The organism is Chryseobacterium aahli, assembly GCF_022699665.1.
GTDB lineage: Bacteria > Bacteroidota > Bacteroidia > Flavobacteriales > Weeksellaceae > Chryseobacterium > Chryseobacterium aahli.
The window spans coordinates 114634-155507 of sequence record NZ_JALDNB010000015.1; the positions used below are offsets into that span (position 1 = coordinate 114634).

46 protein-coding genes (1 of these 46 running past the window's edge) are annotated in these 40874 nt (G+C 33.7%); 28 read left to right on the forward strand and 18 right to left on the reverse strand.

Features of this window, described 5'->3' with window-relative positions; all coding sequences use genetic code 11:
* Window positions 1-806, reverse strand: the 5' portion of a protein-coding gene (locus tag MQX03_RS19210; RefSeq protein ID WP_242805095.1) for a DUF6427 family protein. It extends 100 nt beyond the left edge of the window; 806 of the gene's 906 nt are visible here — the first part of the coding sequence; its start codon is at window positions 804-806; the stop codon falls past the left edge of the window.
* A 42-nt stretch (window positions 807-848) separates the two neighbouring features.
* Here MQX03_RS19210 and MQX03_RS19215 point away from each other — a divergent pair, with 42 nt between their 5' ends.
* Window positions 849-1082 carry a DUF6341 family protein gene (locus MQX03_RS19215; protein WP_129536135.1) on the forward strand — a complete coding sequence of 78 codons (234 nt, stop codon included), beginning with the start codon at window positions 849-851 and terminating at the stop codon, window positions 1080-1082.
* A 70-nt stretch (window positions 1083-1152) separates the two neighbouring features.
* Here the strand turns inward: MQX03_RS19215 and MQX03_RS19220 are convergent, their stop codons facing one another.
* From MQX03_RS19220 to MQX03_RS19240, 5 genes are all read right to left on the reverse strand, one after another.
* Complete coding sequence (locus MQX03_RS19220; RefSeq protein WP_242805098.1) at window positions 1153-1590, reverse strand: universal stress protein; 438 nt, start codon at window positions 1588-1590, stop codon at window positions 1153-1155.
* A 64-nt stretch (window positions 1591-1654) separates the two neighbouring features.
* Complete coding sequence (locus MQX03_RS19225) at window positions 1655-2260, reverse strand: fumarylacetoacetate hydrolase family protein (RefSeq protein ID WP_242805100.1); 606 nt, start codon at window positions 2258-2260, stop codon at window positions 1655-1657.
* Between the two features lie 286 nt (window positions 2261-2546).
* Window positions 2547-2948, reverse strand: coding sequence for a putative signal transducing protein (locus MQX03_RS19230; protein WP_129536139.1), 402 nt, complete (start codon window positions 2946-2948; stop codon window positions 2547-2549).
* A gap of 4 nt (window positions 2949-2952) precedes the next feature.
* Window positions 2953-3717, reverse strand: coding sequence for a 3'-5' exonuclease (locus tag MQX03_RS19235; RefSeq protein ID WP_242805102.1), 765 nt, complete (start codon window positions 3715-3717; stop codon window positions 2953-2955).
* A 75-nt stretch (window positions 3718-3792) separates the two neighbouring features.
* Window positions 3793-4536 carry a CDP-alcohol phosphatidyltransferase family protein gene (locus tag MQX03_RS19240; protein ID WP_242805105.1) on the reverse strand — a complete coding sequence of 248 codons (744 nt, stop codon included), beginning with the start codon at window positions 4534-4536 and terminating at the stop codon, window positions 3793-3795.
* A gap of 164 nt (window positions 4537-4700) precedes the next feature.
* Between MQX03_RS19240 and MQX03_RS19245 the strand changes: the two genes are divergently transcribed.
* From MQX03_RS19245 to MQX03_RS19270, 6 genes are all read left to right on the forward strand, one after another.
* Entirely contained in the window at window positions 4701-6629 is a 1929-nt protein-coding gene (locus MQX03_RS19245; protein WP_242805107.1) for an LTA synthase family protein, read from the forward strand.
* Window positions 6630-6778: 149 nt separating this feature from the next.
* Complete coding sequence (locus tag MQX03_RS19250) at window positions 6779-7195, forward strand: DUF2147 domain-containing protein (RefSeq protein ID WP_129536142.1); 417 nt, start codon at window positions 6779-6781, stop codon at window positions 7193-7195.
* Window positions 7196-7304: 109 nt separating this feature from the next.
* Window positions 7305-8288 (forward strand): pyruvate dehydrogenase complex E1 component subunit beta, encoded by a 984-nt coding sequence (locus MQX03_RS19255; protein ID WP_129536145.1) that lies wholly within the window; start codon window positions 7305-7307, stop codon window positions 8286-8288.
* A gap of 108 nt (window positions 8289-8396) precedes the next feature.
* Window positions 8397-10379, forward strand: coding sequence for a KUP/HAK/KT family potassium transporter (locus MQX03_RS19260; protein WP_242805109.1), 1983 nt, complete (start codon window positions 8397-8399; stop codon window positions 10377-10379).
* 89 nt (window positions 10380-10468) lie between these two features.
* Window positions 10469-10942: a Fur family transcriptional regulator gene (locus tag MQX03_RS19265; RefSeq protein ID WP_242805112.1), complete on the forward strand. Its 474-nt coding sequence runs from the start codon at window positions 10469-10471 to the stop codon at window positions 10940-10942.
* Window positions 10943-10945: 3 nt separating this feature from the next.
* Complete coding sequence (locus tag MQX03_RS19270; protein ID WP_242805114.1) at window positions 10946-12685, forward strand: OstA-like protein; 1740 nt, start codon at window positions 10946-10948, stop codon at window positions 12683-12685.
* A 34-nt stretch (window positions 12686-12719) separates the two neighbouring features.
* Here MQX03_RS19270 and MQX03_RS19275 read toward each other — a convergent pair whose 3' ends face one another.
* On the reverse strand, window positions 12720-13112 hold the full coding sequence (locus tag MQX03_RS19275; protein ID WP_242805116.1) for a helix-turn-helix domain-containing protein: 393 nt from the start codon (window positions 13110-13112) through the stop codon (window positions 12720-12722).
* Between the two features lie 143 nt (window positions 13113-13255).
* Here MQX03_RS19275 and MQX03_RS19280 point away from each other — a divergent pair, with 143 nt between their 5' ends.
* From MQX03_RS19280 to MQX03_RS19315, 8 genes are all read left to right on the forward strand, one after another.
* Window positions 13256-14908 carry a hypothetical protein gene (locus tag MQX03_RS19280; protein ID WP_242805118.1) on the forward strand — a complete coding sequence of 551 codons (1653 nt, stop codon included), beginning with the start codon at window positions 13256-13258 and terminating at the stop codon, window positions 14906-14908.
* 25 nt (window positions 14909-14933) lie between these two features.
* Window positions 14934-15431, forward strand: a complete 498-nt coding sequence (locus tag MQX03_RS19285) for a hypothetical protein (protein WP_242805120.1) — start codon at window positions 14934-14936, stop codon at window positions 15429-15431.
* On the forward strand, window positions 15431-15934 hold the full coding sequence (locus MQX03_RS19290) for a hypothetical protein (protein ID WP_242805123.1): 504 nt from the start codon (window positions 15431-15433) through the stop codon (window positions 15932-15934). The genes MQX03_RS19285 and MQX03_RS19290 overlap by 1 nt, the downstream gene beginning before the upstream one ends.
* Before the next feature lie 31 nt (window positions 15935-15965).
* A complete protein-coding gene (locus tag MQX03_RS19295) occupies window positions 15966-16478 on the forward strand; it encodes a hypothetical protein (RefSeq protein ID WP_242805125.1) in 513 nt (170 codons plus the stop codon).
* Between the two features lie 218 nt (window positions 16479-16696).
* Complete coding sequence (locus MQX03_RS19300; RefSeq protein WP_242805128.1) at window positions 16697-17416, forward strand: hypothetical protein; 720 nt, start codon at window positions 16697-16699, stop codon at window positions 17414-17416.
* Between the two features lie 518 nt (window positions 17417-17934).
* Entirely contained in the window at window positions 17935-19110 is a 1176-nt protein-coding gene (locus tag MQX03_RS19305) for an aspartate aminotransferase family protein (protein ID WP_242805130.1), read from the forward strand.
* Window positions 19111-19310: 200 nt separating this feature from the next.
* Window positions 19311-19697 (forward strand): START-like domain-containing protein, encoded by a 387-nt coding sequence (locus MQX03_RS19310; RefSeq protein WP_047444457.1) that lies wholly within the window; start codon window positions 19311-19313, stop codon window positions 19695-19697.
* Window positions 19698-19774: 77 nt separating this feature from the next.
* Entirely contained in the window at window positions 19775-20590 is an 816-nt protein-coding gene (locus MQX03_RS19315) for an aminotransferase class IV (RefSeq protein WP_242805132.1), read from the forward strand.
* 79 nt (window positions 20591-20669) lie between these two features.
* On the opposite strand, the gene MQX03_RS19320 is transcribed toward MQX03_RS19315, so the two are convergent.
* Both MQX03_RS19320 and MQX03_RS19325 read right to left on the reverse strand, forming a co-directional pair.
* Entirely contained in the window at window positions 20670-21248 is a 579-nt protein-coding gene (locus MQX03_RS19320; protein ID WP_242805134.1) for an N-acetylmuramoyl-L-alanine amidase family protein, read from the reverse strand.
* A gap of 104 nt (window positions 21249-21352) precedes the next feature.
* Window positions 21353-21901: a YqgE/AlgH family protein gene (locus tag MQX03_RS19325; protein WP_129536151.1), complete on the reverse strand. Its 549-nt coding sequence runs from the start codon at window positions 21899-21901 to the stop codon at window positions 21353-21355.
* A gap of 24 nt (window positions 21902-21925) precedes the next feature.
* Between MQX03_RS19325 and pdxH the strand changes: the two genes are divergently transcribed.
* Complete coding sequence (pdxH, locus tag MQX03_RS19330; RefSeq protein WP_242805136.1) at window positions 21926-22567, forward strand: pyridoxamine 5'-phosphate oxidase; 642 nt, start codon at window positions 21926-21928, stop codon at window positions 22565-22567.
* Window positions 22568-22686: 119 nt separating this feature from the next.
* On the opposite strand, the gene MQX03_RS19335 is transcribed toward pdxH, so the two are convergent.
* Entirely contained in the window at window positions 22687-22977 is a 291-nt protein-coding gene (locus MQX03_RS19335) for an HU family DNA-binding protein (RefSeq protein ID WP_129536153.1), read from the reverse strand.
* Between the two features lie 398 nt (window positions 22978-23375).
* Here MQX03_RS19335 and panD point away from each other — a divergent pair, with 398 nt between their 5' ends.
* The 3 genes from panD to MQX03_RS19350 all read left to right on the forward strand — a co-directional run bounded on the left by panD (window position 23376) and on the right by MQX03_RS19350 (window position 25461).
* The gene (gene panD / locus MQX03_RS19340) at window positions 23376-23726 is read left to right on the forward strand and encodes an aspartate 1-decarboxylase (RefSeq protein ID WP_129536154.1); all 351 of its coding nucleotides are present in this window, start codon (window positions 23376-23378) and stop codon (window positions 23724-23726) included.
* On the forward strand, window positions 23727-24761 hold the full coding sequence (locus MQX03_RS19345; RefSeq protein WP_394801765.1) for a lysylphosphatidylglycerol synthase transmembrane domain-containing protein: 1035 nt from the start codon (window positions 23727-23729) through the stop codon (window positions 24759-24761).
* A 124-nt stretch (window positions 24762-24885) separates the two neighbouring features.
* Window positions 24886-25461: a TerD family protein gene (locus MQX03_RS19350; RefSeq protein ID WP_242805140.1), complete on the forward strand. Its 576-nt coding sequence runs from the start codon at window positions 24886-24888 to the stop codon at window positions 25459-25461.
* Window positions 25462-25490: 29 nt separating this feature from the next.
* Here the strand turns inward: MQX03_RS19350 and MQX03_RS19355 are convergent, their stop codons facing one another.
* The 4 genes from MQX03_RS19355 to MQX03_RS19370 all read right to left on the reverse strand — a co-directional run bounded on the left by MQX03_RS19355 (window position 25491) and on the right by MQX03_RS19370 (window position 29008).
* Window positions 25491-25922 carry a GNAT family N-acetyltransferase gene (locus tag MQX03_RS19355; protein WP_242805142.1) on the reverse strand — a complete coding sequence of 144 codons (432 nt, stop codon included), beginning with the start codon at window positions 25920-25922 and terminating at the stop codon, window positions 25491-25493.
* Window positions 25923-25927: 5 nt separating this feature from the next.
* Entirely contained in the window at window positions 25928-26449 is a 522-nt protein-coding gene (locus MQX03_RS19360; protein WP_129536158.1) for a 3'-5' exonuclease, read from the reverse strand.
* Window positions 26450-26543: 94 nt separating this feature from the next.
* Window positions 26544-26750, reverse strand: a complete 207-nt coding sequence (locus tag MQX03_RS19365; RefSeq protein WP_129536159.1) for a hypothetical protein — start codon at window positions 26748-26750, stop codon at window positions 26544-26546.
* Window positions 26751-26989: 239 nt separating this feature from the next.
* Window positions 26990-29008, reverse strand: coding sequence for a M3 family metallopeptidase (locus MQX03_RS19370; protein ID WP_242805143.1), 2019 nt, complete (start codon window positions 29006-29008; stop codon window positions 26990-26992).
* A 216-nt stretch (window positions 29009-29224) separates the two neighbouring features.
* Here MQX03_RS19370 and MQX03_RS19375 point away from each other — a divergent pair, with 216 nt between their 5' ends.
* Both MQX03_RS19375 and MQX03_RS19380 read left to right on the forward strand, forming a co-directional pair.
* A complete protein-coding gene (locus MQX03_RS19375) occupies window positions 29225-29578 on the forward strand; it encodes a nuclear transport factor 2 family protein (protein WP_242805145.1) in 354 nt (117 codons plus the stop codon).
* Between the two features lie 18 nt (window positions 29579-29596).
* Window positions 29597-30130, forward strand: coding sequence for an SRPBCC family protein (locus MQX03_RS19380; RefSeq protein WP_242805147.1), 534 nt, complete (start codon window positions 29597-29599; stop codon window positions 30128-30130).
* 37 nt (window positions 30131-30167) lie between these two features.
* On the opposite strand, the gene MQX03_RS19385 is transcribed toward MQX03_RS19380, so the two are convergent.
* A complete protein-coding gene (locus tag MQX03_RS19385) occupies window positions 30168-30530 on the reverse strand; it encodes a DUF805 domain-containing protein (protein ID WP_242805148.1) in 363 nt (120 codons plus the stop codon).
* 74 nt (window positions 30531-30604) lie between these two features.
* Between MQX03_RS19385 and MQX03_RS19390 the strand changes: the two genes are divergently transcribed.
* The 4 genes from MQX03_RS19390 to rimM all read left to right on the forward strand — a co-directional run bounded on the left by MQX03_RS19390 (window position 30605) and on the right by rimM (window position 33211).
* Window positions 30605-31054, forward strand: coding sequence for a hypothetical protein (locus MQX03_RS19390; protein ID WP_242805150.1), 450 nt, complete (start codon window positions 30605-30607; stop codon window positions 31052-31054).
* A gap of 135 nt (window positions 31055-31189) precedes the next feature.
* Window positions 31190-31702 carry a nitroreductase family protein gene (locus MQX03_RS19395; protein ID WP_242805152.1) on the forward strand — a complete coding sequence of 171 codons (513 nt, stop codon included), beginning with the start codon at window positions 31190-31192 and terminating at the stop codon, window positions 31700-31702.
* 264 nt (window positions 31703-31966) lie between these two features.
* On the forward strand, window positions 31967-32533 hold the full coding sequence (locus MQX03_RS19400; RefSeq protein WP_242805154.1) for a 30S ribosomal protein S16: 567 nt from the start codon (window positions 31967-31969) through the stop codon (window positions 32531-32533).
* 135 nt (window positions 32534-32668) lie between these two features.
* Window positions 32669-33211, forward strand: coding sequence for a ribosome maturation factor RimM (gene rimM, locus MQX03_RS19405; RefSeq protein WP_242805157.1), 543 nt, complete (start codon window positions 32669-32671; stop codon window positions 33209-33211).
* Window positions 33212-33273: 62 nt separating this feature from the next.
* Here the strand turns inward: rimM and MQX03_RS19410 are convergent, their stop codons facing one another.
* The 3 genes from MQX03_RS19410 to MQX03_RS19420 all read right to left on the reverse strand — a co-directional run bounded on the left by MQX03_RS19410 (window position 33274) and on the right by MQX03_RS19420 (window position 36715).
* Window positions 33274-34917 (reverse strand): serine hydrolase domain-containing protein, encoded by a 1644-nt coding sequence (locus MQX03_RS19410; RefSeq protein WP_242805159.1) that lies wholly within the window; start codon window positions 34915-34917, stop codon window positions 33274-33276.
* Window positions 34918-34982: 65 nt separating this feature from the next.
* Window positions 34983-35789: an AraC family transcriptional regulator gene (locus MQX03_RS19415; protein WP_242805161.1), complete on the reverse strand. Its 807-nt coding sequence runs from the start codon at window positions 35787-35789 to the stop codon at window positions 34983-34985.
* Entirely contained in the window at window positions 35786-36715 is a 930-nt protein-coding gene (locus MQX03_RS19420) for a helix-turn-helix domain-containing protein (RefSeq protein WP_242805163.1), read from the reverse strand. The genes MQX03_RS19415 and MQX03_RS19420 overlap by 4 nt, the downstream gene beginning before the upstream one ends.
* Before the next feature lie 108 nt (window positions 36716-36823).
* Between MQX03_RS19420 and MQX03_RS19425 the strand changes: the two genes are divergently transcribed.
* The 3 genes from MQX03_RS19425 (at window position 36824) to asnS (ending at window position 39633) form a co-directional block, all read left to right on the forward strand.
* On the forward strand, window positions 36824-37471 hold the full coding sequence (locus MQX03_RS19425) for an LA_2272 family surface repeat-containing protein (protein ID WP_242805165.1): 648 nt from the start codon (window positions 36824-36826) through the stop codon (window positions 37469-37471).
* Window positions 37468-38067: a CDP-alcohol phosphatidyltransferase family protein gene (locus MQX03_RS19430; protein WP_242805167.1), complete on the forward strand. Its 600-nt coding sequence runs from the start codon at window positions 37468-37470 to the stop codon at window positions 38065-38067. The genes MQX03_RS19425 and MQX03_RS19430 overlap by 4 nt, the downstream gene beginning before the upstream one ends.
* Before the next feature lie 117 nt (window positions 38068-38184).
* Window positions 38185-39633, forward strand: a complete 1449-nt coding sequence (gene asnS, locus MQX03_RS19435) for an asparagine--tRNA ligase (protein ID WP_242805168.1) — start codon at window positions 38185-38187, stop codon at window positions 39631-39633.
* Window positions 39634-40874 lie beyond the last annotated feature (1241 nt).

Here is a 40874-nt window from a genome sequence, read left to right on the forward strand (position 1 = left end):
AGCATCCTGCTCATAATAATCGTTGCCGGAAAAGCCAGTAGCAAAAGGTATTCATAACGGTTGTTCATATATAAAATAATACTTACCAGCTGTGCAAACGAGAACACCAGCAAGAAAGTATATTTGTATCTGCTGATAGGGCTTTTCTTATTATAATGTTTAAAGTGATCATATATTGCGTAGACCAACATCAAAACAATCGGAATGAGTGGGAGAAGTTCGGTGTAATCTGTGATAAATTTGATCTTCCCAAACGGTAAATAATCCATATTCCACTGATTAAATCTAAAGAAGAACATCACGGAGAAATAACTCAATGCAATCAACGACATTCCCAGAATGAATCTGAAGATATTTAAACCGATTCTTTCAGACGTAACGATGAGGTGAATCAGCACAAAGAAAATCATTGGCCACGTCGTCGGCAGAAAGATGAAATTTAAAGCTAAAATAGAACCTACCAAAACGTAAGATTTTTTTCTGAGGTCTTCATCTGTACTCGTGAGAAGAAGCAAAAGGAACGAATTAGTAAGCAGTGCTACGGCAATTCCTATATCTAATTTTCCGGGATACAGTCCAAAAACAAAAAATGTATAGAGCAATAATGGCAAATGCGTCTGATAATTCAGTGCAATCGCATTAAAACAGAAATAACCAAGAGAAATTCCAAGAAACGTAATGATGGCGATTATTGCTTCATACGTGTTGAAATTGAGGGTGTTAATTACAATAACTACTAAAAGAAGAAAACCAATATAAACAGGAATTGAAAAAATATTGCTTTCTTTTGAAAGTAATCTAAACATTTTTTATAAATTTGTGCAAAGTTAATTTAAAAAAGGAAAATAATGACGTCTTTCTTTCTATTCTTAAGTGATGTTTTCAAATGGTCTTTTGGTTTTTTCACAACCTTTGGAAACGTACTCAACTGGATTTTATTCATCGTTTGTTGCGTACTATTTACATATTGGTGCTATGTCTTGGTGGTAACACTTGGAGGGGACAAAGACAAAGAATATTATTCTCCTACTGAGGGTAAAAACCCTTACTACGATCCTACGATCTACAAAAAAGAAGGTTAATTAATTGGTTATATAGTAAAAAGACCGGTCAATTTTTTTTGATCGGTCTTTTTTATGTATTAGACTAAATTTAATCATGTATAGGCAATACCAAAACAGGGATTTTAGAACTTTTGGTAATTCCTTTGGTTAAGCTTCCTACAAACACATCGTAAATTCCGCTTCTACCGTGAGATCCCATGACGATAAAGTCTGCATTTTTGGTGTCCGCATATTCCAAAATAATATCTTTTGCGATGCCTTGTTTTAATAAATGCTCGCAATCGATGTCGTGAGACAGAATTTTTTGATTGATTTTATTTAGAAGAACCAATTCTTCTCTTATTTCGTTTTCTTCAATCTCCGGAAAATACTGATAGCCCATATCTCCGATTGCAAAACCAATGTCTGTGGGCGCTACGTGTATCAAATTGAGCTTTCCGTTTACCTTCTTCGCAAATTCTATTGCGCCATCTACAAGCTGATCTGTTTTTTCGCCAAAATCTACTGGCAATACAATGTTTATCATATTTTCATATTTTAATTTGTCTCTTAAAGATATGAAAAATTTATAAAAACGGCTTGTTAAATACTTATAATATTCTGATATCTAAAGCTTTTTCTTCCTCCAAATAGGCCTCTAAAATATCATTCTCAGAAACTTTCCCCACGCCTTCAGGAGTTCCCGTAAAGATTAAATCCCCAACTCTCAAAGTGAAATACTGCGAAACAAAAGCGATGATATCATCAATTTTAAACATCATGTCTTTTGAATTTCCATGCTGTACTTGTTCTTTATTTTTTAATAACGAAAACTGCAGATTTTCAAGGTCGTAATTTTCTTTTTTGAAGAAGCTTCCCACGACTGCAGAGCCATCAAACCCTTTTGCCAATTCCCATGGAAGACCTTTAGATTTTAAGTCGCTTTGTAAATCTCTCGCTGTAAAATCGATTCCTAAACCAATCTCGTCGTAATGCTTATTCGCAGTTTCTTTCTGGATATACTTTCCTCCTTTTGAGATTTTTACCACAATTTCCAGTTCGTAGTGAACGTCGTCAGAAAATTCCGGAATATAAAAGTCATTTCCTTTCAAAACCGCAGTGTCGGGTTTCATAAAAATCACAGGCTTGTCGGGGATTGCATTTCCCAGTTCTTTTGCGTGTTCACTGTAATTTCTTCCTATGCAGATTATTTTCATAATTTTTTGTCATTGCGAGCCAAAGGCGAAGCAATCTTTTATTGAATTAAATTTATTGTCATTACGAAGAATGAGACAATTTTACAATTATTTTTTAGGAGCTGTTTCCCGCTTTCCGTTGCAATCTTTTTTTTCAAAAAAGGATTTCCACTGCAATCGGGGCTAAGAGTTTTGTCATTCTTTTATAAGATAGGTATTCAACACTATATTTGTCATTCCGGTATGAATCTAAGCGTATGCTTAAAACACTATTTAGATTCTTTCAGAATGGCAAAGAATGCTTCAATTACTCATGTGTAAACTCATTCTCACAATAATAGCACACATATTTATCACTTGAAAGCAGCGAAATTCCAAAGAAACTCGTCGAGCTGTCATCCTTATAAATATGATTTGAGCCACATTTCGGGCAGACAAAATCAAATTTGGGGTTTTCAACAGTGTGCTCAACTTCCAAAGAGAACTTGTTGTTTTCGTGATAATCAGTAAGAATCTTTTCTGCGTTTTCAAAATCATTTTCAAAAACCTGTAGTTGAATTCCGCCTAAAGCTTGTGACAACAACCAATCAGACTGAATGGTCTGCTCGTTGGCAATGAAGCTCTGAATGTCGTTTTCAGCTAAGATCTGTTTATCTCTGTTCGCTTCGAGAGCTGTTTCGTAAAATTTGAACTTAACTAAATCATTCATTTTTTTAAAATTTACTTGATAACTGAATTTTTGTAAAAACTTTCTTTGTGTACAACGGAAAATCAGCATTCTGAAGCCATCCGTAATACCCAAGATCTTTTTTGAAAACATCTTTCACACCTTGACCTTTATATTTTCCGAAGTTAAAAACCTCAACATTTTTATCATTAAATCCGATAAAACCAGCCAAATCAGCATTTTTATTGTGGAAACTGAATTCACTCAATGCATTGATATCTTTCGGAACATCATCATATTTTGCAACCTGAGCATCCAGAACTTCGAAAGTTGCTAAAACATCCGCTTCCGCCGAGTGAGCATTTTCTAAAGTTTTCCCGCAGTAAAATTGGTAAGCTGCACCCAGATTTCTAGGTTCCATTTTATGATAGATCGTTTGTGCATCGACTAATTTAAATTTACTTAAATCAAAATCGAAATCTGCACGAAGCAATTCTTCAGCCAATAACGGAACATCAAATCGGTTAGAATTAAACCCACCCAAATCTGCGCCAGAAATCATTTCTACCACTTTAGAGGCAATTTCTTTGAACGTCGGTGCATCTTTCACATCTTCATCATAAATACCATGAACTTCACTCGACTGAAGAGGAATTGGCATTTCAGGATTTACACGCCATGTTTTGCTTTCTCTTGAAGAATCCGGATTTACTTTTAAAATGCAGATTTCAACGATTCTGTCTTTTCCGACGTTGATTCCTGTGGTCTCTAGATCGAATACGCAAAGCGGTTTATGTAGTTTTAAATTCATTTTTTATTTGAAAGTATAAAGTTGTTTTTGTTTAAATTTCACCTTGACAAGGTTGAGTGTACTAACGTTGAACCTTTATTTTAACTGTTTCTGAAAGATTAATGAAATTAAGATATAATATAAAATCACCAACGGAATTCCTACAGTTTTAAATATAATTAAAATAAGAATTGCACCAATCAATAAAGCTAATTTTGGATAATTATCCTGCAATTTCATCGATTTGAATTTCATTGCAATCATTTTAATCGGACTGATAAGAATCCAAGAAGAAATAATTGTTAAAATTATTAATGGTAACAATCCAATTTGAAGAATATTAAAGTTAGAGATATTGAAAAATTGTGGCACTTGATGAGGTCCCGATTGTGATATATAATAAATCCCAAAAATCAAGATTGTATTACTAGGCGTATTCAAACCTTTAAAATAATATTTCTGGTCTTCATCTAAATTAAAAATCGCTAATCTTAAACAAGAAAAAAGCGTGATAAAAAATCCTAAATATTTTATTTCGAATGGAAGCGGCATTCCAAAGAGTTCATTTCCGAAAGGTTCAAGCATTTTAAACATTGCCAAGCCGGGAATTAATCCAAAGCTTACCATATCTGCCAAAGAATCCAGCTGAGTTCCCAAATTGGAATTAGCTTTCAAAGCTCTCGCAACAAATCCGTCGAAAAAATCGAGTATCAAAGACAAAATAATACATATCGCAGTCGTCTGATAATCGCCTATAATCAAATGTACAGCTCCAACGCAGCCTGAAAATAAATTTCCGAGGGTGATGACATTTGCCAGATTGTTTTTAATGAAATTCATGAGAACAAAATTACATTTTTTAAAAATTTTAACCTTAATTAATATGAACTAAAAATTACAATACTATCAATTTAACTTAAATTTGCATCTTGAAAATCGGCATGAAAAAATGATGTTTCATTGCCCACAATTACATTTTGAACTTTAAAAATAGTATAGTATAAATGAAATTTTTTAAAGAATTTAGAAAGCAAGAAGTCCTGATTTTATGTTACAGGATTTTTTTGGCTTTTGTTTTTTATCAGTTTGCCAGATTTCTGTTTTGGTTTTTCAATAAAGATTTAATAAAAATAGATGGTGTTGCAGATTACCTCAGTCTTGCTTTCCATGGGATCGCATTTGATACGACCGCAATCTTGTATGTCAACTCGCTTTTTATTTTATTGAGTTTGATTCCGATTATCATCAATACAAAAAGGGTCTATCAGAAAGTTCTTTTCTGGCTGTATTTTATCACCAACGGAATTGCGTATTCAATGAATTTCGGTGATTTTATTTACTATAAATTTTCTCAGACAAGACTCACATCGGCAGCTTTTCAGGTTGCGAAACATGAAACAAATATTTTAAAAGTATTTACGGTTTCCACAAAAGAGCATCCGTTTGTGATTTTTTGGTTCATTGTATTGATGGCTTCGTGGGTCTTTCTTTATAAAAGATTTAAAATTCAGGAAAGAAAACCTTCAAAATTGATTCCTTATTTTATTCTTTCTGTGGTTACAATATGTCTTTCCGCAGTTTTGATTGTTGGCGGAATTCGTGGAGATTTTAAGCACAGTACAAGGCCAATCAATCTTGTTGACGCTAACAAATTTGTGAAAACTCCACTTCAGGGAAATGTTGTTTTAAACAGTACATTCTCGTTTTTCAGAACCTTAGGAAGCAATAATTTTAAAGAGGTTCATTTTGTGGATGAGAAATTTATTGATGAAAATATTCAGCCTTACAAAATCTACGACAGACAGGTTCAGGATAAGCCCAACGTTGTAATTTTTATTGTTGAATCTTTTGGTAGAGAATATTCAGGAGTATTTAATAAAGATAAGAATATCAAAGATTACGTCTCTTACACTCCCTTTATCGACAGCTTGGCGAATGAAAGTTTAATTTTTCCAAACACTTTTGCGAACGGAAGACAGTCGATTCATGGGATGAGCAGTATTTTGGCAGGAATCCCGAGTCTGACGGATGCTTTTACAAGCTCACCATATTCTAATCAGAAAATTCAGTCGATTGTTTCGGTTTGTAATGATATGGGTTATGATACTTCATTTTATCATGGAGCTCCGAATGGTTCGATGGGATTTTTAGGCTTTGGAAATATTCTTGGTTTTAAACATTATTTCGGGAAAGACGAATACAATCACAATGAAGATTTTGATGGGATGTGGGCAATCTGGGACGAACCGTTCCTTCAATATTTTGCTGAAAATGTAGGAAAAACAAAACCTTTTATGGCAACTGTTTTTACCGCTTCATCACATCATCCGTTTAAAATTCCTGAGAAATATAACGGGAAATTCAAAAAAGGAAATGTAGAAATTCATGAGCCGATGCAGTACACCGATTATTCTATCAAAAAATATTTTGAAACAGCTAAGAAACAACCTTGGTTCAATAATACGATATTCGTTTTCACTGGAGATCATCCCAATCAAATTTTTTATCCGGAATATGAAAAAGCAATGAATCGTTTTGCTGTTCCATTGATTTTTTACTCACCCAACCCGAAATTTAATTTAAAAGGTGTGAATAATGAAGTCGCACAACAGATTGATATTTATCCGACTTTAGCAGATTTAATCGGATATAATAAAAAAATAAGAAGCTGGGGAAGAAGTTTGTTAAGTGAAAAAAAATATCATTCGTTGATTGTGAATTCAGACGGTTTTTCGGAACAGTTTATCATCGGAAATTACATTTATCGCTTTGACGGAAAAGAAATCACCGGAATTTATGATAAAAAAGATTTAGGATTTGAAAATAATTTAAACGACAAATTAAAAACTCAGGAGATCGAAAAAGGAAAACTGATGGCAAAAGCCTGGTATCAGGATTATATGAACAGAGTGATGAATAGAAAGCTGAATTGATTTTTTAAGACTGTTTAATTTTAAAAAAACGGCCTCTCTATTGTAATGTATGCAAAGGATAATAAAAATTGTTGCCTATTTAAAATTTATTTCTATTTTTAACTAATTAACAAATTGATTATCTATAAATAAAATTAAACTTATATAATATGAAAAAATTATTAGCAACATTTGCACTTTCTTTATTCAGTGTCATGTCGTTTGCGCAAATCGAAGGAAAATGGAAAACAATTGATGACGAAACAGGAAAACCGAAATCTATTGTTGAAGTATTTAAAAAAAGCGACGGTAAATACTATGGTAAAATTGTACAGCTTTTGATAAAGCCAGAAAATAACAACTGTGTAAAATGTAAAGACGACCGTAAAAATAAACCTTTAATTGGTTTGGAAATCATAAGAGGATTATCAAAAGACGGTAATGAGTTTGGAGGCGGAACAATTACTAACCCAAAAGACGGTAAAAGTTACAAGACAGAGATCGTGAGAGAAAATAATACGCTTAAGGTAAAAGCTCTTATCATGGGAATTGCAATGAAAACTCAAACTTGGCATAAAGTCGACTAATCAGTTTAAAAGAATATTAAATATAAGGCAGCTCAGCAATGAGTTGTCTTTTTTGTTATGTAGATAATAAATAATTACTATTTTTGTACTCTAAATTTTTCAAATAAATATGGCAGAATATACTTTTCGTGAAGTGATTGCGCAGGCAATGAGCGAGGAAATGCGTAAAGACGAATCCATTTTTCTAATGGGAGAAGAAGTAGCAGAATACAATGGTGCATACAAAGCTTCTAAAGGAATGTTGGACGAGTTTGGTGCTAAACGTGTAATCGATACACCTATTGCAGAACTTGGTTTTACAGGTATCGCCGTGGGTGCTGCAATGAATGGTAACAGGCCAATTGTAGAATATATGACGTTCAACTTTGCCCTTGTTGGGATCGATCAGATCATCAACAACGCAGCAAAAATCCGTCAGATGAGTGGTGGCCAGTGGAACTGTCCGATTGTTTTCCGTGGTCCTACAGCTTCTGCAGGTCAGTTGGGAGCAACGCACTCTCAGGCATTTGAAAACTGGTATGCAAATATTCCTGGTCTTAAAGTAGTAGTTCCTTCAAACCCTTACGATGCGAAAGGATTATTAAAAACTGCAATTCAGGATAACGATCCGGTAATTTTCATGGAATCTGAGCAGATGTACGGGGACAAAATGGAAATTCCTGAAGAAGAATATTATTTACCAATAGGAAAAGCTGAAATAAAAAGAGAAGGTACAGATGTAACTTTGGTTTCTTTCGGGAAAATCATGAAATTAGCCATTCAGGCAGCTGAAGATATGGCTAAAGAAGGTATTTCTGTTGAAGTAATCGACTTAAGAACGGTTCGTCCTTTAGATTTCGATACGGTTTTAGCTTCAGTGAAGAAAACAAACAGATTGGTAATTTTAGAAGAAGCTTGGCCATTTGGTTCTGTATCTTCAGAGATTACTTATATGGTACAGCAAAAAGCATTTGATTATTTAGATGCTCCTATTAAGAGAATTACTACTCCGGATGCTCCTGCACCTTATTCAGCAGCATTATTTGCAGATTGGTTCCCGAAACTTGAAAAAGTGAAAGAAGAAATCAAAAAAGCAATGTACGTTAAGTCATAGAAAAAAACTTCCGAAAGGAAGTTTTTTCATTTATACAATGTATCACTATTTGAGCTGAGGGTCATAAATTTAGTATACATTTGCGCTTTCAAAAAATAATTAGCTGACATGGCAGAAGTTACAGAAGGAGGTCATCATATAGACCTTAAAAAGCTTTCATTTGTGGGAGTTCTTGTTTCACTCGGAATTGTTTTCGGTGATATTGGTACCTCACCGCTTTACGTAATGAAAGCAATTGTGAGTGCGAGAGAAGCAGGGGCAACGATGCCTTTTGACCAGTATATAGAAGGTGCTTTGTCGTGCATTATCTGGACTTTAACTCTTCAAACCACACTAAAATATGTAATTATTGCGCTTCGTGCAGATAATAAGGGTGAAGGTGGTATTTTAGCTCTCTTTTCATTAATTAAAAATCTTAAAAAACGCTGGCTGTATTTAATCGCTATCGTAGGAGCATCTGCTTTGGTAGCTGACGGTGTTATTACGCCCTCGCTTACCGTAATGTCTGCCATTGAAGGTTTACAAATTTATAATCCTCATACTCCTGTTGTGTTGATTACTTGTGGTATTTTGGTTGTTATTTTTGTAGTTCAGCAATTTGGAACTTCTTTCATAGGTAAGTTTTTTGGACCAGTGATGGTTGTTTGGTTCCTAGTCTTAGGTGGTTTAGGTTCTTTACATTTGTTTCAGGATTTTTCTATACTTAAATCTTTTAATCCATATTATGCATATAAATTAATTGTAGATTCTCCAAGTGCAATCATTATTTTGGGAGCTGTGTTTTTATGTACTACAGGAGCTGAAGCTTTATACTCAGATTTGGGGCATTGTGGAGCTAAAAATATCAGAGTAAGCTGGATCTTTGTGAAAGCAATGCTTATATTAAATTATCTCGGGCAGGGTGCATGGTTATTAAAGAATTATCAAGTTGTACAAGGGAACGGTGTAAATCCTTTCTTTGGAATTATGCCGGAATGGATGATTTTGCCGGGAGTTGTATTAGCAACAGCAGCTGCAATTATTGCTTCTCAGGCATTAATCACAGGTTCTTTTACCATCTTTTCAGAAGCAATGTCGCTTAATTTATGGCCAAATCAAAAAATTGATTATCCTTCTGGTATAAAAGGGCAAATGTATATCCCAAGAATAAATTGGGGATTATTGTTATTCTGTATCATTGTCGTTTTACATTTTAAAGAATCTCACAAAATGGAAGCTGCATACGGTCTTTCCATTACAGTAACGATGTTTATGACAACTATTTTGCTCACATTCTGGTTGCTTAAGAAAAGAGTGAATAAACTTCTTATTCTAAGTTTCTTATTAATGTATGGAGCGATTGAGATTGGGTTTTTTAGCGCCAACATCATTAAGTTCTTTGATGGAGGTTGGATCACAGTGGTTCTAGCTGGCTTTATAGGAGTATGTATGTACTCATGGTATAATGGAAGGCAGATAAAAGCTAAATTCATCAATTTTGTTAAAATCAGTAAATATGTTTCTATCATCAAAGACATGAAATTAGATGAGACGATACCAAAATACTGTACCAACCTCGCTTATCTGAGCAGAGCAAAGTACAATGATGAGATAGAATCAAAGATTATTTATTCTATAATTAAAAAGCAGCCCAAAAGGGCAGATCATTATTTTATATTGAGCATAATCAATCAAGAAGACCCATACACTTTCAAATATACAGTCGAGGAAATTTTGCCGGGAACAATTTATAAAGTGAATTTTCTCTTAGGATTTAAAGTTGACAGAAGAATTAACGATTATTTCAGTATGGTTTTGAAAGATTTAATGGCAGAAGGTACAATTCCTTCACGAAGCAGCCATCCATCGCTGAGAGCGCACAATATTCCACCGGATTTAAAATATGTTGTCATAGACAATACCTATATCAACGATATTCTTTTAACGGTAAAACAGAAAATTACCCTGAGTTTATACAATTTTGTGAAGTATATCGGTAGTGATGATTTTAAAGCCTGGGGAGTTACGATGCACAACGTAGAAGTAGAATCGGCACCTTTGACGGAAGAGACCATTTCTGCGAACAGGATCCAGCAGGCTAATTTTAAGTGATATAATTTTTAGAATATCAGCGATATACTCTCTGAAGTGGTATATTGTATTTAAATAAAAATCGATAAATTTGTAGTATAAATTTTTTGATGGATACTTTACAAAAAGAAAAAAATATTACCTTAATAAAAGATGTTTTAAGAAATTACCTTTTAGAGAAAGGTTTTCGTAATACACCTGAACGATACACTATTTTAGAGGAAATCTATAGTATGGATCATCACTTCAATGTAGATGACCTGTATCTTTTGATGATGCAGAAGAAATATCATGTTTCTAAAGCAACCATCTACAACACCATAGAGATCTTTCTGGATGCAGGATTAATCCGTAAGCATCAGTTTGGTGAAAAAACTCTGACTTCATCATCTTATGAGAAATCATATTTTGATAAGCAGCATGACCATTTGGTGATTTACAAAAAAGGTTCAGACAAGGAAATTGAGGAGATTATTGAGTTTTGCGACCCTAGAATTCAGGGGATTAAAGAAGCAATTGAAGAAGCTTTTGGCGTAAGAATAGATTCTCATTCGCTGTATTTTTATGGTAAAAAGAATGACTAGTCGATGAGAATATTCTTCTTTCTATTCCTCTTATTTTCTACTTTCACTTTTGCGCAAGATAAACCTAAACTTGTGCAGAGAGATCCGTTTTTACAGAATCCGGTAAAAAATCAGCCACAGAAATCGAATACAAATAATAAAATCAACATCAAGCATGCTGATGAGATTTCAAAAAATCCTCTGAAGTATGATGGTAACCAATTTTTTAAAGGAAACGTGGTGTTGGAACATCAGGGTTCCATATTATATGCGGACGAAGTAATTGTGTATGAAGCAGAAAACTTCGTTAAAGCAATTGGAAATACCAAACTTCAAAATCCGGACGGCTCAGTAATCACTGCGTCAGAAATGGAGTATGATGGAAATTCTCAAAAAGGAATAGCCAGAAAAAATGTAGTGCTGAATGATCCAAAAGGCACAGTAATTAAGACCGAAACCATGTACTATGACAGAGTTTCAAATCTCGCTTACTATAATACTGGCGGAACCATCAATGATGGCAAGAGTACCACCTATTCGAAATCTGCGACGTATAATCTAACAAACCGTACCATCAATCTGACAGACAATGTGAGAATTGAGGACAAAGATTATATTCTTGATGGAATTAATGTTGTTCAAAATCAAAATACTAACATCGTTGATATTAATGGTCCAACTACAATTACCAACAGAAAAAATCCTAAGAATAGAATCTTTACAGAAAAAGGAACACATAACCTGAATACCAAAGAATCTTTCCTGAATAAAAACTCAAGGATTTATTACAACGATAAAATTCTTACCGGAGATGCAATGTATTACAACCAGCTCAGCGGTTTTGGTACAGCTACAGGAAATGTAACCTTAGATGATCCTTTAGAAAAAAGATACCTTAAAGGCGGTTATGGCGAAATTTTCGAAAAGAAAGATTCTGCCATGATGACCAAAGGTCCTTATGCAGTAAAGATTCTTGAAAAAGATTCTATCTATTTCGCTTCCGAGAAGATACTTTCATACCAAAAATTAGATTCAGCCAACGTTAAAAAAAGCTATTTACGAGCTTTTAAAAAAGCAAGAATTTACAAATCTAATGCTCAGGGAAGAGCAGATTCTATCGCATTCAACGAAACCGATGGTATATTGCACATGTACACAAACCCAATCTTATGGAGTGGTGAAAAACAAGTTACAGGAGATAAAGTTGAAGCTTATTTTAATACCAAAACTGAAAATATAGACTCTCTAAAAGTAATCGGAAACGGCTATGCAATTAGCAAAGTTGACTCTCTGAATATGAAAGACGAGTTTAACCAGGTGAAAGGTAAGTTAATGACCGTTTATTACCAAGGGAAAGATATTAAAGAGGTAAAAGTGATCGGAAACGCACAGTACATTGCGTATGCTGATGACGTCAACGAGAAAACCAAAGAAAAAGAAAGAATAGGAATCAGGCTTTCATCTTGCGGAATCATCCATGCAAATTTTGAAGAGCAGGTGATGCAGATTCTCTCTTGCAGCGTAGGCGTACAATCTACCCTATATCCGATGAGTAAAATTGGTCCCGACAGAAAGAAGTTCCCAGACTTCAACTGGAACACCAAAGACCGCATCAGAAAATGGCAGGATATCCTCGTAGATTCTCCCAATTATGATGAGATAAAATACGAATCAGGCGATGAACTCTTTAATCAGGCTCAGGAAGTAATCGATAAAGCAAAAGCCGCCGAAGAAGCGAAAAAACCTAAAAGGGTTAGAAAATAAATGTAAAAAGACCAGTTGTGAAGCTGGTCTTTTTTTATTTCTTAAGTTTTAGAAGATTGTTTTCTTCTCTCAACCTTTGGTTTTCTTCTTTCAGTAAGGCAATATGGTACTGAAGACTTTCTAATAATTTATCTGAAGTATGATAATTAATTGTTTGATTTTGAATTACACCGCTTCCGTTATCATTAGTAGATTCATTGTTATTATTCACTTGAACAAATCCTTCATCTGGTTTCAAAATATCATCCAACTTTACCTCAGGCGAAGTACAAATATTTTCAATATGATTGATCCAGGAATTGGTCTCTCCGTTTTCTATTCTTTGATAAGTTGAGCGCGAGATATGCAGTTTTTCTGCCAGCTCTTCCTGTGAAAAACCTTTTTCTTCTCGGTAGGTTCTTATTCTCTTTCCTATGGTTGTGTTCATGAGGTCTGTTTAGCTGAGACAAATATAATTTTTTTTCAGACAAAATCATGCATCAAAAATAGGGCATTGCCGTGTCAGTAATTTTTACATCTTTGTAATGTGATTTTTTTATATATTTAACCACTTAAAAACATCAAATGTTTATGAAAAGAAATTTATTTCTCAGGCTTTGCCTGATGATGGCTGTTGTGCTGTCACTTTACTCCTGCCGCAACGAAGATCTTGCCAGCCAGGAAGCTGGTTCCCAAAGAAATGCTGCCGATTTCTTTAAGCATTCTAAAACCGGTGGTCTTAATGCTAAATCTGGTGTAGATTACATTGCGATTCTTGAAGCATACAACCGGGAAAAAGATTTTCTCTCTACGATGCCTGACCGGGAAGGAATGCCTATTTGGGAGAAAATGCAGGTTTTGGATGTTGCCGAAAAAACGGTCTTGTATGTGCCTCTTTCTTCAGATGATGCTTCTCTCAGCTCTTTATTATTGATTAATTTGGATGAAAATAATGAAGTGTATGTACTCAGAAACTTCACCAATGATTATTTGGAAAAATTGGTCTACAATCCGGAATATCCTGCCGATAAAAGAAAGTTTCTGATGGACATTTTTCTACAGATGGACTTCCTGTGTTTTGGGCGGCAGCTTTATACCAATCTTCCAACCGACCTGTACGATGGCTACGGCGAATATAACCGATTGGATATTATGGAGGTGACCAGGGAAAGCGCCAACAATGGTAAATTTCTCTATAATTTTACTTGCGCAACGCTTCACGTTTGTGCCAATAGCTGCCCATTGTCAACCTGTGATTATAATAATTGCCAGCACGGAGGGAAGTGTAAGGTGTGGAAATCATGCGCCAATACGGCAGGCTGGGTAGATGATCCTGTATCCTCTTACCCAGCAAACCCAAGTTGTGGACCTGACTGCGGTGGCGGTGGATCTTCACCTAATCCCAATACTCCCCCAAAACCTACAGACCCTTGTGCAGCAGAAGGTACTTTTTACAGGATTATAAAAAATTGTTTAAGTGCAGGAAACGGAAATGATCCTGTGGACGACCCTTGTGAGATAACAAAAGCATCTACCACCGCTGCCAATAATCTTTTACATGAATCCAATATTTCAACAGAAGTTAGTACATTAGAAGGTCATGCAGCTAATAGCTTCACAGAATATGGTATGGCAATTATCAGTACAGGAACGACTACAATAGCCCAAGATCCTTATAGTAATAATGATCCCTCCAATCCTGGAACTGTAAGTATAACAGTTCCACCTGTCGGAAATTATCTTGCCAGTGCTCATACACATCCTAATTATGGAGCCCCGCCTCCATCAGTTGCAGATTTTTATAGTACTTTGACAAACTCGAAGAATTATCCTACTTTTCAGACGTCATTAATCTTTGTTTATAATGGTACTAAATATGCTTTAGTTGTTAATGATAGAGCAAAGGCTATAGCTTTTTTGGATGCATATCCCTCTTCAAGTAATACAATAACTGTGGACGGTAAAAAAGTGTTTAACGAAAATTCTCAGGTTGGTAGAGATTTCATTAATATATTAGAAAATTATACAGAAGGAAGATTACCTTCTTATTCAGGAAGTAGCCAAAATGACGGATTGGAATCTGCATTTGCGGAAATATTACAAAAATATAATACTGGTATAAGCATTGCAAAAACGGATGCTAATGGAAATCTGAAATCTCTTCAATCTGTTTCTTTTGACTACACAATACCTGCATCAGGAGGCAAAAAAATAATAAGATATAGAGCAGAAAAATGCCCTTAATTTATTTTAAATACACTTATCAATTATGAAAACAAAACTTATTATAGTATTAGGATTTTTTTATTTCACTTCTTGCATGGCACAAATACCTGATGAGCAAATGACAATTGCAGAATATCCTACATTTTACACTCAAACAATTAATAAACTTAATAATATAATTCCTAATAAAGCAAATTATTACGGACAACCACTTTCAGTATTTTTACAAGTTTTGACTCAAAATAATATAACTGTTAAAAAGTACGATCCAGCTACTTTTAATAATAAACAGCTTAAACTAAGCTTTGTTTGGAGCAGAGAAATAAGAATAGGAAGATATGAGAATAATTATGTGGAACCCTATATAAATATTTATTTTCAACAACCGTTTAGTTATCCACAGGCAACAGTTATATTTAATAATAATTATCATTCTTACTGGAATCCTGCCGCAGAGAATTTTTATAAAAATCTGATTATAGAAAAAATAGAATTTTGGTATGTGCGGGGACTAACAGATAATAGTATGAATCCCAAGTAATGAAAATCACATTATATTTTTCTCTTATACTAATTATCTTACTTAGTTGTAATGTAAGACAAAAACATTTAGAACACTATCTGTCAACGGGTGTAGAAAATATGAAGCTTTTTTCTTCAAATAAATTAGATTCTTTAAAAATTAACACCTTTTATACAAATGCTGAAAAATGTCTTAAAGCAGGAGGATTATATTGCGACGTGTGCAATCCTGAGGTTTGGGCTAATTTTAAAAATGGAATGCATAATTTTAGAATTGAATTACTTAAAAATTTTAAGCTTCCAAAAAACGCGATAGGAGGAGAAAGCCGTATAAGAATAACCATTGGAACTCATCATAAGATAGAAAAAATAGAAGTATTAAAGTATACTGATAAAAACACTAAGAAAGCTATTGAAGATGTTTTTAGATTGGAAGAACTTAATGTTTGGACATCTGCAAAAATTTATGGTATTCCGGTTAAGGAACAGTTTGAGATCAGTGTTTTTGTTATTCGAAAGTGATTTTTTTGAAAGTGCAATAATCAATTTAAAAATGAAAAGAATATTTCCCTTCATACTAATCTGTATTTTTCTTATGAGCTGTAATGCAATACAAAAGAAAAGTTTGGTTCATTATCTTTCAACTTTGGAAAATATAAAAGTATTACCTCCCACAAAAGAAGAATCTGTAATAATTGATAGTTTAACACTTGCTAATAAAAAGTTTCTCGAAAAATGTGAAAAAAATGGTGGGAATTGTATTGTTGATAATCCAAGGCAGGATGCACATTTTAAAAATGATATAACAGCATTCAGAAAGATAGTATTTAATCAATTCAAAACAAATTCAAGATCAAAAGAAGGAGAAAATAAAATACTTGTTACTATTGGTAAAAAAGATAGTATTGAAAGTGTAGTATTTTTAAAATATACAGACGAAGACAGCAAAAGGCAAATTGAAAATATCTTTAAATCTAAAGAATTAAACCAATGGGTTTCTGCACAAGATCATGGTTTTCCAATGAAAACCCAATTTGAAATTAGTGTTTTTATTCAGAGACAATAATAATTTAATTGCTGTGAAAAAATCATTTAATATGGAAAAGATTTATACAAATGGATAAGAGAAATTAATTAGGATTAATAATAAATCCAAAATATTAAACCCGGCAATTTGTCGGGTTTTATCATTTCAAAAACATTTAAATATGTTCAGTTAGGGATATAGAAGTATTTCAAAAAAAATGTTAAATTTGTTTTCCTAACAACTTACAAAACATTAATATGGAAAGAAAAATCAACGAAACAGGACACAGCAAAAATATTGCAAATTTCAACGCTGTCTATCAAATCTTAGAAGAAATGGGAACTTTATATAATCCCACAAATCCCAAAATTCAAATATCTAGCCTAAGTCCTATTCGCGGCTCATTGCAAGAAATCAGTACAGAGCTCAATACAAAACAGCCCGTTTATAAAAATGCTGTCGCAGCAAGAGAAACCGCCATCAAACCTTTGAGTAAGCTTATAACACAAACACTCAATTATGCCAAATCCATAGATATTTCTTTAGCAGATAAAGAAAATATTGCGGCAAGAGCCATAAAGATCAGAGGCAATCAAAAAGAAAAAAAGACAACTTCAGAAGTTAATCCTTCACAACAAATCTCTACTTCACAAATGAGCTATGATAACCGCATTGCTAATTTAGATGCATTTACCAACCAGCTGGCATCACATCCGCAGTATATGCCAAACGAGCAGGAGATACAGATTGCTACACTGCAGGTCTACCATGCCAACCTCAGTATGTTGAGCAAAAACGTAAACGTTGCAGGTAACACACTCATTACCGCACGCAAAAACAGAGACGAGATTTTGTATAGAAACGAAATCAGTGTAATCAGACTCATTAAAGACATCAAAGCATATCTCAAATCGCTGGGAGAAGCAGGAAAACCTTATTATGATGCAGTGATAAAACTGAAATTTAGAGCTGCATAGTCTAATCATCATTAAGATACCCTTCGGTTTCGTTCAGCATTACAAAAATTAAGTAAACTTATTATTAATTAAAATGTCATGCTGAGCGTAGCCGAAGAATCTCAACATCAAAACAGAATTGGCCACCTATTTTAGATTTCAAAATTCTAATGATGGGTGCGCAGTTTTCAAAAAAAATACCCGAAATATTCGTAAAACATATTAGAAACCTTCAATATCGTAGGGTAAATCTCTATAATGATATCGAAAATGTCTGTTATTGTATCGTGATTCTCTATTGTTGTATGGTAAATATTTATAATAATATCGGGAATTTCATTAATAGCACCATCAATCTCTATAATTAAATCGATATTTTACAATATCGCATCGGTGATCTCTAAAATTACATCGGTAATCTCTTTTTATAACACCGCTGATTTCCATTATAACGAAGCAAATCTCTTTATTCAGTATAATTAAATTTCATTGTCTGACTTATCTTCTTTAGCTTTGCCGTAAATTTTTCATCCATAAAAATGCAAAAAGATTTTTTTAAATATCAGGCACAGACCACGCAATTTGCAGCAGGTTTTGAAGTAGAAAAAGCAGAAGGAACTTATATCTTCGGGAAAGACGGCAGAAAATATCTTGACTTCGTGGCAGGAGTTTCCGCAAATACATTGGGACATTCTCATCCAAAAATCGTCAATGCCATCAAAGAGCAGGCAGACAAATATCTTCACGTCATGGTGTATGGAGAATATGCTCAGGAGAAACCAGTTGAGTTATGCAGATTATTGGCAGAATCTACACCATATCCATTAGAAATTACCTATTTAGTCAACAGCGGGGCAGAAGCCATCGACGGAAGTTTAAAATTAGCAAAAAGATACACCGGAAGAGAAGAAATCGTATCTTTCAAAAATTCTTACCACGGAAATACACACGGAGCCTTGAGTGTTTCAGGAAACGAGTTCCACAAAAGAGAATTCCGTCCCTTATTACCAATGGTTTCTTTCATTGAATTTAATAATGAAAATGACTTCAATAAAATTACAGAAAAAACAGCCTGTGTCATCCTCGAAACCATTCAGGGAGCAGCCGGTTTTTTAGTTCCTAACAATGATTATTTAATTAAACTAAAAAAAAGATGCGAAGAAGTCGGCGCACTTTTAATTTTAGATGAAATACAACCCGGCTTCGGAAGAACGGGTAAACTATTTTCATTCGAACATTTCGGTATCGTTCCCGACATCTTGGTTATGGGAAAAGGAATGGGCGGTGGAGTTCCCGTGGGAGCCTTTATGAGTTCAAAAAAAATTATGGAAACATTATCTCATTCACCAAAATTGGGTCATATTACCACATTCGGAGGAAATCCATTGATTGCAGCAGCTTCTCACGCAACTTTAAAAGAAGTTTTAGAAAGCGGACTGATGAATGAAGTCGTAGAAAAGGAAGAACAGTTCAGAAGACTTCTAATACACCCGAAAATCAAAAATATCAACGGAAAAGGTTTAATGTTGGCAGTCAATCTCGGTACTCCTGATTACACATTAGATGTAGCCAAAAGATGTATGGAGAAAGGCTTAATTGTATTTTGGCAGCTCTACAGAAATGAATATCTGAGAATTTCACCACCATTGACGATTTCAAAAGAAGAAATTACTGAAGGTTGTAAGATTATTCTTGATGTATTAAACGAAGATTGATTAATGAAAATATAAGCTAATTCTCTCATAATGAATAGTTTTGATTTTTTATTGCTTCAAAATGAAAAATAAATTATAAATCACAAGAACTTTTATTAATTTTTCTGATAAATATCATTCATATTGCATAAAAATCTGTTTAGTTTTTTGTGTAATAAAAAAATTAATTTATATATTGCGTGACGTTAAAAATAAGTTATATGGCGAAACATAAAGTCCATTACGAATTCCCAATGCATTGTCTTTCAGAGATTTTGTACGAATATTTGGCTAGTGCTGAGGGATTATCCGAGTGGTTTGCAGATGATGTGATAGAGAAAGGTGACGATTTCTATTTTAGTTGGGGTGGAGGTTCTGAAGAAAAAGCAACTTTGATCAGATATAAACCTGAAGGTTTCGTACGTTTCAGATGGGAAGAAGATGAAGGTACCAAAAACTTCTTTGAAATGACCATCACAATTGACGATATTACAGAAGATTTAGCTCTTAATATTACAGATTTCTGTGAAGAAGGTGACGAAGAAGAAAATGCTTTGTACTGGGAGAATCTAATCGAAAACCTTAGAATAAAATTAGGTGCTGCTTAATTGATAAGCGGTACTTACTTAATGGTAAAACTGATGAACGATTTATCGTTCATTATTTTTTTATAAACAATCATATTTTGCAAAATACATATTTTACTTCAGAAGAGCTCGAGCTGAAAAACAGAGCGTTTCTTTTGGGAGATGCTGTGAAAGTTTCATTTTTTATAAGAAATTCCAAACTCATTATGGATGAAGAGTGCTACTTCTTCCTGATGGCTTCTATGCGAAAAATGAGGATGAATATTCCACTAACCTATACTTTGGAGTTTTTTCAGAATCTTTTTAATGAAAAAGTAATTCAGGGAAATAATGTTACCAACGGAATCATCAATTTTCTGGTGTACAGAAATTCTGATGGAATTACCTTGTCAAAATCTACTATTTCATACTTCTTTGAGGTTGATGAGATGGATGATGTTCTGAATGTGCATCAGCGTCCTTTAGAATTAGATTTAATTAAAGAAATCAACGTTAATAATAATCTTCTGAGCAACATCAGAGTGCATTGCCCGGAGAATATCTATGCTGGAATTTATGCGCAGGAAAATGACTTAGATGACGTTATTCTTTTAAATCCAAATAAGAGAATTGCCCGTTCTACTTCAGGAAATTTACTTTTTCTGGAAGGAAATATTATTAAAGTTCCAAAACATTCAGAGGGAGCATACATTTCGCCTCTGCTTGAGAACTTCGTGACTTATTTGCATAAAAATAATCTGGCAGATATTCAGGAGCATGAAATCATTGCTTTTGAATCTCAAAAAGCTGAAGAAATATTAATGATCTCTGACGAGAAAGGAATTTTCTCAGTAGGGAAAATTAGAAATAAATCATTTGAAAGCTCCCGTTTCACCATACTGGTAGAAGGATGGAAGAATAGTTTTTCAAATTAAATTGACAAACCCGGTAAACAACAATGACGTCCTTTACCGGGTTTTATTCTGATACAATCAGAAAAGTGTTTTTTCCACTTTATTTTTCGTTGATGATCTCGATGAATTTCTGAGCAAGTTCTTTTTGCCCGGTTTCACCGCTTAGATAATCTCTGTCTTCTTTATTGTTGATAAATCCTAACTCTACTAATACAGCAGGGGATTTTGATTCTCTTAAAATATGAAGATTCTTTTCTTCAATCTTACAAGAGCCTAATTTTTTTGAAATTTTTTCGGCCAATGCTTTTGAAGCATCAGAATTCTGTGTAAAAATCTCATGACCTTTTTTGTCAGTCTCGCTTCCCGGTGTTCTGTTGATGTGAAGTGAGATAACCATTTCGGGATTTAGCTTGTTAATCATTGCCGTTCTGTCGCTCAAACCGGCATATTGATCAGAATCTCTGGTTAAGATGATTTCGTAATCCTCAGATTTGTTTAGTTTTTTGATTTGTGAAGCCACTCCCAAAACGATTTGCTTTTCAGAAACCCCGTTATAAGTTGCGCCCATGTCATTTCCGCCATGTCCGGCATCGATGATGATGATTTTTTTATTAGTGGGAGAGAATGATAAAATTGCAGTAGATGCAAGAGATAAAACCAGTAATTTAAATGTTTTCATATCCTAGGTTTAGTTTGTCAAAGAACGTGAAAAGTATGTTAAAAATTATGTAAGAATAACTTAAAGTTTGTTAAAGTTTAAATCGCTTCTTTGTGAAGTAATGGTTAATTCAATGAAATATCTTCCGGAGAGTTTGCCCAAAGAAGATATTCACCACCAAGGTTTTGCATAATAGATTTCCAAAGAGTCTGATCATTTGGAAGGGTGTAGTCAAGATTATAAACATCTACAACTGTCCAGAGTTTACGTTTGATTTCACTATCCAACTGCAAAGCTCCCCAACCAGAATAGCCTGAAAATATTTTAACATCATCAATTGATAATTCATTGCTGAGAACCGCACTAATAACAGTTTCTATGTCTTCTGTTACATAAAATTCATTATTAATTTCCGTATAAGTTTCGCTGACTTTCTTTCCTTTTATGATAAAAAAAACTTTTTCATTTTCTACCGGTCCGCCATCATAGACTTCAATTTTAAAGTCGAAGAAATTTTTGAATTTGTTACTCATTTTTGAATTTTTCTTATTCAAAATCAAACCAAAAGCTGAACTTTCATTATGTTCAATGATAAGCACTACTGATCTGGAAAAAATATCTCCGGAAATATCAGGCGTGGAAATTAATATTTTACCTTTGTATGAGTAATTCATACTCAAATTTAATAAAAATTATTTATGGAAAACCTTCATGACAAGAGAAAAATCTACGAAAAATATCAACTTATTGAAAGTGAGATTAAAGAGAATCCTATTGAGCAATTCAGAGATTGGTTTTTGGATGCATCGGTTAATCCTACAGTTTCTGAAGCAAATGCAATGGCGGTTTCTACTTTAGAGGATGATGGTTGCCCCAGAACGAGAATGGTTTTGCTTAAAGAATATACGTACGAAGGTTTTATTTTTTACACCAATTACGATAGCCGAAAAGGAAAAGCAATTGCAAAAACGCACAAAGCATGTCTTCATTTTTTCTGGCCGAGTTTAGAACGACAAATTATCATTAAAGCTGATTTAGAAAAAATTGCTGAAAATCTGAGTGATGGATATTTTCATTCCAGACCAAAAGGAAGCCAGCTTGGCGCAGCAGTTTCTCCGCAAAGTGAAGTGATACCCAACAGAGAGTTTTTGGAAGTTAAATTAAAAGAACTAGAAGAGAAATTTGAAGATTCTGAAGTTCCAAGACCTGGAAATTGGGGCGGATATATTGCAAAACCTTACGAGATTGAATTTTGGCAGGGAAGACCAAACAGGCTTCATGACAGAATCATCTATTCACTAAAAGATTTAGACTGGGAAATTTCACGACTTGCACCATAAACAAAAAGGACGTAGTCAAAGCATAATAACTTTAGGTATCAATAAAAGTTAACCAAATGTATCTACAAACAAAAAAACCTCATCAGAAGATGAGGTTTGCATTTTTATAATCTGATTGATTATTTCTTTTTCACACCTGAAACCGCAGTTGCCAAGTCAGCACCAGCCTTAAATTTAGCTACTGTTTTAGCAGCGATTTTGATTGGTTTTTTAGTTGCAGGGTTGATACCTTGTCTTGCAGCTCTCTCAGATACTGAGAAAGTACCAAATCCTACTAAAGACACTTTTCCGTCTTTTGCCTTTAGAGTAGTTGTAACGTTAGAGATAAAAGACTCTAAAGCAGCTTTAGCTGCAACTTTAGTAATACCTGCGTCTTTTGCGATTGCGTCGATTAATTCAGACTTGTTCATAATTTTTATATTAAAAGTTAGTTAGTAATTGTAGCAAATATAAAACAATTTTCAAATTGTGCAAATTTTTTCTAAAAACTTGTGGATATTTTTTGATTTCACCTTAAATTAATCAATATATCATAATTCAAATTTTTACGAAAAATCTACGTTTCGAGATGCTAAAATCGTGCCAACTACTTATGTTTATTAGCTTTGTTGAAAATTTAATATTGGGTTTTGTATTTATTAAATCCTAAATTTAATGATTACTTTTGATTTTTTTCTTGATATGCTTATTAAGTTGATAATCAGTAATGAATTATATTAATTTCTACAAAATTCAAACGTAGTTATGATGCGCCTTCTTAAATCAATTTTAAAATCATTTTATTAAATATTATTAATAAATTTGCACCATGTTAATAGAAGTATTCAAATCGAAGATTCACAGGGTGAGAGTTACGGCTTCAGACCTTAATTATATCGGAAGTATTACCATAGATGAAGATCTTATTGATGCAGCAGGATTGGTAGTGGGTGAGAGGGTTTATATTGTTAATGTAAACAACGGAGAACGTTTTGATACGTACGTTATCAAAGGTAAGAGAAAGTCTGGAGAAGTTTGTCTGAATGGGCCTGCAGCGAGAAAAGTACAGCGTGATGACATCATTATCATTATTGCCTACGCACAGATGACACCTGAAGAAGCAAGAGAGTTTCAGCCAAAAATCGTTTTCCCGGACGAGAAAACTAACCTTCTTACCTAATTGATGGAAAAAAAATCAGCCAATCCTTTAAAATCAATCCTTACGATTGTCATTTCGCTTGCGTTTGCAGGATTTTTTCTGTGGCTTGCTCTCAAGGGTTTTGAGTTTGAAAAGGTGCAGAAATCTTTGGCAAAAGCCAATTATCTTTGGGTAGCTATTGCAGGGGTGTTTGGTGTTTTGGCGTACTGGCTAAGAGCAGTCCGCTGGAATCTTTTACTAGAACCCATGGGATATAATATCTCGAGTTCTAATGCATTCTGGACGATTTCCTTTGGTTATTTAATGAATTTAACCATTCCCAGAAGTGGAGAACTTGCCAGAGCAACCGCTTTGTATGGGGTTGAAAAAGTACCTGTAGACAAATCTTTCGGAACAATTATTCTGGAAAGGGTAGTAGATTTGATTTGTATGATGGTGTTTTTGGGACTAACTTTTATATTTAAATATGAAGCTATCCTTTCATTTTATGAGAATTCAGAGATTAAATTTAATCCGAACAAGGTAATTTTAATAATTTCCATATTGGTTTTAGGAGCGATTTTGTTTTTTGTGTTTAAAAAGAAATTGGCGACAGTTCCGATTTTAGGGAAAATTATTGGTTTCATTGATGGGATACTCCAAGGTTTAACTTCCATATTTAAACTAAAACAAAAAGTAAAATTCATTTTATATACCATCGGAATATGGATTTGCTATTTCATGGCCGCTTATCTTGTTTGTTTTGCTTTACCGGAAACTTCAGACTTTACCATCGCAGACGGCTTTTTCATCATTGTGGTGGGAACTTTAGGAATGATTGTTCCTGCGAGTGGAGGTATCGGAGCTTTTAATTTAGCGATGAAATACGGCTTCATGGCATTGTTTATCTCTATGGGGAAAAGTGCTGAGTTTGGCGGTGAAATGGGATTGACATATTCATTTATCTCTCTTCCCTTGCAAATTGTAATCATGTTGACGACGGGCTTATTATCTATTCCTATTTTGGCTAAAGCGAGAAATAAACTAGCAGCCGAAACTGAAATTAACAACAAATAAGTTTTAAAATTTAATATAAATATATAGCCTGATCTTATGGATTGGGCTTTTTTTAATGTTTTTTTAATCTGAATATTTGGAAAAATGACAAATCAAAACTATCTTAGACATAAAGTACAGAATTATGGCAATTAACCTACAGAAAGGACAAAGAATTGATATAGGACTCACAAAAATGACCATCGGGCTTGGTTGGGATCCTAACGATGGAACGGGTTATGATTTTGATCTTGATGCTTCTGCGATTATGATTGATTCTCAAAGAAAGTTGGTCAGTGAAGATTACTTTGTCTTTTATAACAACCTGAATTCTCCCGATGGTGCTTTGACCCATACTGGCGATGATCCAAGCGGTAAAAACAGTGACGGAGATGATGACGAAGCAATCATGATTGATCTTGCAAAAGTAGATTCCAGAGTTGAAGAAATTCTTTTTGTGGTAACGATTGAAGATTTTGAAAGAAGAAAGCAAAATTTTGGTCAGGTAAGAAATTCTTACATCCGAATTGTTGACCAAAGTAATAATCAAGAAATCGCAAAGTATGAATTAGACGAAGATTTTTCTATAGAAACAGGAATTGAATTCGGAAGATTGTACAAAAAAAACGGAAGCTGGAAATTTGAAGCTTCAGGAATTGGTTATCGTGCAGATCTGGGTTTCTTTTTAGAGAAATATTACAACGGACAGATTATTAAATAACAAAAAAGTATGCTGAGAGGTGTACTTTTTTAGTTTACTAACTCCATCATATAAGAATGCTGATCTTCAGCTATAATTTTAAATCCTAAAACCACATATAAAGTCTGTGCTTTATTGGTTTTTAAAACGCTAAGTCGGACAGGTTTTTTCGTAGCTGAAGCTTCCTCAATAATCTCTTTCAAAATACTTTTACCAATTCCTTTTCCCTGAAGTTTGGGATCAATCTGAATTTGTAATATTTCAATATGATTTTCGGCTCTGTTTATTTTTAGTAATCCGATCGGCTCATTGTTTAAAGTAATGATATTTGCTTTTTCAAAATGATATAGTATTCTTTGCAAAGTTGATTCTTTATCGGTCGGCAGATGAGAACTGATGTAATGCTCGGTCATTGTTTTCGTTCTTAAGTCAAACAAAAAACTTATGTCGTTTTCTGTAGCTTTTCTGTATTGAAGATTCATATTTTTCATTTTAAACTAATCTTCAAACCCAATTCATTTTTTAGATATAGCAAAACTTCAGCGTTGCCTTTGGCATCATCAACCGGATGATGAGTGTGTTCGGTTTTTCGAAGGTGTTTCCATTGGGCAAACGTGTCTTTTTCTAATCCACAGTATAAATCTGATAGTCGTCTTGATGAGTAACCAAATGGATTTGTCTGAATAAAATGATGAAAATACCAGCAGATAAACATCCAGTCAAAGCCATTATTATCACTAATGAAAATTGGTCTTCCTTTGGAATTTGTTTTCACCCAATCTTCGAATTTTAGCATGACTTCTTTTGGGTCATCAAAGTCTTCGGTTTCCTCTCTACTAAATCCCGACACGGCAAGAGCCTCCGGATTAAAATGTTGAGAGATAGGTTTTAATTTTCCGTAGAAAGTCTTGTCAAGATTTTCATCAACAAGCACCGCTCCAAAACAGATCATAGAAAAGTCACCCGGGATGGGGCCGTCAGATTCAATATCTACCATGATGTAGCTCATAATTTCACTTGTTTTATAAACGAATAAATGAATTTTTAAAAAGAAAAAAGCAACAAAATCAACTGCTGCTCTTGAAATTTATCTTAAAAAAAAATTAACTGCGAATCTTTTGGAATTTTTTCATTGTGAAGTTTGCAGAAAAATAAAGGATTGAAGTTGCTGTGAAAATTAATGCCGTCATTGCAAAGTATTCGGTAAATCGCAAAACCATACTTGGCTCTTTGATATCTCCATCCATCAAGAATCCGATTGTTGTAAGGATTAGTGAAAAAATTAAAAGGTTGGTAAGTTTCATTTTCATGGTAAACTGTTTTTTTGTGTTATGTCAAACTGGCGTGAAATTATAAAAAATATTTTAATGTAGAAAATTTATTTGTGATTCAAAAATTTGTCTTATTCTTAATTAACTTAAACGCTATTTGTCAATAAAGTGGTTATCTCAATGGTATTTTTAAAGTCTTGAAAGAAATGAGGTGCCTATTAAAAAAAACAATCCAAAAAACTTTCATCTTTTGGAGTCTTAAAATATTATTTTAAATTCTAACCAAACGCTCTCTTCAGCAAACTTTCTACTTTCGGCTCACTTCCTCTGAAATTCTTATACAATTCCATCGGATCTTTTGTTCCGCCAGAAGAAAGGAGAACTTTAAATTTTGCTGCAGTTTCGGGATTGAAGATTCCGGTTTCCTTAAAATATTGGAAAGCATCGGCATCTAAAACTTCCGCCCATTTGTAAGAATAATATCCGGCAGAATATCCACCCTGAAAAATATGTGAAAAGCTCGGGCTCATCGCAGTTTCAGGATTCGAAGGATAAAGTTGGGTTGCTTTGGTGTAATTATCTTCAAACTCCTTTACGCTCAAATTCTCCAACTCAGCAACCTTCGTATGATAGTTCATATCTAAAATTCCAAAGCCAAGCTGTCTCATTGTCTGATAACCTTCCATAAAGTTTTTCGATTGTTCGATTTTCTCTATTTTCTCATCGGGAAGAACTTCACCGGTTTTGTAATGTTTGGCAAAAGTTTTTAAGAATTCAGGTTCGTAGCAGAAATTTTCTAGAAACTGAGAAGGTAGTTCCACAAAATCCCATTTTACAGAAGTTCCGGAAAGATTAGGATATTGAACGTTTGCCATCATTCCGTGAAGCGCATGACCAAACTCGTGAAATAAAGTCGTCACCTCTTGGAACGTCAATAAACTCGGTGTATCTTTTGTTGGTTTACTGAAGTTACAGACAATAGAAATGTGCGGACGAGAATTTTCACCATCTTTTTTGTACTGATTTTTGTAGCTCGTCATCCAGGCTCCGGCTCTTTTGCCTTTTCTCGGGAAGTAATCGACATATAGTAAAGATTTGTATTCTCCATTTTCCTTTACTTCATACACTTTTACGTCTTCATGGTATTTAGGAATATCATTTCTTTCCTCAAAAGTTAATCCGAAAAGTTGCTTAGATAAACCAAAAACAGCTTCCTGAACCTGTTCTAACGGAAAATAAGGTTTCAATTCCTCGTCATTCAAGTCGTATTTTGCTTTACGAAGTTTTTCTGCATAAAAAGCGTGGTCATAACCTTGCATTTCGTCAATTCCATCGGCTTTTGCCAAAGACTTTAATTCTTCAATTTCCTTTTCTGCATAAGGTTTTGCTTTCGTTAAAAGTTCATTTAAAAAGTCTAAAACTTTGGTCGGAGATTTTGCCATTCTTTCCTCAAGAACAAAATCTGCATAGTTTGCATAGCCTAAAAGTTCAGCTTTTTGTTGTTTTAAATTTAAAAGCTCTTTAATTAAATTCTGATTGTCAAATTCGCCACCGTCAAAAGATTTTTTGCCGTTTGCCAAAGCCAGTTCTTTTCTCAGTTCACGGTTTTCCGCATACGTCAAAAACGGAATATAGCTTGGGTACTGCAATGTGACAACCCAGCCTTCCAGATTTCTTTCTTTAGCTTCTTCTGCGTATTGTTCAATAATCGCTTCGGGAATTCCGGTTAGATCTTCTTTATTGGTGATATGTTTGAAATAATTATTGGTTGAAGCCAAAACGTTTTGCCCGAACTGAAGAGATTTTAAAGATAAATCCATGCTGATTTTCTTTAATTTTTCTTTGTCTTCTTCATTCAAAAGTGCACCGCTTCTTACAAAACCTTTATAGGTTTCATTTAAAAGCATTTGTTGTTCTTCACTCAGATTGTATTTTTCCTTTTCGTCATACACTTTTTTAATTTTATTAAATAAAGCTTCGTTTTGAGAAATTTTTGAAGAATACTCAGTTAAAATGGGTGAAACATCCTGCGCAATTTGTTGCAATTCATCACTCGTCTCGGCTGAATTTAAATTAAAGAAAATATTAGAAGCTCTGTCCAATTGCTCTCCGGAAAATGCTAAAGCTTCAATTGTATTTTCAAAAGTAGTTTCGTTAGAATTATTAACTATTTCGTCGATTTCTTCTTCAGATTTTTGAATTAATTCTTTAAAAGCCGGAAGATAATCTTCATTTTTAATTTGGTCGAATGGTGCTGAATGATATGGTGTGTTGAATTTTTCTGTTAAAATACTCATTGAATTATTTTTAATTGATGTAAATTTAATTAATTTGAATGTAATGATCTTTGAATTCTCAAAAACAATGCCCACAGCAATTTATATGACAAAAATGCATCATTCAAGAATTTTCTTGTCATAGGAAAAGATTTACTTCATAGCGAATTGCTAATTTTACTTTTGAGTTCTTCTGACTTTGAGTTTAAAATAATATACAATTGAAAAAACATAACGATGTCTAAAAACAAAGAAACAATTCAAAAATACATGGATTCTTTTCAGGAAAGCGATCACGAAAAAATCCTAAGCTGTCTTACCGAAGATGTTATTTGGGAAATGCCGGGAGTTTATCTGCATCATGGAAAAGGAGAATTTGACAAAGAAATAGAAAACGAAAATTTTACAGGAAAACCAAAAATCACAATTTTCAGAATGACAGAAGAAAATAATGTTGTTATTGCAGAAGGAAATGTGATTGGAAGTTTCAAAAACGGAGATGTTCTCAATGCCGATTTCTGCGATGTCTTTGAAATGGAAAATGGACTCATCAAGAAGCTTGTTTCTTATTTAATGCAAAAAACTAACTAAAAAAATAAATCTATAATTATGAAAACAATTTTGAAAATTATCGGGGGAGTTATCCTTTTGTTTATTGTGTATGCAATCGTTGCTATGTTGGCTTTCGGAGATAATTATCACTACGAAAAATCTGTCGTAATGAATGCTCCAAAGGAGAAAGTTTGGCAGCAGATCAGTACAATGAAGGCATTTAATGAATGGAATCCTTGGATGAAATTAGACAAAAACATGAAAATTATTTACACCGGAAATTCTGGGGAAGTAGGAGACAAGTATTGTTGGGATAGTAAAAATGATGATGCAGGAGCAGGTTGTCAGGAAATTAAAGAGCTGATTCCTGGCGAAAAACAAAAAACAGAAATGATTTTTAAAAGACCTTTTGAAGGACAGGCAATTTCGGATATTGTTTTAACTTCCGAAGGGAATTCTACAAAAGTTACCTGGAGTATGGATACAAAACAGGAAACATGGATGAAAATTATGCGACCGATGATGGATTACCAAATGGGAAAATCTTACGAAGAAGGGTTGAGCAATCTGAAAGCTTTGGTAGAAAAATAAAGTGTAAGCCTTGCAATTTTGTAAGGCTTATTTTTTTTTAGTAATCTTTTCTTCCAATCTCATCAATAAAACCGTGGTTTCCTATTCCTTTTGGGTTTGAGCCGTATTCGTTTTCACCATTATCGCTGTCAGCAAAAATCATCCAGAAAATATAAAACGGAATTATCTGAAACCAACCGCTATTCCCACGGTCATGACATCTTTTAGCTCCTTGGGCAAGAATAAACCATAAAAGCGGGATGAGAATGATTAAAAAAATGATTGAAACGGTAAGCGAGGGATCGTATGTATTGTCATAATACAAATCAAAAGGTAATCCGACTATAATGTAGATAAGATACGAAAGTCCATACTCAGTTCTTCTGATTCTTCCGTCAAATGAAAAGGGATTTTTAAACATCTTGTATTTTTTTATGTTTTCAAAAATATGGAATTTATTTAAAAAATATTATCTTTATCTAAAGATTACGATACATGGAGAAGATAGTATTTGAGAAAAATAACATAAGAAATTATGTAAAAACCGTGATTTCAGAAAAAATAGAAAAACTAAAAAACTTTATAGAATTTACTTTAGAAGCAAGCCGGGATATTAAGAAAACTCCGAAATACGACAGCATGCGTGAAGAAATGCAGGAGGAAATCTACCAAATGCAAAGACAGCTTGCAGCGTTGCATGATTTAAGAACAAATATGGCAAGAGTTTTACCGGCTTCCACAGAAAAGGTACAGCTGGGATCACTAGTAATTACCAATAAAGCGAGATTTTACATTTCGGTTTCTTTGGGCGAATTCTTTTTTGAAGGCGACCGTTTCTACGCCATCTCGTCAGAAAGCCCTATGGCAAAAAAAATGATGGGGATGCAGTCTGGAAGCTCGTTTACTTTGAATAACATTCATCAGGAGATTATTGAGGTTCTTTAAGAGAGTTATTAGTTTTGAGTTATTAATGATGAAATTTTCAATCTGTCATTTAGATAGGGAAATCTATATTTTTAGCAGCAAAAAACTATCAATCATACCCATTTCTCCACCCATTTTTTCCGTATTTTTGTCTTTATGAATAAAGCAGAAGTTTTAAAAGAAATCATAGAGCAAAGAAGAAGTATCTTTCCAAAAGATTATGCTGAAACAGAAATCTCACAGGAAATCATCGAAGAAATCCTACATTCAGCGACATTAGCTCCCAATCATAAGAGAACAAAACCGTGGCGTTTTAAAATTTTTAAAGGCGAAGAAAAGGCAAAATTAGCTTTCGAAATGCAGGAAATTTATAAGTCTACGCAAGCTCCCCAAGTTTTTTTAGAGAAAAAATATCAGGATATTGGTTTTAAAATCAATAAAGCTGATGCGGTAGTTTCCATCGTTGTGAACTTCAGCGGAATGGTTCCTGAGTGGGAAGAAATTGCTGCCGTTTCTATGGCAGTTCAGAATATGTATCTTACCTGTACGGCAAATGGAGTAGGTTGTTATTGGAGTTCACCAAAAATTGTTGATCATTTGAAAGAGTCTTTGACCATCGAAGAGAACCAGAAATGTCTAGGGCTTTTCTATATGGGAAATGTTGATTAATGTAATAATTTTTAATCAAAATTGGTAACGAAGCTGCGAATTAGCCCTGATTGCAGCGACATCCTTTTTCTCTTATGGCTTGAAAAAAGCGTTGGCGAAAAAGATACAGCGGAAAGCAGGTTCCCGGCTTCTAAAAATTGAGAAATTTAATTTGGCGTAATATGGCAAAAAAGTTTAAACATTGGACTCATAATTTAAACTTTTTTACTATCTTTGCACACTTAAATATTTAATCGGGACGAGTTCCCTTAAAATTCATACATTATGTCAGTAAAAATCAGATTACAAAGACACGGATCAAAAGGGAGACCTTTTTTCCATATCGTGGTTGCAGATGCTAGAGCTAGAAGAGATGGTAGATTCATCGAAAAACTAGGTACTTACAACCCAATTACTAACCCTGCGACTATCGATTTGAACGTTGACTCTGCTGTAAAGTGGTTAAACAACGGTGCTCAACCAACTGATACTGCAAGAGCTATTCTTTCTTATAAAGGTGTACTTTACAAAAAACACTTACAAGGTGGTGTTGCTAAAGGTGCTTTTGATGAGGCTGAAGCTGAAAAGAGATTTTCTGCTTGGGTAGAATCTAAAGAACAAAAAGTACAAGGTAAAGTAGAAGGATTAACAAAGGCTCAGGCCGATGCTAAGAAAGCTGCTTTTGATGCTGAAACTAAAGTAAACGAAGCTAGAGTTGCTGCGGCTGCTCAAGTAGAAGCTGATGCTAAAGCTGCTGAAGAAGCTGCTAACGCACCTGCTGAAGAAGTTGTTACTGAAGCTACAGAAGAGCCAACTGCTGAAGCAGAAGGCACTGAAGAAACTCAGGCTTAGTTCTTCTAAAAAATACAAAGCAAAGGCACGATTTTTCGTGTCTTTGTTGTTTAAACTAAAATAAGAAATCTTGTTAGTATTATTAACCTTAATAAGATTAAGAGAGAAAACCAATTTTTAAGATTCTACATCATTATGAAAAAAGAAGACTGCTATTTATTAGGAAAAATCACCCGCAGACACGGTCTTGCCGGAAATGTAATTCTTAAATTAGATACAGACCAGCCCGAACTTTACAGAAATCTAGATTCTATTTTTGTAGAAATCAACGGTTTGCTGGTTCCTTTTTTTATTGAAAAAACATCTTGGAGTAAACTCGATGCTGTGAATATTTCTTTTAAAAACTCTTCCGAAGCTTTGGTAGATCAGTCTCTGAATAAAGATGTTTATCTTCCGTTGACGAGTTTGCCAAAATTGAAAGGAAATCAGTTTTATTATCATGAAGTTATCGGCTATGAAATTTTTGATCAGAACGATGCTAATTGTGGTGTCATCAGATCTGTGAATGACCAAACAGCACAAAACTATTTCGTGACCAATCTGGATGGTAAAGAAGTAGTAATTCCGTTGATCAAAGATTGGATTATTGAAGTTAACCGTGAGGAAAGATTTATCAAAATGCAGGTTCCTGAAGGTTTGATTGATGTTTATTTGGTTCCTTCGAAGAAAGATGAGTAATACAAATAGTTAGCGAAAACTATACTAGGACATCTGTTTTTTCACAAATTTTCATTTATCTATTATTCATAAACCGCAGGCAATAAATAGTCTTGTACCATTTTATCGACTTGTGAGTGCGAATAAGGCTTGTTGTAAGCTTTTGCAGTAATGACCATAACGATAGGTAGCTCTGTGAAAATGATAATTTTGTTCCCGCCATTTCCGCTAGATTGATAAGATTCAAAACTCTTATTTCCTACTTTATATACCTTTCTCCAAAACAAGTATCCGTACCCTTCAAAATCTTTATTGTCAGAAAAATAATTGGTAAAAGATTTTTTAATCCATTCTTTGTCTAAAATAGTTTTGCCATTCCAAATGCCGTTATTTTTATATAACTGTCCGAATTTTGCAAAATCCAGAGCTCTCATTCTTAATCCTCCGGCAAGCGAGATTTTGTGTTGAGGTGTATATTGCCATTTGTGGTTTTTTATTCCAAGAGGTTGAAATAATTTTTGATCTGCATACTTTTCCAATCCATTCTCAATAGATTTATCTAAAATATCTCCGGTTAAAACGACTCCGGTAGTAAAGTAAGACCAATTTTCTCCAATTTTATTGTCGGTCAAAGGTAAATCTAGTGCAAATTTTATCCAATTATCGGTTGGGTACATATTTTCTTCATTTCCGGGAGAATCTTCATCTTCGTCATTTCCATCAAAACCTGAACTCATTGTCAGCAAACTTTTTATTGTGATATTATCTTTTTCAGGAGAATAATTTTTGAATGTTTTTAAATCATAAAATTCACTGATTTTTTGATTTTCATTTTTTAAATATCCATCTTTCAAAGCAATTCCCATTAAAGCAGAAGCGAAAGATTTTCCTACAGAACGGGTATCATTAAGGCTGTCTCTTTCATAATTATTAAAATATTCTTCCAAAATAAGCTTGTTGTTTTTGATCACAACGATACCCGTAATATCTTTGAATCTGTTTTCTGCAATTTTTTGGTTTAAACCTTTGATTTTTTCTAGATTAAATTTTTCATTCGAAACTTTCCAGCCGCTATTGGTCTTTATTTTTTGAACGGCAATTTGATTTTCAGGAATATTCTTTTTAGGAATAACCAGATTTATATTGCCTTTTGCGATTACTTTTCCTGTTTTTAAAGTTGAAGTTTTTAAATAAGGTCTTATTTCAATGCTTAAATTATGGCTTCCGGTTTCTAAAGCATCGATTCCGCCATTCGATAAATAAAATCGCATCCACAAAAATCTTCCCCAGGAATCTTCATTTTTTGAACTGATGAAAGGAATTCCGAAAGTTGTTTTTAAAGTTTTACTTTCTTTTGTTCCTGCTCCCGAGTTAAGATTTTCTACATAAATTAATTTTCCGTCAACATAAAAAGAAAACTGATAATTCCCTTTTTTTAATAATTCATCTGCAGTTAAAGAAGAATCAAGCTGGTGTAGATAATTAATCAAAGAATTATTTTGAAAAATACGGATAGCAAGATCTTTATCTTCCTGAAAAATCATCGTTGAAAGGAAATCTGATTCTTTTAAATTTTCCTCAGAAACTGCTTTGTCCATAAAGACAATTGTATTCAAATGATTTTTTTGAACAGAATTTTCAATTTTTTCCGGATTGATGATGTTTTGAGATTTTACAAAGGAAAAATTAAATAGTAAAAACAGAATAAATATTGCGCTTGATTTCATTTTAAATTTTATAGGAACAAAAATAGACAGTTTAGTTTAAAAAAAATAGAATAGAATTAACATGGTTATTTTTCCAAAATTTTTCGATACTTCAAAGGTGTCATTCCGATATTTTCTTTAAAACTGCGGATGAAATGACTTTGATCTGCAAAACCACAGTCTAACGCAATTTCTGTTAAAGATTTCTCGTTGGCTGTAAGAAAAGATAGAGAATGATTAATCTTTAGTTTTCTAATATAGTCTCCCAGATTGCAATTGAAATATTTGTGAAAGTCCCTACTCAGATGAATTGGATGAATGTCTAATGTTTGAGAAAGTTCTGTTAAGCTAAATTTTTCCGGATAGCTTTCGTGCAACAACTCATCAATTTGCTTAACCCAAATTGGTTTCTTTTCGACTTTAGACTTCTGAGTTGATAATTGACTGAAAATATTTAGCAAAAGCTCATGCGTAGAGAGTTCAGAAGAGATGTCATCTATTTTACTTTCTTTAAAGATTTTATACATTAAAAGTTTTACTTCGGGATTCTTTATATTAAAACTTCCTTCAAGTTGGTTTTTTGAAATATTCAGATTTTCAAACCATTTTTGGGGTATTTCAATATGGAAACCTCGTGTAAAGCCATCTGGTTTTATATTATAATGCGGATCTTCCCATTGATGATAAAGTAAAGTCCCGGCAGAGCATTCGTAGATTTCTTTTTTGTTTCCTTCAACCACATTTCCCTGAATGAGAAAAGTGAAATAAGCATTCTCATGGTAATGCCAGTCAACATAAGAATGAGTGTATTCTGTATCTGTGATAATCAGGCCATCGAAGTGTAGCGTTTTGTTGGTTTGACCAAAAAATTCACCCTTATAAAGTGTGTTCATTTTAATTTTTGTTGTAAGTTTTCAATTTGATCATACATTTTATTAAAAAACATTTTTCGTTCTCTGTTACCTGAACTATTCAGTGATTTAGAATTTTTTATTTCATGTTCAAAATAAATCAAAGTGTCGTTGCAAGTATTCTCATCATTCGTCATCATATATCCAAACATATTAAATGGAATAAAAAATGAAGATTGATATTCATTTTTAAACAAAATATTATTGCTTAAAATTACTAAATCATTCACATAAAAATTAAAATCAGGATTATGTTGGATTTTATGTTCGATATTTTGCAGGACACTTCTCACTTCCTCCAAGATAAGCACGATGTCTTCATATTTCAAAAGTCCCATTTCTGAGTAAAAAGAAACCTGCATCAGAATACTCATAATCGTGGTGTCATTCCAGACTTCGGTTACATTTTGGCTTTCGTACAAATTTTTCAACATTTCATTTTTCGGAGAATGATAAGGAAGATCAAAATCTTCGAATGGACCTAGAAATTTATCTTCGTTCAGCAAATTCATCCAGACATAGAATTTGAAGCGTGACAATATTGTATTTGAAATCGTGTAAAAAAAAGGAATATCCTTCGCTGAATAATAGACTTTTGACTGATTGATGCTTTGAAAAACATTCAATATCTTCAGTGAACTTTCAAAAAAATATAATAGATCTTCCTGAGTTTTTACGGGTTTTGTTCTTTTCACGACCAGTTGGTTTTCTGTTCCCAAAAACTGATCTATCGAAATCTGATAATATTTTGCCAATTCTACAGCTTCCTCAAAACTGAATTTTGCTTTCATCGAAGTTCTTCGGTGAGCTGCGTCATAACTAATATTGAGAATATTGGCAATCTCGTCGTTCAAAGATTTGTCTCCGATTTTCTTCCTGATTTGTTTTAGTAAAATTTCCTGATTCATACTGATTTGCGATTTTCACAAATGTAGAGATTTATTTTAATTTTTTTTCGCATTCATAAAAGTGGTTTTCAAAATTAGCTTTGAGTAATAATTTAATAGATAGAAAATATGAAAACGAACTTATTATCAATTCTAGCGCTCCTAATGAGTTGCTTTCTTTTTAGTCAAGATAGTTTGGCTTACAGATCTGATCAAGCAAAAGTAGTTGGATTTTCACCATCAAAGAAAACTAAAAATGTAAATGGAATTCTTTTAAAATATTATGATGAAATAGATAACGAGATTGTTCCTAAAAAAGTTAATGGGATAGGTTTAGGCTTCAATGGTTTGGGAATATTTATTCCGTTTCTAATGCTTGTGAATATAGGAAGCATAAATAATTGGGATTTTCCGGTTCATTCTCCGGAAACTGTACTAGATAAAATGAACAAAATCAATGGACTTCAATTATCCATTATCAATATGGAACCTACGGTTACCAATGGTTTAGAGCTTAGTTTTTCCAGCAATATTGGTGCTCCGGCAGTTATCAATGGTGTCTCAATTTCTCCTCTTTATAATATTCATCATACTTCGAACGGCTTTGTGATTTCACCTATTGCTAATATCAGTCAAAAATGTAGAGGAGTGCAAATAGCACTTTATAATTCTTGTAAAGATGCAAAAGGCATCCAGATCGGATTTTGGAATGAAAATCAGAAAAGAAAGTTCCCATTCATCAATTGGAATTTTAAATCTAAAAAAGTAAAATCATGAAAACCATACCTTATATATTAATAGCAACACGATTTCTTTTTGCTCCAATTATTTTTGCTTTAGCTTATTTTAATGGAGAAAAATCCCGATTTGTAATTTTATCTTTAATGTTCGTTGGATTATTGACAGATATTTTCGACGGAATCATTGCCCGAAAAGTAGGAGTTTCATCAGAAAAACTAAGGAGACTCGACAGCCAGATCGATTTGGTGTTTTGGCTCTCGTTGGGCTTTGCTACATATTTCATCAATCCTGAAGTGATAAAAAACCATTGGCAAAGTATTGCGCTTATTTTTATCATGGAAGCTTTATGCTATATCATAAGTATCATTAAATTTAAAAAGAAAACATGCACCCACGCTTGGCTTTCAAAATTATGGGGTATAAGTTTATTGATTGCTTTTACTTATTTAATAGGATTTCAACAAGCTGGCTGGGCATTTCATTTAACGATCATTTTAGGGATTATTTCTCATGTTGATGTTATTCTGATTATTTTAATTCTTCCAAAATGGCAATACGACGTCCCAAGTTGCTATCATGCCTGGAACATCAGAAAAGGGAAGCTAAGAAAAAAGAGTACGCTTTTTAATTAAGTTATTTCACTGAAAAACTCATCTTAATTTAAATCTAAACCTTAACAAGCAAAAGTTCCCTCGTTTTTTGTAAATTTGCAAACATTAATTTTTATACAAAAATTTATCAATCAACAAATGAAAAAGCAGACAATTAAAGAAGTCCTACAAGACTACAAAAAAGTATTACATCATGACATTACAGTTTACGGTTGGGTAAGAACCTTCCGTGCAAACCGCTTCATTGCGCTTAATGATGGTTCTACAATTAATAATTTGCAAATTGTTGTTGATTTCGAAAATTTCGACGAAGAGATTATCAATAAAATAAGTACAGCATCATCTCTAAAAGTTGTAGGTGAAGTGGTAGAAAGTCAAGGTGCAGGACAAGCTGTAGAAATTATCGCTAAAAAAATTATCATTTTGGGCGATAACTTTACTGAAGAAAGAGAAAAAACAATTCTTCAGCCTAAAAAACATGCCTTGGAAACGTTAAGGGATCAGGCGCATTTAAGATTCAGAACCAATTTATTTGGGGCAGTTTTCAGAGTACGTCATGCAGTGAGTTTTGCGATTCACTCGTTTTTTAACCAAAACCAGTTCTTTTACATTAACACTCCAATCGTAACGGGAGCTGATGCAGAAGGAGCAGGCGAAATGTTTGGGGTGACCAACTTTGATTTAAATAATATTCCGAGAGACGAAAAAGGTGATATTGACTTCGCTCAGGATTTCTTTGGTAAGAAAACCAACTTAACAGTTTCCGGACAGCTTGAAGGGGAAACTGCAGCAATGGGATTGGGAAGGATTTATACTTTCGGCCCGACTTTCCGTGCTGAAAACTCAAACACAACCCGTCACCTTGCAGAATTCTGGATGATTGAGCCTGAAGTTGCTTTTAACAACCTAGAAGATAACATCGATTTGGCGGAAGATTTCTTGAAATATGTGATTCAATATGTCTTAGATAATTGCAAAGATGATCTTGAGTTCTTAGATAAACGTTTTGAAGAAGAGCAAAAATCAAAACCTGAAAAAGACAGAGCAAAAGAAGGCTTGATCGAAAAATTGGAGAATGTTATTGCTAAACGTTTCAAACGTGTAAGCTATACAGAAGCAATTGAGATCTTAATGAACTCGAAAGAAAATAAAAAAGGAAAATTCCAGTATCCGGTTGAAAGCTGGGGAACCGACCTTCAGTCTGAGCACGAAAGATTCTTGGTAGAAAAACATTTTGAATGTCCAGTAGTTTTATTTGATTATCCAAAAGAGATCAAAGCATTCTACATGAAGCTGAACGACGACAACAAAACCGTTGCTGCAATGGATGTGCTTTTCCCGGGAATTGGCGAGATCATCGGTGGTTCAGAAAGAGAAGCAAGATTAGATGTTCTGAAAACTAAAATGGCAGAAATGCACGTAGATGAGCACGAGCTTTGGTGGTATATGGATACCAGAAGATTCGGATCCGTTCCTCACGCAGGTTTCGGGCTTGGTTTAGAGAGATTGGTTCTCTTCGTAACTGGTATGACCAACATTCGCGACGTCATCCCTTTCCCAAGAACTCCAAAGAACGCAGAATTTTAATCTGCATCATATTATATATAGTACCTCTGAAATTCTCAGAGGTATTTTTTTTGAAACATAAAAGTTTGTGAAGGTCATTCTACTCAAACCCTCAAACATAATCTCATACTCAAATCCTTTCACTCAAATAAGGAGCTCATTCCAGCTTTCACTACTCGCTTTTTTGCGCCTTAGCTCTCCCTTTCTTGCAAAAAGAGCTCAGACAGGCCGTTCAATCTGGGCTAGGGGAGCAGTCGGTAGATTATTATTTGCCAAAAAAGAAATATTTTTTCAATTGTTTAGCTTCAGTCTAAATATATTTTTTTACAAACCATCCTTCTGTCATGACCATTACTGCTCATTTGAAAATTTGAATTTTCTCTTCTGCTCCAGAGAACCAATATATTATTAAAGAAAGTAGAGCTCCAGAGGAGCAATATGTTTGTAGTAAAGTTTTGTTACACACAGCAGAGTTCCGTAGGAGAGACACCTTTCATTAATAGATTGATATCAATAATCTGTTGGCTTAATCTTTGTAAACAGTACACTCGTTGATGTTGTTTATACCTAGAACATGTCGTTAACTGTGTTTTCGAGAAACAAAATAGATATTTTGTATACTAAATTTCCCAATGATACCCGGATAAAACTACATCTTTACCCATCATTAAAATAATATGAACATTGTGGATAACTCTATAACGTTATTTAATGCTTATCAAACCAGCGTTTTACTTTAATACTTTTCCACAATCAAAATAATTGATTATTAAATATTTGTTTCGTGTAGGTACTTGCCCTATCTTTGCCCCACTGAAAACGAGAGTATATCAGTAGCGCAGGAGGGCCTTCGGGCATATAATTTAAGTTACTTTATAGGATGTAGATCAAAAAAAACATTCACTAAAATTTTAGCGATAAAAATTTGTGAGATTTAAAAAGATTTGTATCTTTGCAATCCCAATACGGGAAGCGCAGGAGTAGCAGATTGAAGGTTTAGGAAAAGGGTTTAGGGTTACTTAAAAAACTTTAAAATTTCTTCAAAAAACATTTGGTCAATTAGAAATAAGTTATTACTTTTGCACACGCAAATACGGCAATGCCCAACGACAGAAAAGGGTGGCTGAGGAAGCGGAAGAGAAGAGATCATTGAAAAATAGATATAACAACCAAGTAAGGAAAAACTAAAGCGTCAAAACTTTGAGTGAGTCAGACAAACATACAATGGAGAGTTTGATCCTGGCTCAGGATGAACGCTAGCG

What these genes read in the sequence shown, in the direction of transcription:
- MQX03_RS19215 (WP_129536135.1), top strand. Translation starts at nt 849, where the DNA reads ATGACGTCTTTCTTTCTATTCTTAAGTGATGTTTTCAAATGGTCTTTT.
- MQX03_RS19310 (WP_047444457.1), top strand. Translation starts at nt 19,311, where the DNA reads ATGGCGAAACATAAAGTCCATTACGAATTCCCAATGCATTGTCTTTCA.
- asnS (WP_242805168.1), top strand. Translation starts at nt 38,185, where the DNA reads ATGAAAAAGCAGACAATTAAAGAAGTCCTACAAGACTACAAAAAAGTA.
- MQX03_RS19305 (WP_242805130.1), top strand. Translation starts at nt 17,935, where the DNA reads ATGCAAAAAGATTTTTTTAAATATCAGGCACAGACCACGCAATTTGCA.
- MQX03_RS19300 (WP_242805128.1), top strand. Translation starts at nt 16,697, where the DNA reads ATGGAAAGAAAAATCAACGAAACAGGACACAGCAAAAATATTGCAAAT.
- MQX03_RS19220 (WP_242805098.1), bottom strand. Translation starts at nt 1,590, where the DNA reads ATGATAAACATTGTATTGCCAGTAGATTTTGGCGAAAAAACAGATCAG.
- MQX03_RS19385 (WP_242805148.1), bottom strand. Translation starts at nt 30,530, where the DNA reads ATGTTTAAAAATCCCTTTTCATTTGACGGAAGAATCAGAAGAACTGAG.
- MQX03_RS19290 (WP_242805123.1), top strand. Translation starts at nt 15,431, where the DNA reads ATGAAAATCACATTATATTTTTCTCTTATACTAATTATCTTACTTAGT.
- MQX03_RS19395 (WP_242805152.1), top strand. Translation starts at nt 31,190, where the DNA reads ATGAATAAAGCAGAAGTTTTAAAAGAAATCATAGAGCAAAGAAGAAGT.
- MQX03_RS19240 (WP_242805105.1), bottom strand. Translation starts at nt 4,536, where the DNA reads ATGAATTTCATTAAAAACAATCTGGCAAATGTCATCACCCTCGGAAAT.
- MQX03_RS19380 (WP_242805147.1), top strand. Translation starts at nt 29,597, where the DNA reads ATGAAAACAATTTTGAAAATTATCGGGGGAGTTATCCTTTTGTTTATT.
- MQX03_RS19375 (WP_242805145.1), top strand. Translation starts at nt 29,225, where the DNA reads ATGTCTAAAAACAAAGAAACAATTCAAAAATACATGGATTCTTTTCAG.
- MQX03_RS19225 (WP_242805100.1), bottom strand. Translation starts at nt 2,260, where the DNA reads ATGAAAATAATCTGCATAGGAAGAAATTACAGTGAACACGCAAAAGAA.
- MQX03_RS19430 (WP_242805167.1), top strand. Translation starts at nt 37,468, where the DNA reads ATGAAAACCATACCTTATATATTAATAGCAACACGATTTCTTTTTGCT.
- MQX03_RS19320 (WP_242805134.1), bottom strand. Translation starts at nt 21,248, where the DNA reads ATGAAAACATTTAAATTACTGGTTTTATCTCTTGCATCTACTGCAATT.
- MQX03_RS19265 (WP_242805112.1), top strand. Translation starts at nt 10,469, where the DNA reads ATGGATACTTTACAAAAAGAAAAAAATATTACCTTAATAAAAGATGTT.
- MQX03_RS19260 (WP_242805109.1), top strand. Translation starts at nt 8,397, where the DNA reads ATGGCAGAAGTTACAGAAGGAGGTCATCATATAGACCTTAAAAAGCTT.
- MQX03_RS19275 (WP_242805116.1), bottom strand. Translation starts at nt 13,112, where the DNA reads ATGAACACAACCATAGGAAAGAGAATAAGAACCTACCGAGAAGAAAAA.
- MQX03_RS19270 (WP_242805114.1), top strand. Translation starts at nt 10,946, where the DNA reads ATGAGAATATTCTTCTTTCTATTCCTCTTATTTTCTACTTTCACTTTT.
- MQX03_RS19360 (WP_129536158.1), bottom strand. Translation starts at nt 26,449, where the DNA reads ATGAGCTACATCATGGTAGATATTGAATCTGACGGCCCCATCCCGGGT.
- pdxH (WP_242805136.1), top strand. Translation starts at nt 21,926, where the DNA reads ATGGAAAACCTTCATGACAAGAGAAAAATCTACGAAAAATATCAACTT.
- MQX03_RS19280 (WP_242805118.1), top strand. Translation starts at nt 13,256, where the DNA reads ATGAAAAGAAATTTATTTCTCAGGCTTTGCCTGATGATGGCTGTTGTG.
- MQX03_RS19415 (WP_242805161.1), bottom strand. Translation starts at nt 35,789, where the DNA reads ATGAACACACTTTATAAGGGTGAATTTTTTGGTCAAACCAACAAAACG.
- MQX03_RS19355 (WP_242805142.1), bottom strand. Translation starts at nt 25,922, where the DNA reads ATGAATCTTCAATACAGAAAAGCTACAGAAAACGACATAAGTTTTTTG.
- MQX03_RS19255 (WP_129536145.1), top strand. Translation starts at nt 7,305, where the DNA reads ATGGCAGAATATACTTTTCGTGAAGTGATTGCGCAGGCAATGAGCGAG.
- MQX03_RS19245 (WP_242805107.1), top strand. Translation starts at nt 4,701, where the DNA reads ATGAAATTTTTTAAAGAATTTAGAAAGCAAGAAGTCCTGATTTTATGT.
- MQX03_RS19420 (WP_242805163.1), bottom strand. Translation starts at nt 36,715, where the DNA reads ATGAATCAGGAAATTTTACTAAAACAAATCAGGAAGAAAATCGGAGAC.
- MQX03_RS19335 (WP_129536153.1), bottom strand. Translation starts at nt 22,977, where the DNA reads ATGAACAAGTCTGAATTAATCGACGCAATCGCAAAAGACGCAGGTATT.
- MQX03_RS19250 (WP_129536142.1), top strand. Translation starts at nt 6,779, where the DNA reads ATGAAAAAATTATTAGCAACATTTGCACTTTCTTTATTCAGTGTCATG.
- MQX03_RS19390 (WP_242805150.1), top strand. Translation starts at nt 30,605, where the DNA reads ATGGAGAAGATAGTATTTGAGAAAAATAACATAAGAAATTATGTAAAA.
- MQX03_RS19410 (WP_242805159.1), bottom strand. Translation starts at nt 34,917, where the DNA reads ATGAAATCAAGCGCAATATTTATTCTGTTTTTACTATTTAATTTTTCC.
- MQX03_RS19325 (WP_129536151.1), bottom strand. Translation starts at nt 21,901, where the DNA reads ATGAATTACTCATACAAAGGTAAAATATTAATTTCCACGCCTGATATT.
- MQX03_RS19425 (WP_242805165.1), top strand. Translation starts at nt 36,824, where the DNA reads ATGAAAACGAACTTATTATCAATTCTAGCGCTCCTAATGAGTTGCTTT.
- MQX03_RS19230 (WP_129536139.1), bottom strand. Translation starts at nt 2,948, where the DNA reads ATGAATGATTTAGTTAAGTTCAAATTTTACGAAACAGCTCTCGAAGCG.
- MQX03_RS19350 (WP_242805140.1), top strand. Translation starts at nt 24,886, where the DNA reads ATGGCAATTAACCTACAGAAAGGACAAAGAATTGATATAGGACTCACA.
- MQX03_RS19285 (WP_242805120.1), top strand. Translation starts at nt 14,934, where the DNA reads ATGAAAACAAAACTTATTATAGTATTAGGATTTTTTTATTTCACTTCT.
- panD (WP_129536154.1), top strand. Translation starts at nt 23,376, where the DNA reads ATGTTAATAGAAGTATTCAAATCGAAGATTCACAGGGTGAGAGTTACG.
- MQX03_RS19235 (WP_242805102.1), bottom strand. Translation starts at nt 3,717, where the DNA reads ATGAATTTAAAACTACATAAACCGCTTTGCGTATTCGATCTAGAGACC.
- MQX03_RS19365 (WP_129536159.1), bottom strand. Translation starts at nt 26,750, where the DNA reads ATGAAAATGAAACTTACCAACCTTTTAATTTTTTCACTAATCCTTACA.
- MQX03_RS19400 (WP_242805154.1), top strand. Translation starts at nt 31,967, where the DNA reads ATGTCAGTAAAAATCAGATTACAAAGACACGGATCAAAAGGGAGACCT.
- rimM (WP_242805157.1), top strand. Translation starts at nt 32,669, where the DNA reads ATGAAAAAAGAAGACTGCTATTTATTAGGAAAAATCACCCGCAGACAC.
- MQX03_RS19370 (WP_242805143.1), bottom strand. Translation starts at nt 29,008, where the DNA reads ATGAGTATTTTAACAGAAAAATTCAACACACCATATCATTCAGCACCA.
- MQX03_RS19295 (WP_242805125.1), top strand. Translation starts at nt 15,966, where the DNA reads ATGAAAAGAATATTTCCCTTCATACTAATCTGTATTTTTCTTATGAGC.